Annotated in this window: 53 protein-coding genes (2 of these 53 running past the window's edge); 27 read left to right on the top strand and 26 right to left on the bottom strand. The window is 71.2% G+C overall.

Going from position 1 to position 56,592, the window contains the following annotated elements; translation table 11 throughout:
- The 5 genes from BJ991_RS17215 to BJ991_RS17195 all read left to right on the top strand — a co-directional run.
- Nucleotides 1-25, top strand: the 3' portion of a protein-coding gene (locus BJ991_RS17215; protein WP_246301124.1) for an RNA polymerase sigma factor. Its footprint begins 593 nt before the window's first position; 25 of the gene's 618 nt are visible here — the last part of the coding sequence; its start codon lies off the left edge, out of view; its stop codon occupies nucleotides 23-25.
- Entirely contained in the window at nucleotides 15-479 is a 465-nt protein-coding gene (locus BJ991_RS17210) for a hypothetical protein (RefSeq protein ID WP_179491999.1), read from the top strand. Before BJ991_RS17215 ends, BJ991_RS17210 begins: the two co-directional genes overlap by 11 nt.
- A 3-nt stretch (nucleotides 480-482) precedes the next feature.
- Nucleotides 483-824 carry a hypothetical protein gene (locus BJ991_RS17205; RefSeq protein WP_179491997.1) on the top strand — a complete coding sequence of 114 codons (342 nt, stop codon included), beginning with the start codon at nucleotides 483-485 and terminating at the stop codon, nucleotides 822-824.
- A gap of 127 nt (nucleotides 825-951) precedes the next feature.
- Complete coding sequence (locus BJ991_RS17200) at nucleotides 952-2,646, top strand: S8 family peptidase (RefSeq protein WP_179491995.1); 1,695 nt, start codon at nucleotides 952-954, stop codon at nucleotides 2,644-2,646.
- Nucleotides 2,647-2,679: 33 nt separating this feature from the next.
- Nucleotides 2,680-5,169, top strand: coding sequence for a CHAT domain-containing protein (locus BJ991_RS17195; RefSeq protein ID WP_343048816.1), 2,490 nt, complete (start codon nucleotides 2,680-2,682; stop codon nucleotides 5,167-5,169).
- Between the two features lie 268 nt (nucleotides 5,170-5,437).
- Here BJ991_RS17195 and BJ991_RS17190 read toward each other — a convergent pair whose 3' ends face one another.
- Nucleotides 5,438-6,115, bottom strand: coding sequence for a LysR family substrate-binding domain-containing protein (locus BJ991_RS17190; RefSeq protein WP_343048815.1), 678 nt, complete (start codon nucleotides 6,113-6,115; stop codon nucleotides 5,438-5,440).
- A gap of 130 nt (nucleotides 6,116-6,245) precedes the next feature.
- Here BJ991_RS17190 and BJ991_RS17185 point away from each other — a divergent pair, with 130 nt between their 5' ends.
- The gene (locus tag BJ991_RS17185) at nucleotides 6,246-6,644 is read left to right on the top strand and encodes a DUF1304 domain-containing protein (protein ID WP_179491993.1); all 399 of its coding nucleotides are present in this window, start codon (nucleotides 6,246-6,248) and stop codon (nucleotides 6,642-6,644) included.
- A 110-nt stretch (nucleotides 6,645-6,754) separates the two neighbouring features.
- Here BJ991_RS17185 and BJ991_RS17180 read toward each other — a convergent pair whose 3' ends face one another.
- From BJ991_RS17180 to BJ991_RS17170, 3 genes are all read right to left on the bottom strand, one after another.
- The gene (locus BJ991_RS17180; protein ID WP_179491991.1) at nucleotides 6,755-7,162 is read right to left on the bottom strand and encodes a transferase; all 408 of its coding nucleotides are present in this window, start codon (nucleotides 7,160-7,162) and stop codon (nucleotides 6,755-6,757) included.
- A 109-nt stretch (nucleotides 7,163-7,271) separates the two neighbouring features.
- A complete protein-coding gene (locus BJ991_RS17175) occupies nucleotides 7,272-8,057 on the bottom strand; it encodes an Fpg/Nei family DNA glycosylase (RefSeq protein WP_179491989.1) in 786 nt (261 codons plus the stop codon).
- Nucleotides 8,050-12,927, bottom strand: a complete 4,878-nt coding sequence (locus BJ991_RS17170; protein WP_179491987.1) for an Lhr family ATP-dependent helicase — start codon at nucleotides 12,925-12,927, stop codon at nucleotides 8,050-8,052. The genes BJ991_RS17175 and BJ991_RS17170 overlap by 8 nt, the downstream gene beginning before the upstream one ends.
- Before the next feature lie 142 nt (nucleotides 12,928-13,069).
- Here BJ991_RS17170 and BJ991_RS17165 point away from each other — a divergent pair, with 142 nt between their 5' ends.
- From BJ991_RS17165 to BJ991_RS17155, 3 genes are all read left to right on the top strand, one after another.
- The gene (locus BJ991_RS17165; RefSeq protein WP_179491984.1) at nucleotides 13,070-13,561 is read left to right on the top strand and encodes a hypothetical protein; all 492 of its coding nucleotides are present in this window, start codon (nucleotides 13,070-13,072) and stop codon (nucleotides 13,559-13,561) included.
- A gap of 52 nt (nucleotides 13,562-13,613) precedes the next feature.
- Nucleotides 13,614-14,042 (top strand): DUF1801 domain-containing protein, encoded by a 429-nt coding sequence (locus BJ991_RS17160; protein ID WP_179491982.1) that lies wholly within the window; start codon nucleotides 13,614-13,616, stop codon nucleotides 14,040-14,042.
- 85 nt (nucleotides 14,043-14,127) lie between these two features.
- Nucleotides 14,128-14,535 carry a GreA/GreB family elongation factor gene (locus BJ991_RS17155; RefSeq protein WP_179491980.1) on the top strand — a complete coding sequence of 136 codons (408 nt, stop codon included), beginning with the start codon at nucleotides 14,128-14,130 and terminating at the stop codon, nucleotides 14,533-14,535.
- A gap of 63 nt (nucleotides 14,536-14,598) precedes the next feature.
- Here the strand turns inward: BJ991_RS17155 and BJ991_RS17150 are convergent, their stop codons facing one another.
- Entirely contained in the window at nucleotides 14,599-16,275 is a 1,677-nt protein-coding gene (locus BJ991_RS17150) for an ABC-F family ATP-binding cassette domain-containing protein (protein WP_179491978.1), read from the bottom strand.
- 289 nt (nucleotides 16,276-16,564) lie between these two features.
- Here BJ991_RS17150 and BJ991_RS17145 point away from each other — a divergent pair, with 289 nt between their 5' ends.
- Nucleotides 16,565-17,518: a 1-phosphofructokinase family hexose kinase gene (locus BJ991_RS17145; RefSeq protein ID WP_179491976.1), complete on the top strand. Its 954-nt coding sequence runs from the start codon at nucleotides 16,565-16,567 to the stop codon at nucleotides 17,516-17,518.
- Between the two features lie 2 nt (nucleotides 17,519-17,520).
- Here BJ991_RS17145 and BJ991_RS17140 read toward each other — a convergent pair whose 3' ends face one another.
- A complete protein-coding gene (locus BJ991_RS17140) occupies nucleotides 17,521-18,213 on the bottom strand; it encodes an alpha/beta hydrolase (protein WP_179491974.1) in 693 nt (230 codons plus the stop codon).
- An 82-nt stretch (nucleotides 18,214-18,295) separates the two neighbouring features.
- Between BJ991_RS17140 and BJ991_RS17135 the strand changes: the two genes are divergently transcribed.
- Entirely contained in the window at nucleotides 18,296-18,883 is a 588-nt protein-coding gene (locus tag BJ991_RS17135) for an NUDIX hydrolase family protein (RefSeq protein ID WP_179491972.1), read from the top strand.
- 270 nt (nucleotides 18,884-19,153) lie between these two features.
- Nucleotides 19,154-20,899: a DivIVA domain-containing protein gene (locus BJ991_RS17130; RefSeq protein ID WP_218852969.1), complete on the top strand. Its 1,746-nt coding sequence runs from the start codon at nucleotides 19,154-19,156 to the stop codon at nucleotides 20,897-20,899.
- Nucleotides 20,900-20,965: 66 nt separating this feature from the next.
- Here BJ991_RS17130 and BJ991_RS17125 read toward each other — a convergent pair whose 3' ends face one another.
- Nucleotides 20,966-22,039: a beta-eliminating lyase-related protein gene (locus BJ991_RS17125; protein WP_179491971.1), complete on the bottom strand. Its 1,074-nt coding sequence runs from the start codon at nucleotides 22,037-22,039 to the stop codon at nucleotides 20,966-20,968.
- A gap of 69 nt (nucleotides 22,040-22,108) precedes the next feature.
- On the opposite strand from BJ991_RS17125, the gene BJ991_RS17120 reads away from it, so the two are divergent.
- Nucleotides 22,109-23,671 carry an MFS transporter gene (locus tag BJ991_RS17120; protein WP_425487537.1) on the top strand — a complete coding sequence of 521 codons (1,563 nt, stop codon included), beginning with the start codon at nucleotides 22,109-22,111 and terminating at the stop codon, nucleotides 23,669-23,671.
- Between the two features lie 9 nt (nucleotides 23,672-23,680).
- Nucleotides 23,681-24,799, top strand: a complete 1,119-nt coding sequence (locus BJ991_RS17115; RefSeq protein ID WP_179491970.1) for a Kelch repeat-containing protein — start codon at nucleotides 23,681-23,683, stop codon at nucleotides 24,797-24,799.
- Between the two features lie 61 nt (nucleotides 24,800-24,860).
- Here BJ991_RS17115 and BJ991_RS17110 read toward each other — a convergent pair whose 3' ends face one another.
- Both BJ991_RS17110 and BJ991_RS17105 read right to left on the bottom strand, forming a co-directional pair.
- The gene (locus tag BJ991_RS17110) at nucleotides 24,861-25,532 is read right to left on the bottom strand and encodes an SDR family NAD(P)-dependent oxidoreductase (RefSeq protein WP_179491969.1); all 672 of its coding nucleotides are present in this window, start codon (nucleotides 25,530-25,532) and stop codon (nucleotides 24,861-24,863) included.
- A complete protein-coding gene (locus BJ991_RS17105) occupies nucleotides 25,525-26,943 on the bottom strand; it encodes a DUF6421 family protein (RefSeq protein WP_179491968.1) in 1,419 nt (472 codons plus the stop codon). The genes BJ991_RS17110 and BJ991_RS17105 overlap by 8 nt, the downstream gene beginning before the upstream one ends.
- Nucleotides 26,944-27,020: 77 nt before the next feature.
- Between BJ991_RS17105 and BJ991_RS17100 the strand changes: the two genes are divergently transcribed.
- Nucleotides 27,021-27,467 carry an Lrp/AsnC family transcriptional regulator gene (locus BJ991_RS17100; protein WP_343048813.1) on the top strand — a complete coding sequence of 149 codons (447 nt, stop codon included), beginning with the start codon at nucleotides 27,021-27,023 and terminating at the stop codon, nucleotides 27,465-27,467.
- 20 nt (nucleotides 27,468-27,487) lie between these two features.
- Complete coding sequence (locus BJ991_RS17095; protein ID WP_218852967.1) at nucleotides 27,488-28,462, top strand: diacylglycerol/lipid kinase family protein; 975 nt, start codon at nucleotides 27,488-27,490, stop codon at nucleotides 28,460-28,462.
- Between the two features lie 62 nt (nucleotides 28,463-28,524).
- On the opposite strand, the gene BJ991_RS17090 is transcribed toward BJ991_RS17095, so the two are convergent.
- The 10 genes from BJ991_RS17090 to BJ991_RS17045 form a co-directional block, all read right to left on the bottom strand.
- Nucleotides 28,525-29,127 carry a response regulator transcription factor gene (locus tag BJ991_RS17090; RefSeq protein ID WP_179491967.1) on the bottom strand — a complete coding sequence of 201 codons (603 nt, stop codon included), beginning with the start codon at nucleotides 29,125-29,127 and terminating at the stop codon, nucleotides 28,525-28,527.
- A complete protein-coding gene (locus BJ991_RS17085) occupies nucleotides 29,124-30,245 on the bottom strand; it encodes a histidine kinase (protein ID WP_218852966.1) in 1,122 nt (373 codons plus the stop codon). Before BJ991_RS17085 ends, BJ991_RS17090 begins: the two co-directional genes overlap by 4 nt.
- Nucleotides 30,242-30,688, bottom strand: a complete 447-nt coding sequence (locus tag BJ991_RS17080; RefSeq protein ID WP_179491966.1) for a DUF6069 family protein — start codon at nucleotides 30,686-30,688, stop codon at nucleotides 30,242-30,244. The genes BJ991_RS17085 and BJ991_RS17080 overlap by 4 nt, the downstream gene beginning before the upstream one ends.
- A gap of 110 nt (nucleotides 30,689-30,798) precedes the next feature.
- Nucleotides 30,799-31,554 (bottom strand): hypothetical protein, encoded by a 756-nt coding sequence (locus BJ991_RS17075; protein WP_179491964.1) that lies wholly within the window; start codon nucleotides 31,552-31,554, stop codon nucleotides 30,799-30,801.
- A complete protein-coding gene (locus BJ991_RS17070; RefSeq protein ID WP_179491963.1) occupies nucleotides 31,551-32,186 on the bottom strand; it encodes a helix-turn-helix domain-containing protein in 636 nt (211 codons plus the stop codon). The genes BJ991_RS17075 and BJ991_RS17070 overlap by 4 nt, the downstream gene beginning before the upstream one ends.
- Before the next feature lie 137 nt (nucleotides 32,187-32,323).
- Entirely contained in the window at nucleotides 32,324-33,856 is a 1,533-nt protein-coding gene (locus BJ991_RS17065; protein WP_179491962.1) for a CoA-acylating methylmalonate-semialdehyde dehydrogenase, read from the bottom strand.
- A 33-nt stretch (nucleotides 33,857-33,889) separates the two neighbouring features.
- A complete protein-coding gene (locus tag BJ991_RS17060) occupies nucleotides 33,890-35,224 on the bottom strand; it encodes an aspartate aminotransferase family protein (protein WP_179491961.1) in 1,335 nt (444 codons plus the stop codon).
- Between the two features lie 69 nt (nucleotides 35,225-35,293).
- Complete coding sequence (locus BJ991_RS17055) at nucleotides 35,294-36,310, bottom strand: TIGR03842 family LLM class F420-dependent oxidoreductase (RefSeq protein ID WP_179491960.1); 1,017 nt, start codon at nucleotides 36,308-36,310, stop codon at nucleotides 35,294-35,296.
- 2 nt (nucleotides 36,311-36,312) lie between these two features.
- Nucleotides 36,313-37,749, bottom strand: coding sequence for a dihydropyrimidinase (gene hydA / locus BJ991_RS17050; protein ID WP_179491959.1), 1,437 nt, complete (start codon nucleotides 37,747-37,749; stop codon nucleotides 36,313-36,315).
- Nucleotides 37,750-37,777: 28 nt separating this feature from the next.
- Complete coding sequence (locus BJ991_RS17045) at nucleotides 37,778-38,626, bottom strand: nitrilase-related carbon-nitrogen hydrolase (RefSeq protein WP_179491957.1); 849 nt, start codon at nucleotides 38,624-38,626, stop codon at nucleotides 37,778-37,780.
- A gap of 128 nt (nucleotides 38,627-38,754) precedes the next feature.
- Between BJ991_RS17045 and BJ991_RS17040 the strand changes: the two genes are divergently transcribed.
- From BJ991_RS17040 to BJ991_RS17025, 4 genes are all read left to right on the top strand, one after another.
- A complete protein-coding gene (locus BJ991_RS17040; RefSeq protein ID WP_218852965.1) occupies nucleotides 38,755-39,936 on the top strand; it encodes a sensor histidine kinase in 1,182 nt (393 codons plus the stop codon).
- A 65-nt stretch (nucleotides 39,937-40,001) separates the two neighbouring features.
- Nucleotides 40,002-40,586: a response regulator gene (locus tag BJ991_RS17035; RefSeq protein WP_246301446.1), complete on the top strand. Its 585-nt coding sequence runs from the start codon at nucleotides 40,002-40,004 to the stop codon at nucleotides 40,584-40,586.
- A 114-nt stretch (nucleotides 40,587-40,700) separates the two neighbouring features.
- Nucleotides 40,701-41,498: an ABC transporter ATP-binding protein gene (locus tag BJ991_RS17030; protein ID WP_179491954.1), complete on the top strand. Its 798-nt coding sequence runs from the start codon at nucleotides 40,701-40,703 to the stop codon at nucleotides 41,496-41,498.
- The gene (locus tag BJ991_RS17025) at nucleotides 41,495-42,967 is read left to right on the top strand and encodes an ABC transporter permease (RefSeq protein WP_343048812.1); all 1,473 of its coding nucleotides are present in this window, start codon (nucleotides 41,495-41,497) and stop codon (nucleotides 42,965-42,967) included. Before BJ991_RS17030 ends, BJ991_RS17025 begins: the two co-directional genes overlap by 4 nt.
- A gap of 47 nt (nucleotides 42,968-43,014) precedes the next feature.
- On the opposite strand, the gene BJ991_RS17020 is transcribed toward BJ991_RS17025, so the two are convergent.
- Nucleotides 43,015-43,560, bottom strand: a complete 546-nt coding sequence (locus BJ991_RS17020) for a hypothetical protein (protein WP_179491953.1) — start codon at nucleotides 43,558-43,560, stop codon at nucleotides 43,015-43,017.
- A gap of 60 nt (nucleotides 43,561-43,620) precedes the next feature.
- Here BJ991_RS17020 and BJ991_RS17015 point away from each other — a divergent pair, with 60 nt between their 5' ends.
- Nucleotides 43,621-44,697: an AI-2E family transporter gene (locus BJ991_RS17015; RefSeq protein ID WP_179491952.1), complete on the top strand. Its 1,077-nt coding sequence runs from the start codon at nucleotides 43,621-43,623 to the stop codon at nucleotides 44,695-44,697.
- A 13-nt stretch (nucleotides 44,698-44,710) separates the two neighbouring features.
- Here the strand turns inward: BJ991_RS17015 and BJ991_RS17010 are convergent, their stop codons facing one another.
- Entirely contained in the window at nucleotides 44,711-45,595 is an 885-nt protein-coding gene (locus tag BJ991_RS17010) for a formylglycine-generating enzyme family protein (RefSeq protein ID WP_179492931.1), read from the bottom strand.
- 26 nt (nucleotides 45,596-45,621) lie between these two features.
- On the bottom strand, nucleotides 45,622-47,313 hold the full coding sequence (locus BJ991_RS17005; RefSeq protein ID WP_179491951.1) for a SulP family inorganic anion transporter: 1,692 nt from the start codon (nucleotides 47,311-47,313) through the stop codon (nucleotides 45,622-45,624).
- 150 nt (nucleotides 47,314-47,463) lie between these two features.
- Between BJ991_RS17005 and BJ991_RS18860 the strand changes: the two genes are divergently transcribed.
- On the top strand, nucleotides 47,464-49,701 hold the full coding sequence (locus BJ991_RS18860) for a winged helix-turn-helix domain-containing protein (protein ID WP_179491950.1): 2,238 nt from the start codon (nucleotides 47,464-47,466) through the stop codon (nucleotides 49,699-49,701).
- Between the two features lie 17 nt (nucleotides 49,702-49,718).
- Here the strand turns inward: BJ991_RS18860 and BJ991_RS16995 are convergent, their stop codons facing one another.
- Complete coding sequence (locus tag BJ991_RS16995; RefSeq protein ID WP_179491949.1) at nucleotides 49,719-50,072, bottom strand: carboxymuconolactone decarboxylase family protein; 354 nt, start codon at nucleotides 50,070-50,072, stop codon at nucleotides 49,719-49,721.
- Nucleotides 50,073-50,225: 153 nt separating this feature from the next.
- Here BJ991_RS16995 and BJ991_RS16990 point away from each other — a divergent pair, with 153 nt between their 5' ends.
- Genes BJ991_RS16990 through BJ991_RS16970 form a run of 5 tightly spaced genes read left to right on the top strand, consistent with a single transcriptional unit; the run spans nucleotide 50,226 to nucleotide 54,748 of the window.
- Entirely contained in the window at nucleotides 50,226-50,666 is a 441-nt protein-coding gene (locus BJ991_RS16990) for a DUF6325 family protein (RefSeq protein ID WP_179491947.1), read from the top strand.
- Between the two features lies 1 nt (nucleotide 50,667).
- Nucleotides 50,668-50,997 (top strand): SHOCT domain-containing protein, encoded by a 330-nt coding sequence (locus BJ991_RS16985; RefSeq protein ID WP_179491945.1) that lies wholly within the window; start codon nucleotides 50,668-50,670, stop codon nucleotides 50,995-50,997.
- 22 nt (nucleotides 50,998-51,019) lie between these two features.
- On the top strand, nucleotides 51,020-53,377 hold the full coding sequence (locus BJ991_RS16980) for a sulfatase-like hydrolase/transferase (RefSeq protein ID WP_179491943.1): 2,358 nt from the start codon (nucleotides 51,020-51,022) through the stop codon (nucleotides 53,375-53,377).
- Entirely contained in the window at nucleotides 53,374-54,024 is a 651-nt protein-coding gene (locus BJ991_RS16975; RefSeq protein WP_343048811.1) for a hypothetical protein, read from the top strand. The genes BJ991_RS16980 and BJ991_RS16975 overlap by 4 nt, the downstream gene beginning before the upstream one ends.
- Nucleotides 54,025-54,061: 37 nt before the next feature.
- Nucleotides 54,062-54,748, top strand: coding sequence for a 2-phosphosulfolactate phosphatase (locus BJ991_RS16970; protein WP_343048810.1), 687 nt, complete (start codon nucleotides 54,062-54,064; stop codon nucleotides 54,746-54,748).
- Here the strand turns inward: BJ991_RS16970 and BJ991_RS16965 are convergent.
- From BJ991_RS16965 to BJ991_RS16955, 3 genes are all read right to left on the bottom strand, one after another.
- Nucleotides 54,708-55,196 carry a SprT-like domain-containing protein gene (locus BJ991_RS16965; protein WP_179491941.1) on the bottom strand — a complete coding sequence of 163 codons (489 nt, stop codon included), beginning with the start codon at nucleotides 55,194-55,196 and terminating at the stop codon, nucleotides 54,708-54,710. The two genes, BJ991_RS16970 and BJ991_RS16965, sit on opposite strands and share 41 nt — an antisense overlap.
- Nucleotides 55,197-55,244: 48 nt before the next feature.
- Entirely contained in the window at nucleotides 55,245-55,772 is a 528-nt protein-coding gene (locus BJ991_RS16960) for a tetratricopeptide repeat protein (RefSeq protein ID WP_179491939.1), read from the bottom strand.
- A 100-nt stretch (nucleotides 55,773-55,872) separates the two neighbouring features.
- Nucleotides 55,873-56,592, bottom strand: the 3' portion of a protein-coding gene (locus BJ991_RS16955; protein ID WP_179491937.1) for a spermidine synthase. It continues 144 nt past the right edge of the window; 720 of the gene's 864 nt are visible here — the last part of the coding sequence; its start codon lies off the right edge, out of view — the gene reads right to left on this strand; it ends in the stop codon at nucleotides 55,873-55,875.

Here is a 56,592-nt window from a genome sequence, read left to right as displayed (position 1 = left end):
GGGAGAGGATCGAGATGCACGATGAGGATTTCGCCGCGGATGCGGCGCTCTTCGCACGAATGCGCGTGATGTGGAGTGCGATCGACCCTGTGCCGGCCGACCTCGTCGATCGCATGGTCGCCGCCGTCGCCGTCGAGGACCTGTCGCGCGAGTACGCCCTGCTGACACTGGTCGAGGCCGAGACGGCCGCCGTCCGAGGCGAGAGCGACACCGCGACTCTGCAGTTCAGCGACGGGACGACGAGCGTGCTGCTGCATGTGACGGCCACAGAGGAGGGACTGCGGCGCGTCGACGGGTGGACGGATGCCGACGCGCTCGCGATCCGGCTTACGCAGGAGTCCCGAGAGTGGTCGGCGGATGCCGGCGAGCACGGGCGCTTCGCCTTCGAGGGCGTGACGCCCGGGGTGTCGCGGCTGCGGCTCGTGGTGCGCTCCGACGACGGCATGAGGGACTTCCAGACGCCTCAGTTCGAGGTGTGACGCTTGGCCGATTCGGAGTACGTGCGGACGCAGCTGCTGGTCACCCGGCCCGACCGCCTCGCGTCGATCATCGAGGCGCTGCGCGAATCGGCGGACGAGCTGGGATGGGAGCTCGTACCCGAGACCCTGGGCGGCCGGCCGGTCGACCCCGTCGAGGTGGAGCGCGAGACGCGGGCGCTGGGCGGGGTGCATCCGGTGCGGCCGCATCTGGTCCGGATCCTCTCCCAAGAGGTCGACGCCGACGCCTCTCCGGTCGACGCGGCTCGGCTGCTGCGCCGGGCGAAGAGCCGTCACACCGACCTGATCGGCGTCGAGCTCGACCGGATCGCGACACCGGATGCCTGACCGCCGGGGTGCGTGTATCAGCCGCGCCCTTTCGCCCTCCCGGTACCCGTGGGCACAATGGGCGCGGCTGCGCGGATGACCCGTGGTCGCGCGCCAGGGGAAAACACGACGATTGGGGAACGAGACGATGCCTGACAAGCCGGTACGCACGTGGCGAGAGCGGGAGGCGGCCGACGAGCCGAGGGGGGTGCCGCTCGACCCGACGCTCGAGCCCGTGCCGGGCGTTCGAGCCTTCGGCACGATGTACGCTCCCGGCTACCTCCTCATCTCGGGTGACAAGGCGGAGCCGGAGGAACTCCTCCGGAGGGCGGGGGCCGCACTCGGCTGGGACGTGCACGTGGAGTCCGTTCCTGGGCAAACCGAGTCGCGCGAGCAGCTCTCGCGCGCGGTCATCTTCCAATCCCCCCGCGAGAACCGTGACGACGAGCCGGTGCCGCCGATCGACTCGTGGCGCCTGCTGCAGCGTGCTCGACTGCTGGCCATCGACGGGCGGGACGCCCGTTCGCGGGCCCTCGACGCTGCGCGGTCGGCCGCTCCCAAGGAGCGCGCGAGACGGTCGCGCCGGAAGGACGGGTACGTGCCCAGGGAGGACGACCCGCTCCGGCGCGTCGGGCTCGACCACCTGCTGGCGGTCGACCCGGCGGGGGTGAACCCGTATTCGAAGACGAACCCGTATTCGAAGACGAATCCGTATTCGAAGACGAACCCGTACTCGAAGACCAATCCCGCCGGACTGGAGGGGTACGCCTTCCCCGGATCGGGCGGCCTCGAGATGGCCTCGTACGTCGGCCCCGCGCCGACGCGCGTGCTCGAGCTCGAGGACGGTGGCCGGCGGCCGGTGGTCGCGATCGTCGACACCGGATGCGGCGAGCACGAGTGGCTCCCGCCCGGACGAGACGAGACGTCGCCCGGTCCGGACCGCATGATCGTTCGCCGACGGGTCGCGTCGGCCGCGATCGAAGGCGTGATCGGGATCGAGGACGAGTCGACGAACCCCGAGCTCCACGGTGACCTCAGCGGGCCACTCGATGGCTTCATCGACGGCGCGTCCGGGCACGGCACCTTCGTGGCCGGCATCGTCCGTCAGGTCGCGGCCGAGGCCGACCTCGTGACGATCCGCGTGGCCGACAGCAACGGCACAGTGCTGGAGTCGGAGCTCATCCGGGCGCTCGAGGAGCTGATCGACTGGATGAAGGAGGACGGAGACAACGGCATTCAGCACGTCGACGTGCTGAACCTCTCGCTCGGTTACTATCACGAGACGCCTGAGGATGGCGCCTTCAGCACGAGGCTGTACGAGATCCTCTCCGAGCTGCGAAGCATGGGCTGCGCGGTCGTGTGCTCCGCCGGCAACGACGCGACGGACCGGCCCGCGTTCCCCGCAGCGCTCTGGAACTGGGGCGACCCTGACATCACTCTCCCCGAGTCGTCGGAGCTCGCGCCCCACGTCGCGATCGGCGCCCTCAACCCCAACCTCACCGCTGTGGCGCTGTACAGCAACGTCGGGGACTGGGTCACCGCCTTCGCGCCGGGAACCTCCGTGCTGAGCACCGTTCCCCAGCTCCAGGGCGGGGTGCAGCCGGGATCCCGCCACGACGTGTACGGTCGCCGGCGCGAGACGATCGATCCCGATGACTTCACAGGCGGGTTCGCGATCTGGAGCGGCACGTCCTTTGCGGCGCCGTACGTCGCCGGACTCATCGCGCGTGAGCTCTCCCCCGTGCTCATGGGCGGTGCAGCGGGTGGGGTCGACGCGACGGCGGCGGCGACCGACGCCGCGCTGAAGGTCGTCGTGCAACTCGACGCGTCGCGTATCGAGTAGCCTCGCGCCCGGCGGCACCGCCATCATGGCAGAGTGCCCACCGATGCCGAGACCCTCTACCAGCGCGGGGTCGACCTCGCCAACATGGGTCGTCACGACGACGCCCGTGCCGCGCTGACGTCCGCGGCGGAGGCAGCGGAGAAGCTCGGCGACACCGACCTGCGCGCCCGGATCGCCGGGACGACCGGGTACCTGATCGCCCAGCACTCGAGCGCCGCCGAGGGCGAGCGGGTGTGCCTGGAGGCGCTCGCGCTTCCGGGGCTGTCGGACGAGTCGATCGCGATCCTGCATGGGCAGCTCGGGTCGATCGACATGGATCGCGGTCGCCACGAGAGCGCCGAGCGATGGCTCTCGAAGGCGATCGACGGGCTCGCCGGCAGCCCGGTGCGTGCTGCTCACATGAGGATGAACCGCAGCATCGTCGAGATGAGCCGCGGGCGCCTCGAAGAGGCGGAGAGCGACGTCCTGGAGGCGGAGCGCATCTATCGCGAAGCCGGGCTCGTGCTCGACGCGGACCAGGCCGCCCACAACCGCGGTTACCTCCGCATGCTCGCGGGCGACCTTGTGAGCGCGCTCAAGATCATGCAGAGCGTTCGCGGCTCGCTCGGCGACACGTCGGAGACATCAGCCGCGATCGGCGAGCTGGATCGCGCCGAGGTGCTCAGGGAAGCGGGTCTGACGACCGAGGCGGAGCGATCGCTGGAGAAGGTCGCTCAGGTGTTCGGGCGCCTCGGGATCACGCAGGACCGTGCGGAGGCCGAGTATCAGCTGGCGCGGTCGCTCCTCTCGCACGCTCCGAGCCGCGCCGCGCGCGTGAGCGCCGCGGCGCGCAGGCGCTTCCGCTCGCTCGGGGCGGACGGATGGGCCGCCAGGGCCGCAGCACTCGGGCTTCGCGCGAGGCTCGCGGTACAGACGATCGACCGTTCGGGCGTGGCCGCGCAGCGGCCGGGGCGCCTGCCCTCGGCATCCGAGGTGGAGGACCTCGCGACGACGCTTGAGAGTCTCGGTCACCGCAACGACGCGATCGTCCTCCGGCTCACGCATCTGCTCGCGCGGCTGCGCACGGGGGTCGATCCTCGCTCGATCCGAGCCCCGCGCCTGCCGCGCACCGCGTCGCTCGAAGCGGCTCTTCTCGCCGACGAGGTGCGGGCGGAGCGTGCGAGCCGGCTCGACCGCGAGGTCGAAGCCCGCCGCTACGCCGCGCGTGCGATCGAGCGCCTCGAAGGGGCCGAGCGATCCGGCGGGAGCCTCGAACTGACGGCGTCGAGCTCCCTGCAGGGAAACGGCCCACTCTCTGTCGGCCTCGCCTCGGCGGTCCGGTCCGGGAGGCCCGAGATCATGTTCGAGTGGTCCGAGCGCGCGCGACACGTCACGCAAGCGATCCTCCCGGTCCGCCCGCCGCACGACCCCGAGCTCGCGGCCGAGCTCGCGGAGCTGCGCGTGCTGCGCGCGGAGCAATCCGACGGGGAGTGGCTCGGCGAGGGACGACCCGCGCGGCTTCGCGACAGCATCCGTGAACGCCAGTGGTCGCGGGTCGGGGGAGGCCCCGAACGCGTCGGGCTCGACGAGGTCCGGGGCGTCCTCGGTCCGCACGAGGCGGTGATCTCGTTCGTGTTCGACGGGCGCGGTCTGAGCAGCGTCGTCGCGACGGCGTCGTCGCGTGCGATCGTTGCGCTCGACTGGGAGGGCGTGCGCGCCGCCTTGAGGGGTCTGCGCGCAGACCTCGACATGTCCGCGTCGATGGTCGCCGGCGCGCTGGCCGGAGTCGTGCGCGGGGCGCTCGACGGACGCCTGGCCCGGCTGTCGCACCTGCTGCTGGCCCCGACGCTCGCAGCCGCGGGTGACGTCGACCGTGTCGTGATCACCACGCCCGGCGTGCTCGCGGGCATCCCGTGGATGATGCTCCCCGCATCGGCCGGGCGCGCGATCACGCTCGCGCCGTCGGCCTCCTTCTGGGCGCGTCGGCGCTTCGCGCCCGCTGACCCACCGTCCTCGGCCGGGTTCGTCGTCGGCCCGCGCGTCGCGAGGGGCGATGAGGAGACGGATGCCGCGGCCCGCGCCTGGTCGCGCGCGCGGACCCTGCGCGGAAGGGCCGCCGATGCGGCATCCGTCACCGATCTCGCCGCCGGAGTCGACGTGCTCCACGTCGCCGCCCACGGCCACCATGCCGTGGACAACCCGATGTTCTCGGGTCTTGAGCTCGCCGACGGCACCCTCTTCGGATACGACATCGACCTCATCCCGCGCATCCCTGACACGGTCGTCCTCTCGGCATGCGAGGTCGGCCGGTCGTCGGTCCGGTGGGGCGAGGAGGCGATCGGCATGACGCGCATCTGGCTCCATGCAGGCACGCGGTGCGTGATCGCGGCGCCCGTGGTCGTCGCCGATGACATCGCGTGCGAGCTCCTCGGCGCAATGCACGAGGGTCTCGCAGCGGGGGTGCCTCCGGCTGTGGCGCTCGCCGAGGCATCCGCCCGCACCGGTCTCATCGCGCCGTTCCAAGCGCACGGCGCGGGATTCTGAGGGAATTTCCGACCCGTATGTATCACGCGCGCAGGGACGCGCTCCGACATCGTGGAACGACGCTCGCACGGAGCCGCGGCCAGGCTCCGTCTGGGGATGCGCCGCGATCGGCCGGGGAGTGCCAGGTTCGGGAATGCCAACGGCACGCGATCGCGAAAGCGCCGATCCAAGGGGGTGCCGCAGGGGTCAGACGGCGGCACCCCCCTTCTCTGCGCGACGCCGGCGCGTCAGTCGGTACCCCTGACCGGGTTGGCCGTTTCGGCGCGCGTCAGCGCGAGGAGTTCGCCGTCCGACCGCGCACGATCCCCACGAACGTCTCCACGAGCGGCGACGGCGCGTCGGTGGGCCAGGCGAGGGCGACCGTCGAGGGCGGACCGTCGCGCAGCGGCCGATGCTCGACGTCGCGGCGGTGGTGGAGGCGTGCGAGCGACATCGGGACGATGACCACCCCCACCCCCGTTGCGACTGTCGCGATCGCCTGCTCGGTGTCGTCGGGCGGATCGAACGACGGCGCGACGGCGCCCGGCACCTCGATGCCGAGGACGTCGTCGCGCGGGACGATGACGACTTCATCCGCCAGGTCGGCGAGCTCGAGTTCGTCCGCGGCGTTCAGGTGCGAGTCCTTCGACACGACGACGACCGGAACCTCGTCGTACAGCGGAATGACGTGCAGGCCCTCGCGGACGATCGGCAGGCGCACGAGGGCGGCATCGACGGGCGGTTCGTCCGTGTCGGGGTCCCGCGGCGCGAGAAGCTCCTCGCGCTGAGTTGAGACCGAGATGTGCCTGAGCTCGAGCGGGACATCGGGAACCCGCTCGCGCCAGGTCGCGATCCACTTGCCCGGCGTGGCGCCGGGGATCGCGCCGAGGGTGAAACGGTCGGGCCGGATCGTCTCCTCGGGGGCGTCCGGCGCGGACTTCGGCCGGTTTCGGCCCGACGCTTTCACGGCAGACGTCCCCGGGGTGCGCGGCGGAGCCGGAGAGGGCCGTCGTCCTCGCCCGGAACTCCGCCCGCGCGCACGCGAGCTGCCGCCCTTCGCCATGTCGCCAGCGTAGCCCGGGCGGTATGGTTCGCTCATGGTGCCGACCCTCGCCCTGGTGTTCGCCGCGCTCGCGGCCCTCCTGCACGTGTACATCTTCGTGATGGAGAGCGTGCAGTGGACGCAGCCGCGCATCTGGAAGCGCTTCGGAGTACCCGACCAGGCGATCGCCGACGCGACCAAGCCGATGGCCTACAACCAGGGCTTCTACAACCTGTTCCTCGCGATCGGCGCGATCCTCGGCATCGTGCTGTTCTGGGCAGGAGACGCGGGGTCCGTCGCGGGCATCGCGGGCCGGACGCTCGTGCTGTTCAGCCTCGGCTCGATGATCGCGGCCGCGCTTGTGCTCGTCACGACGGGTTCGAAGTACCTGCGCGCGGCGCTCATCCAGGGCACGCTCCCGCTCATCGGGTTTGTGCTCCTCCTGTTCGCGTGACGCGGGCGGTTCGAGCGCGGGCGCATCCGGGCACGACGAGACGCTCGCTCAACATCCGGCCCTTTCGAACCGGTCGCTGAGCGAGCGAAAGCGAGACGAAGCGTCGGCCGTCAGGCGGCCAGGCGCAGACCGCGACGGTCGGTGGCGACGCTCTCGCCGTCGGCGATCGTCTCGTCGTCTCCGATGAGTGAACCGACGGCGACGCGTGCGCCGCTTCCGACGTGAGTGCGAACACCGATCTTCGCTCCGGCGCCGATAGCAGCACCGGGACCGATGTGCGCATGGGGGGCGATCTGCGCTTCGGGGCCGATGACGGCATCCGTCTCGACCCAGGCCCCGCGACCGACGTGCGCTCCGGCGGCGATGTGCACACCGGGCTCGACGTACGCTCCGGCCTCGACCACGGCGCTCGGGTGCACCTTGGCTCCGTTCGCGATCAAGCCACGACCGTTGACATGCTTGCGATACCGCAGCGTCTCGCCGTGGTCGTTCTCGATGTCGACGTAGTTCTTGCCCACATTCCCCTCCTGCGGCACCATTCGATGCCACGTCGGAGAACAACGGAATACGGGTCCGATTCATTCCCTCGCAACGATTCGACGCCCGGATCTCCGCGCTGATCCGGGGTCAGGGCTGGCAGCGCGGACACCAGAACACGGTGCGCTCGCGAGCGGGGTCCGCACCGAGCGAACCGCGGCGGATGAGAGTCCCGCAGCGGCGGCACGGGCGGCCGTCGCGGCCGTACACCCAGGTCGTGCGGCCGGGGCGTGCGTCGCCTGTGAAAGTGCGGTCGCGGCGGTCGCGATTCGCGCGGATCATGCGCGCTCCGAGGTCGACGGCGGCCGCGGCATCCGTCTCGTTCGCGGGCGTGTCAGGGCGGATGCCGCGCACGAACAGGATCTCGTTGACGTACTCGTTGCCGAACCCGGCGACATTGCGCTGGTCCTGAAGCGCGACGTGCATCGGGCGCGTGTCGGCGGCGACCCGCCGCGCGGCCTCGTCGGGGTCCCAGTCGTCGGAGAGCGGGTCGGGACCCAGGTAGCCGACGAGGCTCTCCTCTTCGGAGGTCGGGACGAGTGCGATCTCGGCCAGCTCGAAGCCGACGGTCTCGGCCGAACCGCGGGGTCCGTCGGCGCCCACGATCGCGCGCGCCTTGAACGCGGGCTTGCGCCACCGCTCGCCTGGGCGGTAGACGTGCCACTCGCCCTCCATCTTGAGGTGCGTGTGGAGCGTCCACGTGCCGATGCGGTGCAGCAGATGCTTGCCGCGGGCGACCACCTCGTGGACCGTCTCGCCGCGCAGGTCGGCGGTCGCGACCCGGGGCACCCGCAGCTCGAACCTCGTCACGGTGCCGCCCGCGAGGGCCTCGTCGAGGCGCCGCGCGGTGCGATGGACGGTATCGCCCTCAGGCACCCGTCCGTACCCCTGTCACCGCCGAGGCGCGTTCGCGCCGCAGCGTGAGTCCGCGCGGGGACTCGACGAACCCTGCGTCGCGGAGAGCACGCCCGACGGCGGTGCCGTACACGAAGGCGCCGTTGACCTGCTCGATCGTGAGGGTGTCGAGTCCGCGGCGGCGCGCCGTGTCGGCGAGGCTCTTGGTGGCGGCCTGGAGCAGCGCCTCGTCGCCGGTGAAGGCCAGCGCGGACTTGCCGCCGCGCTCGAGGTAGAGCGTGAGCGATCCGTCGACGAGCACGACGAGGCCGCCCGCCTTGCGTCCGGGGCGGTGCGTCACGCCCTCGAGCGCGGGCCACGGGAGCCCCGCGCCGTACGGGCTGGCGGGATCGGTCGCCGCGAGCGTGACCGCCTTCAGCGGCGGCGGATCGGGGACGGCGGCGAACTCGCGCAGCCGGTCGATCGTGGCGGATGCCGCGAACTGCGCCGCCCCGAGCTTCTCGATGAGGTACCCGCGGCGGCAGTGCCCCGCCTCCTCGAAGCCGGCGAGCACGCGGTAGACCTGCGCGAATCCGCCCGGAATGCCCTCCGACTGCACGGACCCGCGCGTGACGACGCCATACCGGTCGAGCAGCAGGCTCCCGGCGGCGGTCGCGCGGAGCGCGGCATCCGGCTCAGGCTCCGGAATCAGCGACCAGCGTCCGCCGATCGAGGGTGGGCGCGGCGGTGGGCTCGAGGCCACGCGGGCGAGCGTCGCGCCGCGGTACATGCGCCCGCGCGGCGTGCGCCGCGAGACCCGGTGGGCTTGCGAGCCCTGACCGAGGAGCGTGCGGATCGGCGAGAACGTGTCGTTCGTGACGCGTCCGGACCACGTCAGGCTCCACAGCGACTCGACGACGGACTGCTCGTTCTCGGCATCGGCGAGCTGGCGCAGCTGCGCGGCGAAGTAGGCGCCGCCCGCCCTCAGCACCCCGACGATGCGCTCCTCGAGGCTTCCGGCCGCGGGTGCGAGCTCGTCGTCGGGCGGCGCGATCGTGAGGGCGGCCGCGTCGGCGGGGTGGAGGGCGACCCAGCCGTCACGACCAGGGAGGTCGCCGTGCCCCGACCAGATGACCTCGCCGCTCGCGGTGAGCTCGTCGAGGAACGCGGGGGAGTAGTCGGCGACGCGCGACGGGAGGATGAGCGATTCCCACGCGCTCGCGGGGATCGGGACGCCCGCGAGCTGTTCGACGACCGCGGCCACGCCGTCGATGCCCTCGAGCGGGCGCGCGATGTGCTGCCACACCGGCAGGAATCGGGCGAACGCGTCCGGCGCAACCGGCTCGACGCTGCCGCGGATCGCCGCGAGCGAGCGCATCCGAAGGCGCCGCAGCACCTCGGAGTCGCACCACTCCGTCTCGTCGACGGCGCCGTGCTGCGAGGGGCCCTTCGTCGGCTCGGGCAGGAAGAACCCGCTCGAGATGCGTCCCTGCGACTCGAGCCGCTGGAGCGTCTGCCGCGCGACCGCGACGCCTATGCCGAGCCGGTCGGCGACGGCGCTCGCGGTGAAGGGGCCGTGCGTGCGTGCGTAACGCGCGACGAGGTCGCCCATCGGATCGGCAACGGGTTCGACGAACGCCGTCGGCACCCCGATCGGAAGAGCGACGCCGAGCGCGTCGCGCAGGCGTCCGGCGTCTTCGATCGCCGCGAACCGGGCGACTCCCGCGATCGTGACGGCGATCGCACGCCTGCTCTGCACGAGGACGTCGAGATCGGCGGATGCCTCGGCCTCGGTCGCCGTAGGGGCGGCCTCGCCCGCTCCTCGTTCCGCCGGCTCGCCGTCGGGCGACTCCGGCTGCAGTCGCGCCGCCGTCTCGGCCGCATCCAGCGGTCCCAGCATCCGCAACAGGTCGGCGACGCCCTCGACACCACGCACGCGCCGATCCGGGGCGAGCCGCTGGGCCTCGCGCTCGAACTGGGCGATCACCTCGGGGTCGAGCAGCTCGCGCATCTCGACCTTGCCCAGCAGCTCGCTCAGCAGCGACGGATCGACCGAGAGCGCGGCCGCGCGGCGCTCGGCGAGGGGCGAGTCGCCCTCGTACATGAAGGCGCCGACGTAGCCGAACAGCAGGTCGCGCGCGAACGGCGACGGCTGCGCGGTCGTGACCTCGATGAGGCGGATGCGGCGATCCCCGATCTGGCGCGCGATGCGCAGGAGGGAGGGCACGTCGTAGACGTCCTGCAGCACCTCGCGGAGCGTCTCGAGGATGATCGGGAACGTCGGATAGCGCCGCGCGACCTCGAGCAGCTGCGCCGAGCGCTGACGCTGCTGCCACAGCGGACTGCGGCGGTTCGGGTTCGTCCTCGGCAGGAGCAGCGCCCTGGCCGCACACTCGCGGAACCGCGACGCGAACAGCGCCGAGCCGCCGACCTCGTCGGTCACGATCTGCTCGAGCTCGTCGGGTTCGAAGACGAACAGCTCGGCTCCGGGGGGTTCGGCCGTGGCATCCGGAACCCTCGCGATGATGCCGTCGTCGCTCGCGACCGCGGATCCTTCGACACCGAGCCGCTCGCGGATGCGCGCGTTCACGGCCAGCGCCCACGGCGCGTGCACTTGCATTCCGTACGGGGAATGCAGGATCACGCGCCAGTCGCCGACCTCGTCACGACCGCGTTCCACGGTGAGGGTGCGATCGGTCGGGAGCGTGCCGGTCGCCTCGCGCTGCTCGGCCAGGTAGGAGAGGAGATTGCCGATCGCGTTCTCGTCGAGCCCCGATCCGCGCAGCCGCTCCACGGCCTTCTCGGTCGGCGCCGAGGACACTTCTCGCGAGAACCTGCCGAGAGCCTCGCCGAGTTCGGCGGGCCGGCCGATGCCGTCGCCGTGCCAGAACGGCACCTTGCCGGGCTGGCCGAAGGCGGGCACGACGTTCACGCGGTCGTGCGTGATCTCGACGATGCGCCAGCTCGTCGTGCCGAGCGTGAACACGTCGTTGACGCGCGATTCGTACACCATCTCCTCGTCGAGCTCGCCGACCCGCGCGTTGCGGCTCTCGCCGGCCACGTAGACGCCGAAGAGTCCGCGGTCGGGGATCGTGCCGCCGCTCGTCACTGCGATGCGCTGCGCGCCCGGCCTGCCCAGGAGCACTCCCTGGTCGCGATCCCACACGACGCGCGGCCGCAGCTCGGCGAACTCATCCGACGGGAAGCGGCCCGCCAGCAGGTCGAGCGTCGCCTCGTACGCCGACCGCGGGAGCGTCCGGAACGGCGCGCTCCGCTTGATGGTCTCGTACCAGCCCTCGATGTCGAGCGGAGCGACAGCGGATGCCGCGATCGTCTGCTGCGCGAGGATGTCGAGCGGGTTCTGCGGTACTGCGATCGCCTCGATCTGCCCGGCGAGCATGCGCTCGGTGACGATCGCCGTGTGGAGCACGTCTCCGCGGTGCTTCGGGAAGAGCGCGGCGCGGCTCACCTCGCCGACCTGATGGCCGGCTCGGCCGACACGCTGCAACCCGGATGCCGCGGACGGCGGCGCCTCGACCTGGATCACGAGGTCGACCGCGCCCATGTCGATTCCGAGCTCGAGGCTGCTCGTCGCGACGACGCACTTGAGGGCGCCGGACTTCAGCTCGTCTTCGACGATCGCCCGCTGCTCCTTCGACACCGATCCGTGGTGTGCTTTCGCGAGCACGGGAGGCGCACCGGCGGTGGCGCCCGCCTGCGCCATCATGGCGGCGGGTGGATGCCTTGACTCGGTCCCTGAGCCCGCCGAAGAGTCGATCCCCAATCGCTCCGCGTAGATCTCGTTCAGGCGACCCGTGAGCCGCTCGGCGAGTCGTCGGGAGTTCGAGAACACGATCGTGGACCGGTGCTGCAGGATGCGGTCGACGATCGCCTCCTCGACGTGCGGCCACACGGACCCCGTGATCTCGGTGGGCGACGCGGGGCGCGCGGAGGATCCGTCGGCGAACCAGTCCTCGGGGGAGGGTTCGGGGTCGCGCTTCGTCTCGGACGCGTTGCGTCCTCGTTCGGTGTCCGGGGATCCGTCGCCGTTGCCGTTGGCCGGGGCCCAGGCATCCGCATCCACACCCGGCGGAGGCGGCGGGTTGGTCAGGTCGTCGATCGGAACGACGACGCGCAGGTCGAACGCCTTGGACGCTCGTGGTGCGACGATCTCGACCGGCTGCGCCCCGCCGAGGAATCGCGCGACCTCGTCGATCGGGCGCACGGTCGCCGAGAGCCCGATGCGCTGCACAGGCGCGAAGTCGGCGAGACCCGCGGACTCGGCGAACCCGCGCCGCAGGTCGTCGAGCCGCTCGAGGCTGACTGCGAGGTGCGCTCCGCGCTTCGTGGCGGCGACCGCGTGCACTTCGTCGACGATGACCGTGTGCACGCCGCGCAGCGTCTCGCCCGCCTGGCTCGTGAGCATGAGGTAGAGCGACTCGGGGGTCGTGATGAGGATGTCGGGTGGATCCGTGACGAGCTTGCGCCGGTCGCTCGACGTCGTGTCTCCCGAGCGGACCCCGACCGAGACATCGGGCACCGCGATGCCGAGGCGCCGCGCCGATTGGCCGATTCCGACGAGGGGGGAGCGCAGGTTGCGCTCGACGTCGACGCCGAGGGCCTTCAGGGGCGAGATGTAGAGGACTCGCGTCGCCGGATCCGAGCTCCGGCGCGCACGCCCGCGGCCCTTGGGCGGCGTCGGCGGGGTCGCCTGCTTCTCGTGGAAGATGCGGTCGATCGCCCACAGGAACGCCGAGAGCGTCTTGCCCGAGCCTGTCGGCGCCACGACGAGGGCGTGCTTTCCGGCCGAGATCGCCTCCCATGCGCCCACCTGGGCGTCGGTCGGCCGCGCGAAGGCGCCACGGAACCAGTCCCGCGTGGCAGGACCGAACCGTCCGAGCACGTCGCCCACGCTTCCATCTTCGTCGCCACCGGCGACATCCGGGCAGGGGTTGCGCGATGCCCAGCGGGATTACAGGGGCGCGCACCGTCCGCGTCCCGTATGCTCGCGTACGACGTGCGCCCCCGGCACGTCTGCATTCGCGAGGAGTGCGATGGATCCTGAGCCTCCGCGCGCGCCCGAGACACCCGATCTCAGCACGCGCCGCGCGTACCAGGTCTTCGTCGACCGCGCCGGTCGCCGCATGCGGCGCATTCGCCTGCTCTCGGTCACGGCGGGCGGCTTCACCGCCGCGGCGATCGTGCTCGCCGTCGTCGCCGCGATCGGGGGCGGCCCGCCCGACGCGTCGCCGCGGTGGCCCGCTCGGCCCGCGGCATCCGTCGACGAATCGCGCGGCAGGCATACGCCCCCTGCCACGCCATCGCAGAGCCCCACGCCGACCCCGAGTGCGTCGCCGACGCCCGATGCCGCACCTTCCCCGTCGCCAAGCGTGATCGACGTTCCCGTCGTCGACCCGGCACCCCTGCCCGCGCCGACGCCGAGTCCGTCCGCGACATCCGCCGACGGACCTCCGCCCTCCGAAGGCCGCGGGAACAGCGGGAGCGCTCCGGGGCACACGAAGGCGCCCAAACCTCCCAAGCCGTGAGGCGCGGCATCCGGTGCTGGCCATCGCGGCCTCGCCGAGCGGACAATGGGGCATGGCCGAGATCAAGACGAAGCCCACGGATGCCGACGTCCGCGCGTTCCTCGACGGTGTGACTCCGGCGAAGCGGCGTGAGGACGGACTCGTGCTCGCGGAGCTCTTCCGCGAGGTGACGGGGGAGGATCCCGTCATGTGGGGGCCGTCGATGGTGGGCTACGGAACCTACCGGTACGTGTCGCGCGCCGATCCGCGCACCCGCGGCGACTGGCCCAAGACGGCCTTCTCGCCCCGCAAGGCGCAGCTGTCGCTGTACGGGCTGAAGGATCTGCCGGAGGGCGCCGCGCTCCTCCCCGAGCTCGGCACGTACACCGAGGGCGCGGGGTGCGTGTACGTCAAGAAGCTCGAAGACGTCGATCTCGACGTGCTGCGCCGGCTCATCGCGATCGCGTGGTCGCGCGAGGACGACCCCCTGCCTGGGCGGTAGGCCTCCCGTTCGCTGGCCTTTCCCACCGGGTGGGACTAGGCTCGGAGGTTCTCTGCCGCTTCCGGCCAAGGAGGAGGAGTCGACGATGAGCAACGTGACGGATCCCGTCTGGATGACCCCCGCGACGCTGGCGTCGCTCGAAGAGGAGCTCGCCGAGCTCGTCTCGCAGCCCGACGCCGACCAGGCGCGCGTCATCGAGCTTCGCGAGCTCATCCGGCGCGCCGAGGTCGGCCCGAAGCCCGACGACGGTCTCGTCGAGCCGGGCATGATCGTGAGCGTCCGCTTCGAGGCCGACGGATCGGTCGAGAAGTTCCTCCTCGGCAGCCGCGACGTCGTGCGAAACGACGCCGCGGTCGACCTCGACGTGTACTCGCCCACCTCGCCGCTCGGCGCCGCGATCAGCGGCCGGTATGTCGGCGACGCGGTCACCTACGCGACGCCTTCGGGCACGAAGCTCCAGGTGATGATCCTCGAGGCGCATCCGTTCGGCTGAGTCCGGCGAGCGCCGGTTGGGCGCGGCACCCGGATCACATGAATCCGGATGCCGCGCCCGCCGTCACCTCTCGGTGAGCGTTCCGTCGGGCGCGAGCTCCAGCACGAGGTCGACCCCGAGCCGCTCGAGGAACACGTCGTCGTGGCTCACCACGAGGACGGCGCCGCGGTAGGCGGCCAGGGCGCCGACGAGCTGGTCGACCGTGTCGAGGTCGAGGTTGTTCGTCGGCTCGTCCAGCACGAGCAGCTGCGGAGGCGGATCGGCCAGCAGGAGCCGCGCCAGCGCCACACGGAACCGCTCGCCGCCCGACAGCGTCCCGACCGGTCGTTCGACCGTCGAGCCCCTGATCAGGAACCGTGCGAGGCGGTTGCGCAGCTCGGCGATGCCGATGCTCTGCGCGACGGCCGAGACGTTCTCGAGCACGGATGACCGATCGTCGAGCCCGTCGATGCGCTGCGGCAGGTAGCCGATGCGGTCGGTATGCGCAACGGCGCGTGAAAGCGCCGGGCTGAACCGGGCTTCAGCTCCGGCTTCAGCGCCCGAGTCGCCGATCGAGCCCGACGGATTCACCTCGACGCCGGTGCCGCCGACGAGCCGCTCCAACAACGTCGTCTTGCCGACGCCGTTGGGGCCGATGAGCGCCACGCGCTCGGGCCCCTGGACGATCCACGCGTGGTGCGCGTCGCTGATCGTCGCGATGCGGCGTCCCGCGGGCACACCCGGGTCGGGCAGGTCGATCTTGACGATCGCTTCATCGCGCACGCGACGCTCGGCGGCGTCGAGCGCCTCGCGAGCGGTCGCCTCACGATCGGCCTTCTCGCCGCGGAGCTTGCCGGCCGACACCTGGGCGGCGCGCTTGCGGGCGTTCATGACGATCTTCGGCACGCGCTTCTCATCGAACGCCTTCTGGCCCATCTGCCTGCGGCGGGCGATCGTGGTCTCGGCCTCGATGCGCTGGCGCTTCTCGCGCCGCAGCGCCTGGGCGGCGGAGCGCTCGGCCTGCCGGGCGGCGTCCTGCTCGGTGTCGAGCCACGCCCTCCACTCGGAGTACGGGCCGCCGAAGACCGACAGCTCGTTCGCGTAGAGCTCCGCGGTCTCGTCCATGAGGTCGAGCAGCGCGACATCGTGGCTGACCACGATGAGCGTGCCCCGCCACGAGCGCACCATGTCGTACAGGCGTGTGCGCGCGTTCCGGTCGAGGTTGTTCGTCGGCTCGTCGAGCAGCGCGATGGGCGCGCGCTCGCCGGCGGACCCCAGGCGGATGCCCGCGATCGCCGTGAGCACGGCCTCGCCTCCCGAGAGCTCGCCGACGCGGCGGTCGAGCATCTCGGGCGCGAGACCAGCCTCGGCGAGGGCGGCGTGCGCCCGCGCTTCGACGTCCCAGTCGGCGCCGACCGCGTCGAAGTGACGCGGGTCGGGGTCTCCGGACTCGATCGCGCGGAGCGCGCGCAGGGCGTCGCCGATCCCGAGCACGTCCGCCACGGGGCGGTCGACTTCGAGCGTCAGGCGCTGCGGCAGGGACGCGGCATCCGCCACCGCGTCGAGGCGACCCGACGTCGGTGCGATCTCGCCCGCGATGAGCTGCAGCAGCGTGGACTTCCCGGCGCCGTTGCGGCCGACGAGGCCGGTGCGTCGAGAGCCGAACGCGCCCGTGACGTCCGTGAGGGCGGCGGTGCCGTCGGGCCACGTGAACGACACGCGGTCGAGCACGACGGAGGGTGTGAGGGTATGGGTGGACATGTGGTCTCCTTCGTCAGTCGGGCGCTGACGTCGGAGTCCACGAGTGCCACGGATGCCGGGCGTGCAGAAGCCCGGCGAAGGGCGGGAGATCGACGGTCAGCGCGGTGCGGCTTTTCAGCGGCGCGCGGACACGTCGAAGGATCGACGGATCAGCGCGGTGTCACTGCGCGGTCGCGACGATCTCTGTCACTGTCTTTTCCTCACCTCGGGACAAGGACGCGGGCCAGCATAGCGGACTCGCGCGTCCGATGGTCTGTGAGTCGCCTGCGCGCCGTCCTAGCATGAGCGCATGGCCGACCCCGCGCGAGCCCATGATCCGATCCTGACGGTGACGCCCAACCCGGCGCTGGATGTGAGCACGTCGACCCCTCGGGTGATCCCCGAGGAGAAGCTGCGGTGCGGGCCGACGCGCCTGGACCCGGGCGGCGGCGGCATCAACGTGTCGCGGGTCGTGCGCAACCTCGGCGGCCGGTCGACCGCCCTCTACACCGCCGGCGGACCGACGGGCCACGCGTATCGCGAGCTGCTCGAACGCGAGGGGATCATGGGCCGGGTCGTCCGGGTCAGGGGCAGCACGCGCGAGAGCTTCACGGTCGACGAGACGTCGACCGGCGAGCAGTTCCGCTTCGTGCTGCAGGGGCCGCAGCTGTCCGAGCCGGAGTGGCGCGCACTTCTCTCGGCCGTCGTCGACGACCTCCCCGTCGGCGGCTATCTCGTCGCGAGCGGCAGCCTGCCGCCCGGGATCCCCGTCGACTTCTACGGGCGGCTGGCCCGCATCGCCCGCGATCACGGATCGCGGTGCATCGTCGACGCATCGGATGCCGCGCTGAACGCCGCCCTCGACGAAGGCGTGTTCCTCGTGAAGCCCAGTCGCCACGAGCTCGCCGAGCTCGTGGGCGCTCCCGTCGGCGACGACGCGCAGCTCGAGGAGGCCGCGCGGGCGCTCATCGCGGCGGGGCGCACCGAGATCGTCGCGCTCACGCTCGGCGGCGCGGGTGCCGTGCTCGTGACCGCCGACGACACGTGGCGGCTGCCGACTCCGAAGGTCGCCGTCCAGAGCACCGTCGGCGCGGGAGACAGCTTCCTGGGGGCGTTCGTGCTGCGCCTCGCCGAAGGCCGCACGCCGCGCGCGGCGTTCCGCACCGCCGTCGCGGCGGGCTCGGCGACCGCCGCGCTCCCGGCGACGGCACTGTGCGGCGCCGACGAAGTCGCGGACCTCGAGTCGCAGCTGCCGCCGGCGTGACGTCAGGGCCGGTCGCCCGCGTCGTCCGATGAGGGCGGGGGCGCGGCATCCGTCAGTCTCTTCTCGAGGAAGACGTGCACATCGGCCAGTTCCTGCTCGGACACGCTGTGGGTCAGGCCGGGGTAGACGCGCCCGCTCAGGTCGACGTGATCGGGCAGCCACTGCGTCGTGTGCTCGACGAGCGCCGCGGGGATCACATCGTCGTGCGTGCCGCGTCCCCAGAACACGGGCGGCTTGGCTTCGGCGAGCTCGGCGTCTCGCGGCAGGCCGCCCGGCGTCACGTAGCCGCTGAGGTTCACCGCGTACGCGAAGCGCCGGGGTTCGAGTCGCAGGGCCTGCAGCGACACCGCACCGCCTTGCGAGAACCCGAGGAGACCGACGGATGCCGCGCCCGGCGCATGTGCGTCGACCCACTCGATCACGGCCTGAGCCGCGGCAGTGACGTGCGAGGGGTCGCGCCCGTCCAACCCGTCGATCGGGTACCACGACCGCCCCGGCATGGGCCACGGCGGCGTGAGAGGGGCCGCGAGGCTCACGACCGCGAGCGTCTCGGGGAGGTACGCGCGCAGTCCGTAGAGGTCGTGCTCGTCGGCGCCGTAGCCGTGGAGGAGGAGCAGCAGGTGCCTTCCTGCGACGTCGGCGGGCTCGACCGACCACAGCGCCGCGTCTGCGTCGAGGATGAGCGACTCGGGCATGCCCTCATCCTGCCACCGGGCGTCGACAGCGCCACCCGCCGGGAGTCCGGCGTCGGGCGGAGCGAGGGGGTATACAGGAACCATGGCCGTGCGAACACCCGACCCCGAACCCGCGGGCGACGATCCGTTCGGACCGCCCTCGGGGAACGTCTCGAACCCGGCGTGGCTGAGCGAGATCGAGCTCGCCGAGGCGCGCCGGCGACTGCCGATGCTCTACGTCGAGGCCGTCCCCGTCCGGACGGACGGCATGGGCCAGGTCGTCGAAGTGGGCATCCTCCTTCGCGCCACGCCCGTCGGCGAGATCACGCGCACGATCGTGTCGGGACGCGTCCGCTACGGCGAGACCATCCGCGACGCGCTCTTCCGGCACCTCGAGAACGACCTCGGGCCGATGGCCTTCCCGCTGCTGCCGCCTCAGCCCGTGCCGTTCACCGTCGCCGAGTACTTCCCGCTGCCCGGCGTGAGCCCCTTCCACGACGACCGTCAGCACGCCGTGTCGCTCGCGTTCGTGGTGCCCGTGACGGGCACGTGCGAGCCGCGCCAGGACGCACTCGAGGTCACGTGGCTGACGCCCGAGGAGGCGTCGTCCGACGCGCTCGCCGCCGAGATGGAGGGCGGTCGGGGCACACTCGTGAGGCTCGCGCTGGCGAGCGTCGGCGCGCTCCGCTGACGAGAAGAGACGGATGCCGCGCCCCTCGCGCGGCCGGCGCGGACGCCATCCGTCGGCAGCGGGTCTGGACCGCATCGACGCGACGGGTATGATTCCCACAAACCCGAGGCGCACACCGCGCCGAACCCGGTGTCGTCGCGCGTCCACGCGATGCCTCCCGCCGCGCTCGCGGCAACCGTCACCCGCTGGGGCGCCACGAGCGGTGGGCGCGTCCGTGCTCGGCGCGCGCCGCCCATCTCCCCACAGCAGCAGAACAGAAGCGAGAGTCACATGTCGGATCAGCAGGTGCCGGGCCGTCAGGCCGGCGGCGACGAGGCGAGCCCGTTCGACGAGCTCATCGGCGGTGACACCGTGCCCGCCACGGGAGCGTCGTTCACGACGGTGTTCCGAGGTTACGACAAGGACGAGGTCGATGCCGCGGTCGCCCGGCTCACGGCGCGTCTGCGCGCAGGCGGCGACGAGATCGCATTCCTCGAGGAGCGCTACCGCCGCGTGACCGACGCGGCGAACTCGCAGAGCCGCGAGGCCGTCGAGCAGCTCGAGGCCGAGTACGAGGCGCGTCTCGAAGAGGCCGAGAATCGCGCGCGAGACGCGCTCGAGAGGATGAAGGCCGCGCTCACCACCGCGAACGCGCGGGCGCTCAAGGCCGAGCAGCGCCTGCAGTCCGAGGTCGCGAGCGCGACGAGCGACACGCGCGAGACCGTCCAGCGGCTCGAGGCCGAGCTCACCGCCGCGAACGCTCGCGCCGCGAAGGCCGAGCAGCGGGTCGCGACGCTCACCGAGGAGCTCGTCGAGAACGGCAACGCGTCCGACCGCCCGCAGTTCGAGGAGATCCTGCGCGTCGCCGAAGAGCAGGCGAGCCAGATCATCCGCAACGCGAGCGTCCAGGCCGACCGCCTGCTCGAGGCAGCCCGCGAAGAGGTCGTCAACCGTCGTCGCGAGGTCCAGGCCGAGGCCGACGGCATCCGCGCGCAGGCCGAGAGCGACGCGCACCAGGCCCGCCTGCGCATCGAGACCGAGCTCATGGCGCACCAGGCGCGCCTCGAGCGCGAGTCCGCGCACGCGGCCGAGAAGGTGTCGCAGGCCGAGCAGGAGGCCGCGGCGATCCGCAGCGAGGCCGAGAAGGGCGCCGCCGCGCTCCGCTCGATGGTCGCGCGCGAGACGTCGCAGATGCGCGCCGAGGCCGAAGAGGCCGTGCGCGAGCTCAGGATGCGCGCGCTCGAGTTCGAGGAGTCGCTCACGCGGCGCCAGGACGACGCGCAGCAGGAGTTCCTCATGCTCCACAACCAGGCGGTCGCCCATGCCGAGCGCATCACGCAGGACGCGAACGAGCAGGTCGCCGCATCGCTCGAGCACGCGCAGCGCGTCGCCGGCAAGGCTGACGACTTCGACCGGCTCATGCGCGCCCAGGCCCAGCAGCTCGAGGCCGATGCGAACCTGCGCGCTCGCGACGTGCTCGACCGTGCGCGGGCCAAGGCGGAGCGCATCATCGAGACCGTCACGGCGCACTCGCAGGCCGTGCTCCGCGACGCCGAGGACCGCACGCGCCAGCTCCGCTGGCAGCAGCATCAGCTCATGAGCTTCATGTCCGAGGTCAAGGAGCTCATCCGTCCCGACATGCCGATCGGCGACGTCGCCGTCGTCGACCTCGAGCCGGCCGACGGCGGGTCGACCGAAGGGGAGGCCGCGCCGTTCGGCGAGGCGCGCGCGGCAGGTGCCGCCGAGGCGCCGGAGGCTGCCGAATCGCACGAGGCGCCGCAGGACGAGGCCCGCGACGGCGAGCCCGAGGACGCCGAGGAGACGCGGTCCGAAGCCGAGTCCCCCGAGGAGCAGCGCCCCGAGGGCCGGTTCCACGAGGGCGAGGTCTCCGAGGGCGAAGGCGAGAACTCCGCGGATGAGGGCGCCGAGGTCGCGCGGTTCGCGCACCACGAGGGCGAGCACGCCGAGGGCGAGCAGCCGCACGACCACGACGGCGGCGAGCCCCGCGAGGACGACCGCGACGAGACGGCCGCCTGACCGACGCTGGATCGAACGAACCGGATGCCGCGTGCCGCGAGGGCGCGGCATCCGTCGTCTGTCGGCTTACGCCGCCGACGCCGTCTCGCGCGCGATCGCGGCGAGGAACGCGTCGATGTCCTCCTCCGTCGTATCGAACGAGCACATCCAGCGCACCTCGTTGCGCGCGGCGTCCCAGTCGTAGAACCGGAACGACTCGCGCAGCCGGTCGGCGACGCCGTCGGGCAGCGTCGCGAACACGCCGTTGGCCTGCGTCTTCTGCGTGAAGCCGACGCCGCGGACCGATCCGTCGGCGAGACCCGCCTCGATGCCGGAGCGAAGGCGCTGCGCCATCGCGTTCGAGTGGCGCGCGTTGCGCAGCCACAGGTCGCCCTCGAGCAGCGCGATGAGCTGCGCCGAGACGAACCGCATCTTCGACGAGAGCTGCATGTTGAGCTTGCGCAGGTACGTGAGACCGGCGGATGCCTCGGGGTTCAGGACGACGACCGCCTCGGCGCCCATCGCGCCGTTCTTGGTGCCGCCGAAGCTCAGGACGTCGACGCCGGCATCGCGTGTGAAGGCGCGGAACGGCAGGTCGAGCGAGGCCGCCGCGTTGGCGAGGCGCGCGCCGTCGACGTGCAGGTGCATGCCGAGAGGGTGGATGTGGTCGGCGATCGCGCGGATCTCGTCGGGCGTGTAGAGCGTTCCGAGCTCGGTCGACTGCGTGATCGAGACGACCAGGGGCTGCGCGCGGTGCTCGTCGCCCCACCCCCACGCCTCCCGGTCGATGAGCTCGGGCGTGAGCTTGCCGTCCTCGGTCGGGACGTTCAGGATCTTGATGCCCGCGACGCGCTCAGGCGCACCGCCCTCGTCGACGTTGATGTGGGCCGTAGACGCGGCCACGACGGCGCCCCAGCGGGGGAGCATCGACTGCAGTCCCGTGACGTTCGCGCCGGTGCCGTTGAAGACGGGGAACGCCTCGACGCGCTCGCCGAAGTGGTGGGCGAAGACCTCCTGGAGGCGCTCGGTGTAGACGTCTTCGCCGTACGCGACCTGGTGGCCCTCGTTCGCGGCCGCGATCGCCGCGAGCACCTCGGGGTGGATGCCGGAGTAGTTGTCGGATGCGAAGCCGCGGATGCTCGGATCGTGGATCGGGGTCACGGGTTCCAAATCTAGCCGACGCCGGCACGAGGGTTTTCCGTGTCGGAGGTGCGGCGTAGGTTCGACCCCATGTCCTCCGACGCCCCCGGCCCCTCCACAGCCGCGCAGCGAACGGTCGTGCCCCCGCCGAACGGCATGCGCATCTTCTTCCAGGTGCTCGTGAACACCGCCGCCGCGAACGTCACGACGAGCTTCCTGTGGTTCGCGCTGACATTCTGGGTCTACCTCGAGACGAGGTCGGTGCTCGCCACCGGCATCGTCGGCGGCAGCTACATGCTGCTCGTCGCCGTCTTCTCGATGGTGTTCGGCACGCTCGTCGACCGTCACCGCAAGCAGCGCGTCATGGTCCTCTCGAGCCTGGTGACGCTCGCGTCGTTCCTCGTCGCCGGCGCGCTGTACCTCGCCCAGCCCGAATCCGTGCTCGTCGACATCACCGGCCCGTGGTTCTGGCTGTTCACCGGCATCATCCTGTTCGGCGCGGTCATCGAGAACCTGCGCAACATCGCGCTGTCGACGACCGTCACGCTGCTCGTGCCGGTCGAGCGCCACGCCAACGCGAACGGCATGGTCGGCACCGTTCAGGGCATCGCGTTCGTCGTCACGAGCGTGTTCTCGGGCCTCTCGGTCGGCTTCCTCGGCATGGGCGGAACGCTTGCGATCGCACTCGTCGCCACGGCGATCGCGTTCCTGCACCTGCTGACTTTCCGCATCCCAGAAGAGCAGCCCGATCCCGACGAGAACCGCGCCAAGGCGTTCGACTTCCGCGGCAGCATCCGGGCCGTCCGTGCCGTCAAGGGGCTGTTCGCCCTGATCCTGTTCTCGACGTTCAACAACTTCATCGGCGGCGCCTACATCGCGCTCATGGACCCTTACGGCCTCACGCTGTTCACGGTTCAGTGGTGGGGAGTCGTCCTCGGCATCACGGCGACGGGCTTCATCGTCGGAGGGCTCGTCGTCGCCAAGTGGGGGCTCGGGCGGAACCCGATCCGCACGCTGCTGCTCGTCGTCATCGCGATGGGCGTGCTCGGCGCGCTCTTCACGATCCGCGAGTGGTCGTGGCTGTACATCGTCGGCATCTATGCCTACATGGCGATCATCCCGGCGGCAGAGGCGGCCGAGCAGACGGTCATCCAGAAGGTCGTCCCATTCCGCCGGCAAGGGCGCGTCTTCGGCTTCGCGGCGGCGATCGAGTCCGCGACGGCGCCCATCACGGCGTTCCTCATCGCCCCGATCGCCGAGTTCCTCATCATCCCGTACATGGACACCGACAGCGGCCGCGCGACGTGGGGCTGGCTGCTCGGCGAGGGCGAGGCGCGCGGCATCGCGCTCATCTTCCTGTTCGCGGGTCTCATCCTCGTGGCCGTCGCGCTGCTCGCGTTCCTGACGCCGTCGTACCGCATCCTCTCCGCGGAGTACCAGGAGGGCCTCACGGACGCCGACGCGGAAGCGGGCGGCGACGCCGAAGGCGAGACGGATGGCCCGGCCCAGGGCGGTGACGTCGAGGAGGCTCGACCCGGCGCGGGCGCGACGGATCCGTCGCCCAACGGCGCGGGCGCCGCGCCCATCGACGTCGGACCGCCGTCGACGAAGGACGTCATCGGGGGCGTGGTCGACGGAAAGCGCCGCGCGTAGCCTGGCCCCATGAGGCCGTCGAGAGCGGCCGTCCTCGCGGTGGCGGCCGCAGCCGCGCTCACGGCGTGCACCGCCGAATCCGCTCCGGATCAGGAGCCGCGAGTCGTCGAGTCACCCGCGCGGATACCCACCGAGCTCGCCGCTCGCGCGGCACACACGATGACCGCACTGGACAACGGGCGCCTGCTCGTCGTGGGAGGGTGCGTGACGGACGGCTGCGGCACCGCCGCCGCCGACAGCTGGATCATCGAGGGGCGCGACGCCCGGCGGACGGCGTCGCTCAATTACGTGCGCGACGCCCACAGCGCGACCCTGCTCGCGGATGGGCGGGTACTCGTCTCGGGCGGCTTCGCCGCGGAGGGGACCCCTGCGCTCGACACCGCGGAGATCTACGATCCCGAGACCGAGCGGTGGGCCGAGGTCGCCGCGCTCACGACCGGCCGCGGAGGGCACGGGGCGGCTCTACTGGGCGACGGCACCGTGCTCCTCGCCGGGGGCTGGGCCAGGACCGGCGGCTTCACCGACACGACGGAGATCTTCGACCCCGTGACCGCGACGTTCCGCCCCGGGCCGCTGCTCCCCAGACCCGTCGTGGGCGTCGGTGCCGCGTCGCTTCCGAGTGGTTGTGTCCTTCTCGTCGGGGGCGAGGTGGAATCCGCGGTGCCGACAGACCTGGCGCTGACCGTGTGTCCGGACGGCACCGTCACAGAGGTCGGGCCGCTGCGGCAGGCGCGGTTCAAGCACGCGACCGTCTCCCTGCCCGCTGGTGACGTGCTGATCGTGGGCGGTACCGCCGACGACCGCGAGCTGCTGAGGTCGACAGAGGTCTTCGACGCGGAGTCGCAGAGCTTCCGACCCGGACCCGATCTCACGGTGGGGCGTTACAAGCTCGGCGCGACCCTTCTCCCCGACGGCCGCGTGGTCGTCGCCGGAGGCGCCCCCGGCATCGAGGTGATCGACGTCGCCTCGGGCGAGGCCTCGGTCGTGGACGCGGCCCGGGACGCCGTGGCGTCGTTCTCCACGCTCGGCGTGACCGGTGGCGTGCTCGTCGTCCTGGGTGGGTACGACGAGTCGATCGACCTCACGCGACTGGGCTTCGTGATCGACCTCGAGGAACTCACGGGCTGAGCGCCCCCCGCGAAAGTCGGAGCCCCGCGAGTCGCGGGTCCCGGTCGGCCGCGTCGGGCGATCAGTCCTGCGGCAGAGTGACGACCGTGTCGTTGATCGAGGCCGCGTCGGCGTCCCACAGCTTCACGAAGGCGTCCGCGACCGTGTCTTCGAGCCCGTCGAGCGCCTTCACGCGGAAGATCACGGCCGCCGCGCGCAGCGGCTCGCCGGCATCGCGTGCCGCCTTCGCGAATCCGTGCGCGACCGCGCGGGTCCACGCCTCGCTCGCGGCCTTCACCGCCGCGTAGTTCGCGCCGCCGGCGAGCGGCCGGGCGACCGCCGTCGACGACACGATCGCCAGCCGTCCGGCTTCGGATGCCCGCAGGTCGTCGTCGAACGTGCGCGTCACGTGCCGCAGCGCCGTGAACGACGCTTCGAGGATGCGGTAGTCCTCGTCGCTCTGCCCCGCGAGCCCTCCGCCCCCGCGCCAACCGCCGACGAGATGGAACAGCCCGTCGATGCGGCCGTCGGTCTCGCGGACTCGCTCGGCAAGGGACTGGACGGCCGCGGCATCCGTCAGATCGCACACCTCGGTGCGCACCCCGGGAACCGCCTCGGCCAGCCGCCCGAGCTTCTCGGGATCACGGCCGACCGCGACCGCCCGCACACCGGCCCCAGACAGGGCGCGGGCGGCCGCGAGGCCGCTGGTGCTCGTCGCCCCAGCCACGAGCACCAGCCGCCGGTTGTCAGGCATCCGTTCCCCGGATGCCCGAAGTCGACTCGATCACGGGGCGCATCTTCTTCTCGAGCGCCTCGAAGAACATCGACAAGGGGAACTCGTCGTCGAGCACGGCGTCGGTGTAGTCCTTCGGCGACCCGGCGAGGATCTCGTCCGGAAGCCCCCGTGCCCAGAGCGAAGCGGGGTTCGGTTCCACCACGGATCGGACCAGATCGTACGCCGCGAGCCAATGCGCCGTCTTGGGCCGGTCGATCGACCGCCAGTAGAGCTCGTCGATCTCGTCGCCGAGAGCCACGACGGCCCCGGGGACCTCGTCCCAGTCGAACGCGAGTGCCGTATCGGTCCAGTGCAGGACGCGGCGCTGGTGCAGCCACGCGAACAGGAGCTGACCCCCGAGGCCGTCGTAGTTCCGCACGCGCGACCCGGTGATCGCGAAGCGGAAGACGCGGTCGAAGATGACCGCGTACTGCACGAGCTTCGCGTGCTCGAGCATCTCGGCCTCGGTCGCCGTGAGGTCGTCGCGTGCGGAGAGGCGCTTCTCGATCGCGACGCACTCGCGGAACGCCGTCAGGTCGCAGCGCAGCTCCTCGAGCGAGTACAGGAAGTACGGCATCCGCTGCTTGATCATGAACGGGTCGAACGGCAGGTCGCCGCGCATGTGCGTGCGGTCGTGGATGATGTCCCACATCACGAACGTCTTCTCGGCGAGCGTCTGGTCGTCGAGCATGCGAGCAGCCGCGGTCGGCAGCTCGAGCTTCGTGATCTCGGCCGCCGCGCGCACGACGCGCCGGTAGCGGGCCGCTTCGCGGTCCTGGAAGATCGCGCCCCACGTGAAGGTCGGGATCTCGCGCATCGCGACCGTCTCGGGGAAGAGCACGGCCGAGTTCGTGTCGTAGCCGGGCGTGAAGTCGATGAGCCGCAGCGAGACGAAGAGCTTGTTGCCGTAGTCGCCCGCCTCGAGCTCCGCGACGAAGTCGGGCCAGATGACCTCGACGAGGACGGCCTCCACGTACCGGTTGCGAGACCCGTTCTGCGTGTACATCGGGAAGACGACGAGATGACGGATGCCGTCGACCCGGTGCTGCTGGGGCTGGAAGGCCACGAGCGAGTCGTAGAAGTCGGGGACTCCGAACCCGCGGTCCGCCCAGCGCTCGAAGTCGTGCATCGACGCGGCGAGGTACTCGGCGTCGTGCGGGAACCGCGGGGCGAGCTCGCGGATGGCCTCGACGATCGCCTCGACGCACGTGCGCGCCTCGGCGTGGTCGGCCTCGACGGGCACGGATCCGTCCTGCGCCTGGATCGCCTGCAGCGCCGTGGCCGCGTCCTTCAGGCGCAGCCAGGCGGGGGTCTGCTCGAGGCTCGTCGCGTCCTCGACGACCTCGGGCTCTCCGATGATGGACTTCGCGTTGGGCGTTGTCGTAGACACTGGGAACCTCCGATCCTGAGGACGAGTTGACGTAAGAATTCCGGCGAGTGCCAGACTCAACAGGTATTCTTCCATGCGTGGACGACCCTGTCGATCTGGCGATCATCACGGAGGTGTCGCGCGACGCGCGCGCGACGCTGGCCCAGCTGTCCGAGCGCGTCGGGCTGTCGGTGTCGGCCGTGCAAGCACGTCTCAAGCGACTCGAGGGCAGCGGCGTCATCTCGGGATACCGGGCCGTGATCGACGCCGAGGCGGTCGGCAAGCCGCTGTCGGCCTTCATCGAGATCACACCGCTCGACCCCGGCCAGCCCGACAACGCGCCCGAGCTGCTCGGGCACCTTCCCGAGATCGAGGCCTGCCATTCGATCGCGGGCGACGCGAGCTACATCCTGTTCGTCCGCGTCGCGACGCCGCGGCACCTGGAGGCGCTCATCCGCGAGATCCGGCAGGCCGCATCCGTCAACACGCGCACGACCGTCGTCCTGCAGACGTTCTTCGAGAACAGGCCCATCCCGCCCGCGTGACCTGCGGGTAGCCTCGGCTCATGGCCGCCGCCCCTGAGCCGACCGCCGTCGCCCGCGGCCACGGGGTGCTCATCGTGCGCAACACGCGATCCGGCACGGCGGTCATCCGTGCGGATCCCGCGGAGCTCATCGCCGAGCGGCTGCCCGAGGCCGATGTGCGCGAGCTCGGCGAGGGCGAAGATCTGGCGGACGTCGTCGACACTGCGATGGCGGCCACGGACCCGCCTTCCGTGCTCGGCGTGTACGGAGGCGACGGATCGGTGTCGCGCATGGCCGAGCTCGCCCGCAAGCACGACCGGCTGCTGCTGGTGATGCCGGGCGGCACGTTCAACCACTTCGCCCGGTCGGCGGGCGTCGTGGACGTCGAGACCGCGATCGACGCGCTCGAGAGCGGATCGACCGTCGAGGTGAGCGCGGTCGAAGTGACGGCCGACGACGGGCCTCCGGTCCTCGCCCTCAATGCGGTGTCGGTCGGCGCATACCCGGAGCTCATCGACCAGCGCGACCGCCGGCGCGCGCGACTCGGCAAGTGGCTCGGCGGCATCGTCGCGGCGTGGATCACCCTCCGAAGCGCCGAGCCGCTCACGATCGTGCGCGAGGGGCGGCGAGCGCGCGTTTGGTCGGTGTTCGTCGGCGTCGGGCGCAGCGATCCGATGCGCGTCGCGACGATGCAGCGGGAGAACCTCGAAGAGCCGACTCTCGACGTCCGCATCCACCATGCAAGTGGGACACGGATGCGGGCCATCGCGTCGCTCGCATTCGGAAAGCGCACCGCCGCCGTCCTCCACGCGCTGAAGCTCATGCCGCCGCGCTCGGATGTCGAGCGGCTCGTGGTGCCCGGCTTCGACATGACGGTATGCGTCGAACCCGAGCGCCCGTCGGTGTACGTGCACGACGGCGAGCTCGAGGAGCGGCCGGCGGGCGGGTTCCGGCTTCGCTGCGTCATCGTGCCGCGGGCCGTGACGGTGTACGCGCCGGGGTCGGAGGCGCGTTGAGCGACGCTTCGTCTCGCTGCGCTCGCTCAGCGCCCGGGCCCGCGGACGTCTTCCGCCCGCGGCTACAGCCACCCCCGCCCGCGCGCGAGCACGGCCGCCTCGATGCGGTTCGCGGTGCCGGTCTTGCCGATCGCTGCGGAGAGGTGATTTCGCACGGTGCTCCTCGACAGGTGGAGCAGCGACCCGATCGCGGCGATCGACGCTCCGCTCTCGCACGCCCGCAGCACCTCGCGTTCGCGGTCCGTGAGCGGATTCGGCTCGGCGCGGAGCGCGGTGGTCGCGAAGTCGGGATCCACGACGGTGGATCCTCCCGCCACAGAACGCAATTGGGCGGCGAGGTGGGTCGCGGGGGCGTCCTTGAGCAGGAAGCCGCGCGCCCCGAGCTGCAGTGCGCGCTGCAGGTAGCCCGGCCGGGCGAACGTCGTGAGCACGACGACGTGGCAGTCGGGCACCGCTGCCCGCAGGTCGGGAATGACGTCAAGCCCGCTGCGGCCGGGAAGCTCGATGTCGAGGAGCGCGATGTCGGGCCGGGTGCGCTCCGCCGCCGGCACGATGTCGTCGCCTCTCTCGACCTGCGCGACGATCTCGATGTCGCCTTCCAGCTCGAGGAGCGTCGCGAGGGCGGTGCGCAGCAGCGCCTGATCCTCGGCGATGAGCACCCTCATGCGGGCACCTCCGCCCGCAGACGGATGCCGCCGCCGTCCGCCTCGACGACGAGCTCGCCGCCGAGGCGCCGCACGCGCTCGCGCAGCCCGGTGAGGCCGGTGCCCTCGCGCACGGGCGGCGGGGCGACGCCGTCGTCCTCGACCTCGATCGACGCGCGAGACGGCCCCGCGGTCACGGTCACACGGCACAGCGTCGGGCGCATCGCGTGACGCAGGAGATTCGTCGATGCCTCGAGCACGACCGAAGCGAACAGCGCGTCGATCTCGGCGTCGAGGTCCCCGGCGTCCTTGCGCACGGCGAGGTCCACGCCGCGCGAGGTGAGAGACGTGCGCGCGCGCTCGAGCTCGGCGTCCAGCGACGACCGCCTGTAGCCGGCGACCGCGGTGCGCAGCTCACGCAGGGCGTCGCGCCCGAGGCGCTCGATATCGGCGGCGTGCTCGGCCGCGGCATCCGGGTCAGTCGGCGCCAGCCGCCGCGCCGTCTCGGCCTTCACGACGATGACCGACAGTGTGTGCCCGGCCACATCGTGCAGGTCTCGCGCGAAGCGCAGGCGCTCTTCCTCGACGGCGGAGCGGGCGAGCAGCCGCCGTGTGCGCTCGAGCTCGGCGTTGCTGACGGCGAGCTGCTGGATGACGAACGCGCCGATCCCGCTGAAGAGCACCGTCGCGGCCGCCGCCACGATCGTGTGCGGCGCGACCGTCGCGGTCGTCGCCGCTGCCACGACCGCCGACGCTACGAGCGCGATCGCGCTGCCGAGGGCGGGGAAGCCGATCGCGGCCGCGACTCCCGCGAAGCCCCATGCCGAGATCCATCCCTCACCCGTCGAGGTCACGACAGCGGTGCACGCGCCGACGAGCGCGGTGAGGGCGAGGGGGCGGATGACGCGAAGTGTCCAGTCCGGCGTCTCGATCGCGAGCCACACGAAGGTCGCGAAGAGGCCCGGCACGACCGCGAGGGCCGCGAGCGCGACCGGCGTCGGGTCCTGGATCGTCGCGATGAGCGGCCCGATCATCAGCACCGGCGTCCAGATGGAGACGATCCACCCCCACCGGTGGCGCCCCATCCAGCGGAACGCCCGCAACCGGAAGTCGTCCGCGCCTGCGCCGATCGCGATCACCTCCCGTCGCCGTAGGCTACCGCGCGCTCGGCGGGGGCCGCGTCGGCCGACGCGCCGACCGCCCGCGAGGCCAGCAGCACGCCCGTGACCGTGACCGCGGTGACGACATGCAGCGCCGCGAGGCCCGCGACGGCGGCCGGCGAGGTGCCCCCGAGCGGACCGGCGAGCGAGACGACGAGGAACGCGGCCGCGGTGATGACGAACCACCGCACCGGATGCCGCGTCCACTTCTCGAACGCCGCGAGCACGAGCCACGCGGGGATCGCCGCGAAGCCCGCGACGACCGCCGTCACGACGGCGCCGACGGTGATGGCGGAGCCGGTACCCGTGACGGCCTCGAGCTCGGTGCCCAGCACGGGCACCTCGATGAGCCACACGACGAGGGCCGCGAGGGCTGCGGCGGGGATGGTCAGAAGACGGATGATTCGACGACGAGTGAACATGCGCTCGACCCTACGGACGGCCGGCGCGAGGCGGCAGAACCGTCGGTCCTCGATCGGGCAGGACGAATGTCCCGGATAGCGCGGTCTCGTATCACCGTGTTCCGAGCGGGCTACGAGCGGCGCGCGAAGAGTTCGATCAGGTCGACAGCCGTCGTCACGTCCGTCGTCGAGACGGAGAGACGTCCACCCGAGCCGATGGCCCGGACCGCGGCCTGGACACGGGCGAGCTCCCTCCTGTTCCACGGCTCACGGCGGGTGTCTCCCGGTCCGAGCATCTTTCCCAGCGTGACGATGTCCAGCAGGTGGCGATCCCGCTTCGGCCCGCTCTCCTGCTGGTAGGCGGCTGCCTTCGCGGCGATCGCGCCGGGCAGGTCAGGACGAAGCACCGTGCCGATGATTCGTTCGACGGTCACGACTACCGGCTCCGAGCGCTCGAGCGCTCGCTGCACGCCGTGGGATGCCAGGACGCGCCCGCCGCGCACCGTCTTGATCGCGTTGCTCGTCGGTCGCAGGCCCTTGGGGACGAGCAGATCGATTCGTGCCGACCCTTTCAGGTACCGTGTCTCATCCCGAGCCTCCGCGAAAGGAAGGTCTCCGCGGTCGTTGTCGACCTTGAACCCCAGGTCGTGCAGGGCCTGCGTGACGTCTTTGAGCCGCCGGGGATAGGCGCGCACAGCGACAGCGATGTCGCCATCGTCGGTCACCCGCGGGAGGTCGAAGCCGCGCTCGGTCGCATGCAAAACCGTCATCTGCCCGCCGACGACCGCCCACCCCTCCGGGCCGATCCTCTCTGAGATGGCGAGCATTCCGTGCCACGATTGGGCCGCCTGCGGGGTGCTGTCGGGCAGCGTGATTGCGACCGTCACCTGGGGAGCCCCGCTTCAAGCATCCGAGCCACTTCTCCGTCCTCTCTCGGGCCGTCCCAATCGGCGAGGTCCGCGATGCTCTCCGAGATTCGAGGCGGTCGATCCGACACGTGCAGCCGGACGTTCGCCTCCGGGTGGGGGATGAGCATGAAGTCGGCCTGGACTGCTGCGAGGTCAGCGGGCCGGACGTGTCCCTCAAGCTGTCGTCTGTCGTCGATCCCGGACCGGGGGTCGCTGAAGCCGGAGGCGTGAACGCGCGGATCCGAGCGGAGCTCGCCGAGGAAGTCCGGTTGAACGCGGAGGTCGAGACGCTGTCCGCGGTTGCGCATGAGGTCTCGCAGCAGTGCCGCGGGGTTCTCGGCCGACGTGATCGCATCGGCGTGCGCTTGCGCGCGCAGCCAGCGGCGAGAGTCGATCCCGGCAGGCTTCTCCTGGGCGAGCGCATCCAGCACGAGGTGCGCCATCCGCGGGCTCAGCGACCGGCGTGACATCGGCTTGCGGCGCAGGGCGGACTCGTCCACCACCCACGCACGCCCGACCTTCTGCGCGGGGATCTGCCCAGCCTGAATGAGCTGGTAGACACGAGCGGGCGACAGCCGGGACGCCTTCGCATACTCTTGAACGCTAAGCATGACACTCCTCTTGGTTCGATCATAGAGGTGTGTCACGTCAGTGCCAAGCCGGGCATTCGCCCCGACGCATCGGCACGCAACCGAGAGCCGTGTGACCGGACCGCCTCAGCGAGGCCGGTCACACGGTTGCGCGGTCCTCAGTCGTGCTGGGGGAAGCCCAGGTTCAGCCCGCCGTGCGACGGGTCGAGCCAGCGCGACGTGACGGCTTTCTCCGCGGTGAAGAACTCGAACCCGTGAGGGCCGTACGCCTTCGCGTCGCCGAAGAGCGAGGCCTTCCAGCCTCCGAAGGAGTGGTACGCGACCGGCACCGGGATCGGCACGTTGATGCCGATCATGCCGACCGTCGCCTCGCGCTGGAAGCGCCGGGCCGCACCGCCGTCGTTCGTGAAGATCGCCGTGCCGTTGCCGTACGGGCTCGAGTTGATGATGTCGAGGCCGCCCTCGTAGCCCTCGACGCGGACGATCGACAGCACGGGGCCGAAGATCTCGTCCTGGTACACCGACGACGACGTGGGCACCTTGTCGATGAGGGTGGGGCCGAGCCAGAAGCCGTCGGGGTCGCCGTCGGCTTCGACGCCACGGCCGTCCACGACGACGGATGCGCCGTCCTGCGCCGCCACGTCGATGTACGACGCCACCTTGTCGCGGTGCTGTCCGGTGATGAGCGGACCCATGTCGCAGCCGCGTGTGCCGTCGCCGATGCGCAGCGTCCCCATGCGCTGGGAGATCTTCTCGACGAGCTCGTCCGCGATCGTGTCGACCGCGAGCACGACCGAGATCGCCATGCAGCGCTCGCCGGCCGAGCCGAAGCCCGCGTTGACGGCCGCGTCGGCGGCGAGATCGAGGTCGGCATCCGGCAGCACGAGCATGTGGTTCTTCGCGCCGCCGAGCGCCTGCACGCGCTTGCCGTTGCGGGTGGCGTTCTCGTACACGTACTTCGCGATCGGGGTCGAGCCGACGAACGAGATCGCCCTCACGTCGGGGTGCTCGAGCAGCCGGTCGACGGCCTCCTTGTCGCCGTGCACGACGTTGAGCACGCCGTCGGGCAGCCCGGCTTCCTTCAGAAGCTCGGCCATCCAGTTCGCGGCGGTCGGGTCCTTCTCGGAGGGCTTCAGCAGGACGGCGTTGCCCGCGGCCAGCGCGACCGAGAAGAACCACAGCGGCACCATGGCAGGGAAGTTGAAGGGGCTGATGATGCCCACAACCCCGAGCGGCTGGCGCAGCGTGTAGACGTCGATGCCGGTCGAGACGTTCTCGGAGTACGCGCCCTTCGTCAGGTGGCCGAGGCCGCACGCGAACTCGACGACCTCCATGCCGCGCGCGATCTCGCCGAGCGCGTCGGAGAGCACCTTGCCGTGCTCCGCGGTCAGGATCGCGGCGAGCTCGTCCTTGCGCTGGTTGAGCAGCTCACGGAAGTTGAAGAGCACGGCCTGGCGCTTCGCGATCGAGGTGTCGCGCCACTGCGTCCACGCGCCCGTGGCGACGGCGACCGCGGAGTCGACATCGGCTGCCGAGGCGAGGCGCACCTCCTTCTGGACGCGGCCCTGCGCGGGGTTGAACACGGGCCCCGTGCGCTCGGACTCACCGGTCCAGGCGGACCCGTCGACCCAATGGTCGAGGATCGTGGTCGCGGACTCGGCGGTCCGCTCCAGAGTCGTGGTGTCGGTCATGGTCTCCTCCTTGAAACTGCCCTCGTGGGGACTTCAGAGCGCATCCGCTTCGACGACGCCCAGAGCCTCATCGTAGATCGACATCGCCTGGGCGACCTCTTCGGGGGTCACGACGCAGGGCGGGACGACGTGGATGCGGTTCTCGGCCGTGAAGGGAATCAGGCCCCTCGCGACGAGCTCCTTCTTGAGCCGTCCGATGACGTCGACGCCCACGGGTTCGCGCGTCTCGCGGTCCCGTACGAGCTCCATCGCCCAGAACACGCCCTCTCCGCGCGTCTCGCCGATGAGCGGATGCCTCGCCTGCAGCTCCTTCAGCCCGGGACCGATCGCCTCGGCGCCGACCCGGCGGGCGTTGTCGACGATGCCCTCGCTCTCCATCGCGTCGAGCGCGCCGATGATCGAGGCGGCGGCGAGCGGATGCCCCGAGTACGTGAGTCCGCCGGGGAACACGCGCTCGTCGAACGTCTTCGCGATGGGCTCCGACATGATGACGCCGCCCACCGGGACGTACCCCGAGTTGACGCCCTTCGCGAAGGTGATGAGGTCGGGGACGACGTCGTAGCCCTGGAACGCGAACCACCGGCCCGTACGCCCGAAGCCCGCCATCACCTCGTCGAGGATGAGCACGAGGTCGTAGGTGTCGGCGAGCGCGCGCACCCCGGCGAGGTATCCGGGCGGCGGAACGAGGATCCCCGCGGTGCCCGGCACCGACTCGAGCAGCAGGGCGGCGATCGTCTGGGGCCCCTCGGACTGGATGACCCGCTCGAGGTGGTGGAGCGCGCGCTCCGACTCCTCCTCGGGCGTCGTGGCCCAGAACTCGGAACGGTAGAGGTACGGCCCGAAGAAGTGCACGTGCCCGCGCGCGTACTGGTTCGGCATCCGTCGCCAGTCGCCCGTCGCGACGATCGCCGCGCCCGTGTTGCCGTGATACGAGCGGTAGGTCGACAGCACCGTGTCACGGCCGGTGTGCAGGCGCGCCATGCGGATGGCGTTCTCGACGGCATCCGCCCCGCCGTTCGTGAAGAACACCTTCTCGAAGCCCTCGGGCGCCTTGGCCAGGATCTTCTCCGCCGCGCGCCCGCGCGTGAGGTTCGACGTGGCCGGGCCGATGGTCGCGAGCTGCGCCGCCTGCTCCTGGATCGCCTTGACGACGGCCGGATGCTGGTGCCCGATGTTCACGTTGACGAGCTGGCTCGCGAAGTCGAGCATCCGGTTCCCCGCGTGATCCCACACCGTCGTGCCCTGGCCGCCGGCGATGACGGGCAGGTCGAGGTGCGCCTGCGCGGACCACGAGTGGAACACGTGCTCGCGGTCGATGCGGCGGGCCTCGGCATCCAGGTCGACGTCGGTGTCGGTTTCGGTGCTCATGTCTCGATCCTCCCGCCGGTCCTCGCACCTGTCGAGGCCGTTTTCACCGACCGATCGAGCGACTCGACGTCAGGACTTCGCCCGCACGTGCGCGGTCAGCGCCGGGATCACCGTCTCGCCGTAGATCCTCAGGGTCTCCTCCTTGTTGTCGTGCTGCAGGTAACCCGCGAACTGCGTGACGTCGAGCTCGGACAGCGCTTTGAGCTTCTCGATGTGCTCGTCCGCTGTGCCGAGGATGCAGAAGCGGTCGACGATCTCGTCGGGCACGAAGTCGACGTGGTCGTTCTCGGCGCGCCCGTGCGTGTTGTAGTCGTAGCCCTTGCGGCCCTCGATGTACTCGGTGAGGGCGTCGGGGATGATCCCGTGATGCCCGTACTTCGCGACGATGTCGGCGACGTGGTTGCCGACCATCCCGCCGAACCACCGGCACTGCTCACGCTGGTGCGCGAGGTCGTCGCCGATGTACATCGGAGCGGCGACGCAGAACGCGAGCGAGTCGGGGTCGCGGCCGGCGGCGACCGCGGCGTCCTTCACCGTCTTGATCATCCACGCCGCGATGTCGACGTCCGCGAGCTGCAGGATGTAGCCGTCGCCGACCTCGCCGGCGACCTTGAGCGCCATGGGCCCGTACGCGGCGACCCACACCTCGAGCTCGGAGCCGCGGCTCCACGGGAACTGCAGCGTCGCGCCGTTGTACTCGACCGGCCGCGAGTTGGCGAGCTCGCGGATCACATGGATCGACTCGCGCAGCTCGGCCATCGTCGTGGGCTTGCCGTTCGTCACACGCACCGCAGAGTCGCCGCGGCCGATTCCGCAGATCGTGCGGTTGCCGTACATCTCGTTGAGGGTGGCGAAGACGGATGCCGTGACCGTCCAGTCCCGCGTCGCGGGGTTCGTCACGAACGGTCCGACCGTGACGCGGTGGGTCTCGGCGAGGATCGCCGAGTGTATGACGTACGGCTCCTCCCACAGGAGGTGCGAGTCGAACGTCCACACGTGGGAGAACCCGTGCGCCTCGGCGAGCTTGGCGAGCTGCACCGTGCGCGCCGCGGGCGGGTTGGTCTGCAGGACGACGCCGAAGTCCATGATCACACCAGGTACTGCGAGAGGCCGCGCTTGAGGTATTGCCCGTCGCCGGGCCGCCCCAGATACTCGCCGCCGTCGACGATGACCTTGCCGCGCGAGAGCACCGTGTCGACGTGCCCGTCGATCTCGAAGCCCTCCCAAGCGGAGTGGTCCATGTTCATGTGGTGCGTCTCGCCGTACCCGATCGACGTGTGGCCGTTCGGGTCGTACACGACGATGTCGGCGTCCGCGCCCGGCTGGACGACGCCCTTCTTCCCGTACAGGCCGAACATCCGCGCCGGGGTCGTGCTGGTGAGCTCGACCCACCGTTCGAGCGTGATCTTCCCGGTCACCACTCCCTGGTACATGAGGTCCATGCGATGCTCGACTCCGCCGATGCCGTTGGGGATCGCGCGGAAGTCGTCCTTCCCGCGCTCCTTCTGGTCCTTCATGCAGAACGGGCAATGGTCGGTCGAGACCATCTGCAGATCGTTCGTGCGCAGCGCCTGCCACATGTGGTCCTGGTGGCCCTCGGCGCGGCTGCGCAGGGGAGTCGAGCACACCCATTTCGCGCCCTCGAACTGCCCCCACTCGTCGCTGAACGCGCCGAGCTGCTCCTCGAGCGACAGGTACAGGTACTGCGGGCACGTCTCGCCGAAAACGTTCTGACCCCGGTCGCGCGCCCACGCGAGCTGCTCGACCGCCTGCTTCGCCGATACATGCACCACGTAGAGGGGCGCGCCCGTGAGATTCGCGAGCATGATCGAGCGGTGCGTGGCCTCCTCCTCCATCTGCCACGCGCGCGCGATGCCGTGATAGTACGGAGCCTTCTTGCCCGCTTCGGCGAGCTGCGCGGCGAGCACGTCGATCGCGGGGCCGTTCTCAGCGTGCATCATCGTGAGCAACCCCGTCTCGGCGGACTTCTGCATCGCCTTGAGCACCTGCGCGTCATCCGAGTAGAAGACGCCCGGATACGCCATGAACAGCTTGAAGCTCGTCACGCCCTCGTCGATGAGCGAGTCCATCGCCCGCAGCGAGTCGTCGTCGACGCCGCCGATGATCTGGTGGAACCCGTAGTCGATCGCGCAGTTGCCGCGCGCCTTCTCGTGCCACGCGGCGAGGCCGTCCTCGACGCGCTCGCCGTAGCGCTGCACCGCGAAGTCGATGATCGACGTCGTGCCGCCCCACGCGGCCGCGCGCGTGCCGCTCTCGAACGTGTCGGACGCGTTCGTGCCGCCGAACGGCAGCTCCATGTGGGTGTGCGCGTCGATGCCGCCCGGGATCACGTACTTGCCGGTCGCGTCGACGACGGTGTCGACGGATGCCGCGACATCCGTTCCCAGCAGCTGCGAGCCCGGCGCGAGCACGGCCGCGATGGTCTCCCCGTCGATGAGCACGTCCGCCTCGCCGCGACCCGTGGCGGAGACGACGGTGCCGCCCTTGATCAGTGTCGTTGCCATTCCTCATCCTTCCGTGTCCGGACGCAGGTCACGGTGCGGCGATGTCGCCGTACGTGTCGGGGCGGCGGTCGCGGTAGAACTGCCAGTCGTCGCGCATCTCCTGGACCATGTCCAGATCCAGATCGCGGACCAGCAGCTCCTCGTGCTCGTTCGAGCCGCGCTCGCCGACGAAGTCGCCGCGCGGGTCGATCACCTGGCTCGTGCCGTAGAACGTCACGGCGTCCTCGCCGTACTCGTTGTCCTCGCGGCCGACGCGGTTGGGCTGCAGCACGAAGTAGCCGTTCGCGACGGCGGCTGCGGGACCCTCGATCTCCCACAGGCGGTTCGACAGGCCGGGTTTGGTCGCGTTGGGGTTGAACACCATGTGCGCGCCGCCCAGCCCGAGCTCGCGCCAGCCCTCGGGGAAGTGCCGGTCGTAGCAGATGTACATCCCGACCTTGCCGACGGCGGTGTCGAACACGGGGTATCCGAGGTTGCCGGGCCGGAAGTAGAACTTCTCCCAGAACTTCTCGAGGTTCGGCAGGTGGTTCTTGCGATAGGTGCCCAGGATCGAGCCGTCGGCGTCGACGAGCACGGACGTGTTGTAGTACACCCCGGTCTGCGCCTCCTCGTAGATCGGCAGCACCATCACGACCCCGAGCTCCTTCGCGACGGCCGCGAACCGCTGCACGATCGGGCCGTCGGCGGGCTCCGCGAAGCGGTAGTACTTCTTGTCCTGCGTGATGCCGAAGTAGGGGCCGTAGAACAGCTCCTGGAAGCACACGACCTGCGCGCCCTGGGCCGCCGCATCCCGGGCGAAGCCCTCGTGCTTGTCGAGCATCGAGTCCTTGTCGCCCGTCCAGGTCGTCTGCGAGATCGCCGCACGTACCGTCGTCATCGTGTTTCCTCTCTCCGCTTGTGTGGGCACCGTAGAGCCTGTGTCGTCGCGGGACAAGAGCTTCGCGCGACGGCGCGCGGATACATCTCGCGACGGATGCCGCGGCATCCGGCCTCACGTAGCGTGAGATGGTGCTCCGCCCGCTGAAGACGTACCAGCTCATCGTCGACATCGTCGTCGCGCTGTTCTTCCTCACGGTCGCGGTGCCGCTGGAGCTCGTATCGCAGCGCGCCCTCGGCACGCCGCTTTCCGGGGGCGTGCTGTCGCTCGTGCTCGGCGGGATCGTCGTCGTCCTGTTCGCGGCGGCCCTCGCCGTCCGCCGACTGTCGCCGGCGCTCGCGCTCGCCGTCGCGTGGGCGGCCGCCATCCTGCAGATGACGTCGGGCAGGATGCCGAGCCTGGTCGATATCGCGGTCTTCGCGGTGCTGTACGCCGCGGCCGCCTACGGCTCCGACCGCGTGTTCTGGGTCGGCCTCGCCTCGGCGCTGGGCGGCGCGCTCGTGGCGACCCTGTACCTGTACGCGGGTCCCGGCAGCGGAGGCCTCAGCTGGGACACGATCAGCGTCGCGGTCGCCGTCTACATCGCGGCGACGTTCGCGCTCATGCTCTCGTGGACCGCGGGCGCCCTCGTGCGCACGGCGATCCGCGCGCGTGAGAACCGGCTCGCGCAGCAGCGGGCCGAGGCGGACGCGATCGCCGAGCAGGAGCGCGTGCGCATCGCGCGCGACATGCACGACGTCGTCGCGCACTCGCTCGCGGTCGTGATCGCGCAGGCGGACGGTGCGCGGTACGCGGCGGCGGAGAATCCGGATGCCGCGACCGCCGCCCTCGGCACGATCTCCAGCACCGCGCGCTCGGCCCTCGCCGACGTGCGGCTGCTGCTCACCCAGCTGCGTCATTCGCAGGCGGACGGCCCGCAGCCGACGCTCGCCGACCTCGAGGAGCTCTACGCCCAGGTGCGCGCTGCGGGGCTCGAGCTGCGCGTCGACGTCGATCCGATGCCCGTCGGCACGCCGCCCGCGGCGGTCCAGCTCGCGGTGTACCGCATCCTGCAGGAGGCCCTCACGAACTCCCTTCGCCACGGCACGGGCCCCGTCGTCGTGCGGCTGTCGTGGCATCCGGATCGTGTCGAGCTCGACGTGCGCAACCCGCTCGCGACGACCGTCCCGGCCGAGCAGCCGACGGGTGGGCGTCACGGGCTGATCGGCATGCGCGAGCGCGCGCAGCTGGTCGGCGGAAGCCTCGACGCGGGCGCCGAAGGCGACGGCTTCGTCGTGCGCGCGACGCTGCCGATCGGGGGCGCGTCGTGAGTGCTGCGGGCACGATCCGGGTCGTGCTCGTCGACGACCAGGCGCTGTTCCGCGCCGGCATCCGCATGCTCGTCGGCTCGCAGCCCGACCTGGAGATCGTGGGCGAGGCGTCCGACGGGCGCGAGGCCCTCTCGGTCGTGCGGGCGTCGCGGCCCGACGTCGTGCTGATGGACATCCGGATGCCGGTCATGGACGGCCTCACGGCGACGGCCGAGCTGCTGCGCGACCCCGACCCGCCGCGCATCGTGATGCTCACGACGTTCGACCTCGACGAAGCGGCGGCCCGGGCGATCCGCGAAGGGGCGAGCGGGTTCCTGCTCAAGGACGCCGAGCCGGAGTTCCTGCTCGCGGCGATCCGCACCGTGCACTCGGGGTCTGCCGTGATCGCGGCGTCGGCGACGCGCGACCTGTTCGCGCACTTCTCCGCACCCGCGCAGAGCGCGCCGCCGCGCGAGTACGCCGACCTCACCGAGCGCGAGCGCGAGATCTTCGCGCTCGCCGCGCGCGGCCTGTCCAACGCCGAGATCGCGGCGCGCGAGTTCCTGTCGGAGGCGACGGTGAAGACGCACATCAGCCGGATCCTCACCAAGCTCGGCCTGCGCGATCGGGTGCAGCTGGTCGTGTTCGCGTACGAGCACGGGCTCGCGTAGCGCTTCGCTCCGTCAGCGAGACGAAGCGCCGGGGTGGGAATCATCCTTCGGATGTACGCGGATGCGCCTCCGGGCCGACGCGACCGCCCCACCGGCATCCGTAGCGTCGCAGACATGCACATCACCTCGACAGACCTGGGCCTCGCCGCCCGGGTGCAGAACGTCACCAAGACCTACGGCTCGGGCGAGGGGGCGGTGCGCGCTCTGGACGACGTGAGCGTCGGCATCCGTCGCGGAGAGTTCACCGCCATCATGGGCCCGTCGGGCTCGGGCAAGTCCACGCTCATGCACCTCATGGCGGGCCTGGACGCCCCGACCGGCGGCCGCGCGTGGATCGGCGACACCGACATCACGGGCCTCTCCGACCTCGAGCTCACGATCCTGCGCCGCCGGCGCGTCGGGTTCGTGTTCCAGTCGTTCAACCTCGTGCCGACCCTCGACGCCCTCGGCAACATCCTGCTGCCGTTCGACCTCGACGGCCGCATGCCGTCGGCCCTCGAGCGCGCGCGCATCGACGGTCTCATCGACTCGCTCGGCCTGCGCTCGCGCCTGAACCACCGCCCGCACGAGCTGAGCGGCGGCCAGCAGCAGCGCGTCGCGATCGCGCGCGCCCTGGCGACCGCGCCCGACCTCGTGTTCGCCGACGAGCCGACCGGCAACCTCGACTCGCGCTCGGGTCGCGAGGTGCTCGCGCTCCTCGCCGAGGCGAGCCGCGAGCACGGACAGTCGATCGCGATGGTCACGCACGACCCGATCGCCGCGGCTCACGCCGATCGCGTGCTGTTCCTCGGCGACGGCCGCATCGTCGCCGACAAGCCGCAGCAGACCGCGGAGGAGATCTCGGCGTACATGCTCGCGTCCGAGCTCGGCACGACCGGTGCGGCGCCCGTCGCCGAGGAGGTGCGCGCGTGACCGCCGTCGCCACGGCCGATGCGGTGTCGCGGATGCCGCGGGCCGCCGCATCCGGATCGCTCTCGTGGCTGCGCGACCGCGGCATGGGCGCGAGCATCCTCGTGTCGGCGATCTCGACCGCGTTCGGCGTCGTGCTCATCTCGGCGACCGGCTACATCGGCGCGATGCTGCGGGCCGACCCCTACATCGGTGACAGCGAGACGCTCGCGGCGGTCGTCGCGATCCTCGCGGTGCTGCTCGTCGCGGTCGCGGTCTACGTCGCGTCGATGGTCACGGCGAACACGTTCTCGACCGTCGTCGCCGGCCGCACGCGGCGCATCGCCCTGCTGCGCCTCATCGGGGCGTCGGCCCGCTCTCAGCGGGTCGAGGTCGCGCGCCAGGGGCTCGTCGTCGGGATCATCGGCGCGTTCGCGGGGCTCGTCGCCGGCACCGCGCTGTCGGCGGCGGGAGCCGCGCTCATGACACAGCTGCTCGGCCTGTCGGGCGTCGAGTACAGCGTCGTGCAGGCGGTGCTCCTCGCGCCTGCGGTCATCGTCGCGCTCACGACGTGGGCCGCCGCGTGGGCGGGCTCGCGCCGGGTGCTCGCGGTCACCCCGCTGCAGGCGCTCGGCGGATCGGTCGAGACCTCGCACGAGCGCATCGCGAAGCGCAGCGGGCGCAACATCGTCGCGCTCGTGCTCGTGATCATCGGCGGCGGACTGCTCGCACTCGGCATCGCGGCGGGGCTCCTCTCGGTGTTCGGCATCTTCATCGCGTTCCTCGGCGGGATCATCTCCTTCACCGGCATCGCGCTCGGTGCGACGCTCGTGATGCCTCCCGTGCTGCGGCTCGTGGGCCGCGCCTTCGGACGCACCGCGGTCGCGCGCCTCGCCGCCGAGAACGCACTGCGCTACCCCGAGCGCTCGAGCCGCATGGCCATCGGCGTCGTCATGGGCGTCACGCTCGTCACGATGTTCGCGGTCGCGCTCGAGAGCGTGAAGGCGGTGCTCACGAAGTCCGCCGGCGGCGAGCTGCCTGAGGAGATGACGACCGTCATCGACTCGTTCTCGGCCATCATGATGGCGATCGTCGCCGTGTCCGCGGTGATCGCGGCGGTCGGCCTCGTGAACCTGCTGACCCTCGGAATCGTGCAGCGTCGCCGCGAGCTGGGCCTGCTGCGCGCGCTCGGGCTCTCGAGCGGCCAGGTGCGCCGCGTCGTGCTGCTCGAGGCCGCCCACCTCACGATCGCCGCGCTCGCGACGGGACTCGTGCTCGGGATCGCCTACGGGTGGGCGGGTGCGCAGTCTCTGCTGGGCTCTGTTCCGATCGACCCGGATGCCCCGCGCGTCGGGAACTTCGTCGCGCCGGCAGTGCCGCTGTGGCCGGTCCTCGCGATCGTCGTCGGGACGATCGTGCTCACCCTCGTGGCCGCGGTGGTGCCGACGCGGCTCGCGACCCGCGTGGCGCCCGTCGAGGCGCTCGCGGAGTGATCGGGTGAGACGGATGCCCCGGCCCTGGCTTCGGCCGGGGCATCCGTCTATTCGGGCTGATCCGACTGGTCAGGCATCTCGGCGGGTGCGAAGTCATGCGCCCAGGACGGCGCGAGCGCGCGCAGGCGCGCCGCGCGCCACTCCCACATCGTCCACAGGACGGGCCACAGCACGGGAGCGGTCGGCCCGCCGATCACGAGACGGTCGCGCCACAGCGTCTTGGACGGGTTGCCGGGCGCGGGCGACACGGCGATCTGGTGGTCCCACACATCGAGCCCCGCGAGCGGGCCGGACACCGGGATGCCGCTGTCGCGGAAGATCCTCACGGGGCCCCCGCCCGAGCCGGGGGCGGGGTCGGCGACGACGCGGTCGCTCACATGGATGAGCTGCCGCCCCATCGGGACGATCCCGCCGAGTCGCAGCTGCACGCCGACCTCGCCGCCGGGCTGCCAGCTCGTGGGCAGGCCGTCGGGGTCGAGGGGCTCGAGCATCATGAGCGGGCCGTAGAGCTCGGCCACCGCTCGCGGGGAGTGCAGGGCGCGCCACGCGGCATCCGCATCGATGTCGATCACAAGCTTCTGCAGAACGCGCATGCCTCAGTCTCGCGCAGATCGCGTGATGTCCGGCCGGCTCGCGCCGGAATACCGTCAGGCATGACCAGTGAAGCGGACACGCGGCGGGTGCGGACGGCGCTGGAGCACCCGCTCGCCCTCGGATTCATCGGAGCCCTCGGCGTGCTGGGTGCCATCGTGCTCGGCGTCGCGCTCGGATCGATCTCGACGATCCTCGTGTACATCGTGCTTGCGATGTTCGTCGCCGTGGCCCTCGACCCGATCGTGGTGCGGCTCGAGCGACATCGCGTGCCTCGCGGCGGGGGCATCGCGATCGTGTTCGGCGCCTTCGCGCTGCTCGTCGCGGCGCTCGCGATCTTCGTGCTGCCGCCGGTGATCGGGCAGGTCGTCGCGCTCGTCGCGGCGATCCCGGATCGGGTCCGGTCCATCCAGGAGGCGGACTGGTACCTCGCCCTCGGCGACCACGCGCGCGAGGGCGTCGACTCGGCCGTGGACCAGCTCACGGCGTTCTTCGGCGACCCCGACACGGTGCTGGCGCTGGGCGGAGGGATCCTCGCCGTCGGCGCGGGGCTCGCGAGCTTCCTCTCCGCCGCGTTCGTCGTCACGGCGCTCACGCTGTACTTCCTCGCCTCGCTGCCCGCGATCAAGAAGGCGTTCTACGCTCTCGCCCCCGCCCACCGGCGCGAGCGCGTGGCCGACTTCACCGAGCGCATCACGAAGTCGGTCGGCGCCTCGCTCATCGGCTCGGTCATCCTCTCGGCGTTCAACGCCGGAGCGGTGTTCCTCCTGCATCTCGCGATCGGGCTGCCGTTCCCCGCGCTCATGGCGGCCATCGCGTTCGTGATCACGCTCGTCCCGCTGTTCGGATCGGTCATCTTCCTCGTTCTCGGAGCGGTCGTGGCGCTGTTCTCCAGTCCCACGCAGGCGCTCATCTTCGCGATCGGGTACCTGATCTACATCCAGATCGAGTCGTACGTCCTCAGCCCTCGCATCATGAACCGCGCGATCGCGATCCCGGCGGCCCTCGTGCTGATCGGAGCGATGGTGGGCGGCGCCCTCATGGGCATCCTCGGCGTGCTCGTCGCGCTCCCCGTGATGGCCTCGATCCTGCTCATCATCCGCGAGGTGGTCGTGCCGAGGCAGGACCAGAAGACCTGACGTCGCCCCAACCTCACCGCGCGCAGCGGAAGCCGATGTGCGTCGTCGCGGTGTCCTCGGCCTGCGGCGATCGCGCGGCGGGGCGGAAGCGCAGGCAATAGTCGGGCGAGCACAGGTACGACCCGCCCTTGAGCACGCGTCGCACCGTCGACTGCTCGCCGGGAGCCGACGCGAGGAGGTTCGGCCGCTTCTCGGCGTCGACCGGGCGCAGGTCGGGAACCATGTGGCGCGGCGTGTACAGATCGCTCGTCCACTCCCACACGTTGCCGATCATGTCGTGAAGCCCGTGATCGTCGGGCGGGTAGCTGCCGACCGGCGCGGTGCCGGCGCCATGGCGGCCGCGGTTCTCGTATGGGAACCGCCCCAGCCACGTATTGGCGCGCGGCACGCCGTCGGGGTACGGCACGTCGCCCCACGCGAAGCGCCGGCCCTCGTGCCCTCCTCGAGCCGCGAACTCGAACTCGGCCTCGGTCGGCAGGCGCTTGCCCGCCCAGGCGGCGTAGGCGAGGGCATCCGCGTACGCGACCTGCACGACCGGATGCTCCAGACGGTCGTCGATCGTCGACTCCGGGCCCTGCGGGTGAAGCCACGACGCGCCAGGAACCCATCGCCACCACCGGCGCCAGTCGCGCAGGTCGACCGGGCCGTCGGTCTGCGCGAACACGAGTGCTCCGGGCACGAGGTCTGCGGGATCCGCATCGGGGAACTGCGCGGGGTCGATCGGTCGTTCCGCGATCGTGACGTACGCGGTCTCCGCCACGAACGTCGCGAAGTCGCTGTTCGTCACCGCGTAACGGTCGATCTCGAAGTCCGCCACGACGCGCTCATGGACCGGTCGCTCGTCGGGATAGAACTCGTCCGATCCCATGGTGAAGGAGCCGCCGGTGATGCGGACCATGTCGTCGCGGACGCCGAGGTCGCGAGTCATGTGCTCGCCGTCCCGTCCTTCACGACGTCTCCCTCAGCCGGTGCGGCGCTCGCGCTCAGGGCGGCGATCGCGGCCCTGTTGGTCGAGTATGCCGTCTCCGCGTCGAAGATCCCGAGCCACTTCAGGCGCGGCGAGAGGTTTGCGCGCAGCCGGCTGAACGACACCGAGATGTCCCGCTCGCGGAGCCACTCGCGCAACGAGGCGAACGACTCGGCTGCGGTGAAGTCGGCGTCGGTGACCGCCTCCATGTCGATGACCAGGTGGCGCACTCCTCCTTCGGGCACGGCCTCGACGGCCCGCTTGACTGCCTGCGAGAAGACGTCGCCGTTCGCGAAGAAGAGCGGCGCGGCGACGCGGATGACGACGACGCCGGGAGCGGTGACCGTGCCCATCGGGCCATCCTCGAGAAGCGATTGGGTGGGATCGTCGTTCGCGGCGAGAACGTCGATCGCGGGGTTCGCCGCACGCCGGGCGAGGTTGATGAGCGCGAGGATGAATGCGACGAGGATTCCCGCGATCGAGCCGACGAGGAGCGTGACGAGGAAGCACACCGCCGCGATCGCGAATTCCGATCGTTCGAGGCGCCACAGGCGGGCGAATTCACGGATGCCGAGCAGCGGCACGATCGCGATGCCGACGATCGCGCCGATCGCAGGGGAGGGGATGTCGGCAAGCAGGGCGGTGCCGAACAGGAGCAGCAGGAGAGTCCCGGCGGCGAGGACGAGCGAGGGCAGCTGAGTGCGCGATCCCGCCTGTTCCATTGCGGCGGTCCGCGACGTCGAGGACCCGACCGCGAAGCCGCCCTGGGCGCCGGAGGCGATGTTGGCGAGGCCGAACGCGAACAGGTCGCGGTTCGGGTTCGTGCGGTAGCGCCGCTTCTCACCGTACGAGCGCGAGACGAGCAGACCCTCGGCCGTGGTCACCATCGTGAGCGCGATCGCCGAGGGCACCAGCGCGATCCAGGTCGCGAGTTCGAGCATCGGCCAGGTGAAGGCCGGTGGCCCGGCGGGCACCTCGCCCAGCACGGCCACTCCCTGCTGGTCGAGGCCGGTGGTGACGACGATCGTCGTGGTGAGGACGAGGGCGATGAGGGCCCACGGCACGGCCGCGACGAGTCGTCGCCCGATGACGAGGAGGAGGATCGTGCCGATCGCGATGAGCGCCGACCACACGTGGATCGAACCGAGGCCCTCGAAGAGCGCGACGACCTTCTCGACGAACTCGGCGCCCGACGGCAGCCTCACACCGAGCATCTTCGCGATCTGGCTCACGAGGATGTCGAAGGCGAGTCCCGCGACGAACCCGACGAGGATGGGCTTCGAGAGGAAGTTCGCGAGGAATCCGAGCCGGAACGCCGCGAGCAGCAGAAAAATGACGCCCGAGATGATCGCCTGCGCCAAGGCGAGCGTCGCGTAGTCCGCGCTCCCTGCGGCGGCGAGTCCGCCGATCGAGGATGCGACGAGGGCGGCAGCCGCGGCATCCGGCGATGCGACGACCTGGCGCGACGACACCGTCAGGGCGTAGACGACCGTCGGGACGACGAGCGCATACAGGCCCGCCGTCGGAGGCAGGCCCGCGATCTGCGCGTAGCCGATGTTGAGCGGGACCGCGATCGCGACGAGAGTGACGCCGGCGAGAAGCTCGCGTCCGACGTTCTTGCGCGAGAGGCCCGCGAGGGGTCGCTGCATCCGTCGCTTCATGTCGTCTCCCGCGGTCCGAATCCGTCCGACCCTCACCATGCACACGACATCGCAGCGGCGTCGTCACGCCATCTGCGTGAATCAGGGGCGTACGCGAGAACGATTGAGGGCTGCTCGCGGCGGCCCTAGGATGCACACGTGGCCGAGCCCACCCGAGAGGCCGATCGGGAGTCGAGAAGCCTCAGCGGGACCCTCCTCGAAGGCAAGCTCGCGATCAGGCCGGTCCGAAGGGGTGCCGTCAGTCGTCGCGCGCTCATCGAGCGCGCCCGCGCGAGCGATGCGCGCGTCGTCGGGGTCACCGCTCCGGCCGGGTTCGGCAAGTCGACGCTGCTGTCGGAGTGGGCGGCCGTCGACGACCGGACGATCGCGTGGGCGACGATCGACCGCTTCGACGACGACCCGGTCGCGCTCCTGACGCTGCTCGCGACGGCGGCCGCGGGGTTCTCGCCGTCCGCGGCCGACGTCGTCGCCGAGATGCGCGGCCTGCCCTCCACCGTTCTCGGCCGCTCGGCGCCGATGCTCGCCGCAGCCCTCGCGCGGGCGCCCGGCCCGTTCCTGCTGCTGGTCGACGACATCCACGCCGCGGCGTCGGACGAGTGCCACGATGTGCTCGAGGTCGTCCTCGCCGGAGTGCCTGCCGGATCGCAGGTCGTCCTCGCGAGCCGAGCCGAGCAGCCGTACTTCGCGCGGCTGCGGATCGACGTGCCCACGCTCGAGATCGGGGCCGACGCACTTCGGCTCGACGGGGACGCCGCCCGGGTGATCTTCGCCGAGCAGGACGTCGCGGTCGCCGATGAGAACATCGCCGTGGCGGTCGAGCGCTGCGAGGGCTGGCCGACCGGCCTCGTCCTGTACGCGCTCGCGGTGAAGGCCGGAGCCGACGTGCTGAGCGTCGGGGGCGACGAGCGCTTCGTCGCCGACTACCTTTACCACGAGTGCCTCGCCGGGCTTCCTCTCGAGCTCCAGGAGTTCCTCCGTCGCACCGCGGTGCTCGACGAGCTGTCGGTCGAGTTGTGCGACGCGATGCTCGAGCGCGAAGACTCCGGTGTAGTGCTGCGGCACCTGGAGGCGCTCAACCTCTTCCTCATCCCGCTCGATCGGCGCGAGCTGTGGTTCCGCTATCACGCGCTGTTCCGCGAGTTCCTGCTCGCCGACCTGCGGCGCCGTGAGCACGGACTCATCAGCGGGCTCCACGTGCGGGCGGCCGACTGGCTCGAGAGCGAGCGGATACTGGACCCGGCCGTGGACCACCTGCTCGCTGCGGGCGAGGTCGAGCGCGCGGGTGAGCTCGTCGCAGAGCTGGCCCTCCCGACGTATCAGCGCGGCGAGGTCGCCGTCGTGGAGCGCTGGCTCGACGGACTCGGCGACGCCGTCATCGAATCGTCGCCCGCGCTCGCCGTGATCGCCGCGTGGGCGGCGATCCTGCAGGGCAAGTCGCCCGCGTCGGAGCGGTGGGCTGCGACGCTCGAGAGGTTCGATCTCGAGGGAGCGCCCGACGAAGACCGGGCGGCGTTCGAATCCGCTCGCGCCATGGTGCGCGCCGCGATGTGCCCCGCGGGATGGGAGCGTGTGCTGGCCGACGCGAAGCTGGCCGCCGCGTACGAGCCCGCGTGGAGCCCGTGGCGCGATCAGGCGCTCCACCTCCTCGGGTCGGGCCTGCTGCTCGCGGGCGAGAAGGGCGCCGCCCGCGACGCGTTCATCGAGGCATCGGAGAGCGCGGCGCGGGTGGGCAACGCGGACTCGGTGCTCCTCAGCGAGGCGGAGCTCGCGATCCTCGCGATGGACGAAGGTGCGTGGTCCGACGCGGACGCCCATGCGCACGTCGCCGTGCGCGCTGTCGACGACCACCACATGGAGGGGTATCCGACGACGGCGCTCGCGCTCGCGGTGAGCGCGCGCCTCGCCCAACGACGTGGCGATGCCGTGGCGGCGGACCGCTTCCTCGTGCGCGCGATGCGCGCGCGTGTGCACTGCACGCACGTCCTTCCGTACCTCGCTATGCGCACGCGCCTGCAGATCGCCGGCCTCTTCGTGGGGCTCGGCGACCGCACCGCGGCCACGCACATGCTTCGCGAGATCGACGAGCTGCTGGCTCACTGCCCCGACGTCGGGGCCCTCACCGACGAGATCGCGAGCTTCCGCTCGCGGCTCGACGACGCAGCGATGAGCCGCGCGAGCATCCCGCTCACGCCGGCGGAGCTGCGGCTACTGCCCTACCTCCAGACGCACCTGACGATCGCCGAGATCGGGAAGCGCCTCTTCATCTCGCGCAACACCGTCAGCTCGGAGGTCGGCTCCATCTACCGGAAGCTCGGGGTGACGACGCGAGGCGCGGCGGTGGACCGGGCGATCGAGGCGGGCCTCCTCGGCGACTGACGTCCGCGCCGCGGCCGCTACGAGTCGTCGTCGAGCAGGTCGAGCTCCACGCCGAGGGCGAGGAGCACCCTCGGCGCCGCCTTGACGACGCGGGGGCGTCCGACGTGAGGCATGATCGCGTCGAGCACGCTCGCGATCTCGGCGGGCTGTGCGCCCGCGCTCACGGCGTCGTCGACCTCCTTGCGCATCGATGCGGCGGATGCCGACACCGCGACGAGCGCTCCGATCCGGACGAGGCACCGCGTCTTCGCATCCAGGTCGGCGGTCGCATCGGGATGTTCGCCCGGTCGCTCGTCTCCGTCGATGCTGAGCCGGCGCAGGTGGTCGAGGTAGTCCACGGTCCACGCTCCCGCGTTCAAGGGGTTGGTCACCTTGCGACAAGTCAATCCCTCCGGGTCCCGATCCGGTTCATGCGATCTGCATGATGCCTGCCGTAAAGGCCGCTCCTAGCCTCGCGAACGTGGGTGCCGCTCCGGCGACCCGCGAATCCGGCGCAAGCCCGACGCGAAGAGGTGATACGAAGCATGGACGACCTCGAGTACGGACCCGTGGAGCTCATACTTGCGGCCTTCGACGGCGACGAGCCCGATCCCGGTGTCTTCGACGCACTCGCCGAGCTCGCCGAGGCCGGCACGATCCGCGTGATCGACCTGGTCCACGTCTCGCGTTCGGCCGACGGCGAGGTCACCTACACGGAAGTCGACGAGAGCGGCATCCGATCCGGCGCGCTCGACCTCGTCGCGAGTGGTCTCGCCTCGCACGAGGACGTCACCGAGTTCGGCTCGATGCTGGGCCCGGGCACATCGGCCGTGCTGCTCGTCGTCGAGCTGCTGTACGCGACGAAGCTCGCCTCGCGCGTGATGCAGGCGGGCGGCTACGTGGTCGACTCCGTCCGCATCCCGGCACCCGTCGTCAACGAGGTCGCTCTCGCGGCGGCCGCAGCAGTGGAAGAGGGAGTGAGCTGACATGCTTCGCAGAATCGGGCGCCCGGGGCTCCTCGGCATGGCCGCGCGCACCGCCGTCGTCGCGGGGACGGCGACCGCCGTGAGCGGGCACGTCGCCCGCCGCCAGTACGAGCGGGCGGAGGAGAGGCAGGCCGAGCACGAGTACGAGGTGCAGCAGGAGGCCGCGGCCATGGCATCCGCCCCGCCGCCCGTACCGGCCTCACCTGCCGCGCACGCCGCACCCGCGGCGACCGACATGGTCGGCGAGCTCCAGCGCCTCGCGGAGCTCAAGTCGCAGGGCGTCCTCAGCGACGCGGAGTTCGACGCGGCCAAGGCGAAGCTGCTCGCGTGAGCGAGTCGCGTGAGGAGACGACGTGAACGACAAGAAGAGTGTCATCGGCACCCCGCTTCCGCCGGCGCGGACGCTTCCCTTCCCGCCCAAGCCCTCCGGCAGCTACGCAGGCCGCACGCTCGCGGAGTCGACGTACGCGCCGCTGCCGCCCGAAAAGCAGCTCCACGATGGCACGCCGAACGTCCTCATCGTGCTGATCGACGACGCCGGTCCCGCGCTGCCCGCGCCGCTCGGCGGCAAGGTGAACACCCCGACGCTCGATCGGATCCGGTCGGAGGGCATCGGGTACAACCGCTTCCACACCACGTCGATGTGCTCGCCCACCCGAGCATCGCTGCTGACGGGTCGAAACCACCACCGGGTCGGAGCAGGTCAGATCGCCGAGTTGGCGAACGACTGGGACGGCTACTCCGGCCACATTCCTAAGAGCAGCGCGACGATCGCCGAGGTGCTGCGCAACTACGGATACGCCACCGCGGCGTGGGGGAAGTGGCACAACACTCCCGCGGAGGAGACGACCAAGGCAGGTCCGTACGACAACTGGCCGACGGGCAACGGGTTCGAGTACTTCTACGGCTTCCTCGCCGGCGAGGCGTCGCAGTACGAGCCCAACCTGGTGCGCAACACCACCAGCGTCCTCCCGCCGAAGACGCCCGAGGAGGGCTACCACCTCAGCGAAGACATCGCCGACGACGCGATCGCGTGGCTGCGCGACCACAAGGCGCTCACCCCCGACAAGCCGTTCTTCATGTACTGGGCGACGGGGGCGATCCACGGCCCGCACCACGTGCACAAGGAGTGGTCCGACAAGTACAAGGGCATGTTCGACAGCGGGTGGGACGTCTACCGCGAGGAGGCCCTCGCGGGCGCGAAGGCCGCCGGCTGGGTGCCGGAGGACGCCGAGCTGACGCCGCGGCCTGAGTCGCTGCAGGGCTGGGACGATATCCCCGACCACCAGAAGCCGTTCCAGGCGCGGCTCATGGAGGTGTGCGCGGGATTCGGCGAGCACGCCGACGTGCAGGCGGGACGCGTCGTCGACGAGCTGGAGCGCCTCGGCTACAGCGACAACACGATCGTCATCTACATCTGGGGAGACAACGGGTCGTCGGGCGAGGGACAGAACGGCACGATCAGCGAGCTGCTCGCGCAGAACATGATCCCGACCACGATCGACCAGCACATCGCCGCGCTCGACGAGCTCGGCGGCCTCGACACGCTGGGCACGCCGGCGACCGACAACCAGTACCACGCCGCGTGGGCCTGGGCGGGGTCGACGCCGTACCAGGGCATGAAGCTCATGGCGTCGCACTTGGGCGGCACGCGCAACCCGATGTTCATCCGGTGGCCCGGACGCATCGCCCACGATCCCGAGCCTCGCACGCAGTTCCACCACGTCATCGACGTCGCCCCGACGCTGTACGAAGTCGTCGGCATCTCGGCGCCCGATGAGGTCAACGGCATCCACCAGGACCCCATCGACGGCACGAGCTTCGCGTACTCCATCGACGACAAGGCCGCCGAGGGCCGTCGCCGCGTGCAGTACTTCGAGGTGATGGCGAGCCGCGCCATCTACGAGGACGGCTGGATGGCGAGCACCACCGGTCCACGACTGCCGTGGGTCCCCGGTGCGCCTCCGGGGATCAAGACGTGGACCCCCGACGAAGATCGCTGGGAGCTGTACAACCTCGACGAGGACTGGAGCCAGGCGCGGGACCTCGCCGACCAGCATCCCGAGAAGCTCGCGGCCCTCAAGGAGCTGTTCGCGATCGAGGCCGCCAAGAACAAGGTGCTGCCGGTCGGGGCGGGACTTTGGGTGCCGGTGTACCACCCCGAGTTCCGCATCGCGCCGCCGTACAACGAGTGGGAGATGTCGGGCGACACCACCCGCGTGCCGGAGTTCTGCGCACCGGCGCTCGGCAACCGGCCGAACCTCGTGACGATCGAGGTGAACGTCGGAGATCGCGCCAACGGCGTGCTCTACAAGCTCGGGGGCGCCGGCGGCGGGCTGACGTGCTTCGTGGCGGACGGCGTGCTCACGTACGAGTACAACCTCTTCCTCGTCCAGCGCACGATCATCACGTCCCCGGAACCGCTCGCCGCCGGCGATCACACGATCGAGATCGAGACCTCGTACGTCGAGCCGCGGCCCGGCGGCCCCCTGCGTGTCGTCCTGCGCGTGGACGGCGCGGAGGTCGCCTCGGGTCAGGTCCCCGTGAGTGCGCCCCTGCTCTTCTCGGCGAACGACTGCCTCGACATCGGGCGCGCGTACGGCGGTGCCGTCTCGCGGGCCTACGCCGACCGCATGCCCTTCGCATTCGACGGGCGCATCGACCGCGTGCACATCGCGTACGCGATGCCGGCGAATCCCGACACGCGGTGACCGACGAGCGCTCGGCTGACAGCCCGCCCGCACCGAACGGGTGGGAGCGCGCGGAGAGGATGCGGGAGGTCCTCGCGGTCGTCGTGCTCTCCGTGACCGCGATCCTCACGGCGTGGTGCGGCTTCGAGGCGTCGAAGTGGGGCGGCGCGATGTCGATCGAGTTCAGCCAGGCATCCGCCGCTCGCATCCAAGCCGCCGACTACGCGAGCACCGCGCGCGACAACCAGGCCGTCGACCTCTCGATCTACGAGCTGTGGGTGCAGGCGCGAGCGACAGGAGACACGTCGCTCGCGGAGTACGTCGAGGCGCGACTCACGCCCGAGTTCGCCGTCGCGTTCGAGGACTGGCAGGCCGGCGGCGAGGCCCTGCGATCGCCGTTCGCCGAGCCGTCGTACGTGCCCGAGGGCACGGCGGACGCAGAGGACGAATCCGCCCGCGCCGACGCACTGTTCGCGAAGGCCCTCGAGAGCAACCAGCGCGGCGACGACTACGCGCTGCTCACCGTCCTGTTCGCGCTCGTGCTCTTCTTCGTCGCCGTCTCCGAGCGAACCCGGATGCACTGGAGCGGATGGTTCCTGCTCGGCCTCGGCATCGTGGTCGCGGCCGTCGGCGTCGTGATCCTCGTGACCTTCCCGATCCTGGTGTGAGCGCGACCACATCCTCGCGCGAGCCTAGGCTGGGCGGGTGGTGCCGCAGAGCCCGTTCGACCAATCCCGCTATCAGGTGCGCCTCGAGTGGGGCGCCGACGGCTTGCGCCGGCTCGCCGCCTCCGACATCGTGGTGGTCGTCGACGTGCTCCGCTTCTCGTCGACCGTCTCTCGTGAGGTCGCCGGCGGTCGGTCGGTGCCGCTCGACGAGTCCGCGCACGCCGTCTCGATCAACGGCGCGGCGATCGCGGCCGCGGCCGCAGACGCCGGCGCGACGGTCATGATCGGATGCCTCCGCAACGCGTCGGCCGTGGCATCCGCCGTGCTCGCCGAGCAGACCGCGCGGGCCGCTCGCACGAGCGTCGCCATCATCGCGGCGGGTGAGTTCACCGCCCGCGAGCCCGGCGCGCCCGTGCGCATCGCGGTCGAGGACCAGCTCGGGGCGGGAGCGGTCGTCGACGCGCTCGCGGCCCTCGGCATCGACCACTCGTCGCCCGAGGCCGCCGCCGCGTGCGAGGCGTTCCGCGGACTCCGCGGCGCCGTGCGGCACCTGCTCACCGCGAGCGGCTCAGGTCAGGAGCTGCTCGAGCGCGACGCGCGCGACGAGGTGCTCGCCGCGGCGGAGATCGACGCAGACGCGACGGTGCCGGAACTGCGCGACGGGGTCTTCCGTGCGCGCGAGGTCAGCGCGGAGTCAGCGCCGCGAGCCGCGCGGCCGGCGTGATCTCGCGCCGCGTCCACGTGAACGCGAAGCGCTCGTCGTAGCGCGGCGCGCATTGCGCGCACGACGTCGCCCTCGTCGGGCGGCGGTGCCGGTGGGCGATGTGGCCGGCGGGGCACACGCCGACCCAGGGTGCGAGCTCGGTCGCCGTCTCGCCGTGGTGCGTGGTTCCGCCCACGTAGCCGATCTCGCGTGCGATGCGCTTCCACGCGGGGCCGTGACCGGCGGACGGACCCGCGAGTGCGTGCGCGACTTCGTGCAGCAGCGTCTGGTGGTTCGCGTCGTCGTCGTAGCGCGCCGCGAGATAGCGCGAGACGCTGATGCGCTTGCGCGTGTAATCGCACAGCCCCGCCCGACGCTTGGCGTTGTCGAACGCGAACGACCACGTGTCGTCGAGGTGCAGGGCGATGAGCGCCTCGGCCCAGTGGCGCACTCGATGGAGTTCCGACATGGCGGCGAGATTAGAACGTACCTACGACACTCGTCGTCGCCGGGGCCGTCATCCGGCCAGCGCCGAGTCGGCGCGACGCCGGTCGGTCGCCTCGATCGCGAGGAGCGTCGATTCGAGCTGGTCGTCGGGGGCTCCGCACTCCTGACGCAGGAACAGCGCGCGCTTGAAGTCCTCGCGCGCCCGGTCGAAGTCGCCGGCGTCGTAGTGCGTCTTGCCGCGGTGCTGGTACGCGAACGCCGCGATCGCAGACCATCCCTGGCCCTCGGCCTCCTCGGCGCACGTCGTGAGCTCCTGCTCGGCGGCGGCGAACGCTCCGCGGTACTGCTGCACGCTCGCATGGAGGATCCGTGCGCGCAGGAGGTCCTTGCGCGTGCCGGCCATGCGCGCGACGCGCACCGACTGCTCCGAGATCACGAGGGCGTCCTCAAGCCGGTCGAGCACCTTCAGCAGCCACACCCGCTCGAGCAGTGCCGGCAGGCTGCGCTGCTCGCCGATCTCGTCCAGGCGCTCCTTGCACCGGCGCGGATCGATCTTCTCGCGCAACGTGTCGGGGTCGTACCCGTGGATGTAGCTCACCGTCGACTCCCTTCCGCTCGTCGTTGGCCACTCCAGTGTGCCTCGCGGTCCCGCGGCACCCGGGTGGGCACGCCGAGGAGATCGACTTGTCGGTGCGTTCTCAGCGCTCGAAGACGGATGCCGCGGGCCGGGGCGACGGCGTCGCATCGGCGTCCGTCGCGACGCGCGCTCCACGCACGAACTCGTCGAGCTCGGCGCCCTGCGCCACCTTCGCGGGGTGCGGCCCCGCCGCCATGAGCCGCGGCAGCCACTCGGTCGGCAGGGGAGCGGGCGACGCCGCGATCACGAGGTTCCCGAACCGGCGTCCCTTGAGCGTCTGCACCTCGGCCAGCACGACGACCTCGGGCAGCACCGCGCGCACCGTCGCGACCTGCCGCCGCGCGAACGCGAGCCCGGCGCCGTCGGCGACGTTCACGAGCAGCACGCCGTCCGGCGCGAGCAGGCGAATCGCGGCGGTGTAGAACTCGATCGTCGTGAGGTGCGCGGGCGTCTGCGCGCCCGAGTAGACGTCCGACACGAGCAGGTCGACGTTGCCGACGATCCCCGCGGGCAGCCGCGCGAGGCCTTCGCGCGCGTCGCCGATGCGCACGCGGATCGACGCGCCGCGCGGGAACGGCAGGTGCTCGCGCACGAGGTCCACGAGCGCGGGCTCGAGCTCGATCACCTGCTGCCGCGAGCTGGGTCGCGTCGCCTCGATGTAGCGGGGGATCGTCAGCGCCCCCGCGCCGAGGTGCACGGCCGTGAGCGGCTGTCCCGGCATCCGCAGTCTGTCGATCACCGCGCCCATGCGCGCGACGTACTCGAAGTGCAGGTGCGTCGG

Origin of the sequence: Microbacterium immunditiarum (assembly GCF_013409785.1) — a bacterium.
In the GTDB taxonomy this organism is placed as follows: Bacteria; Actinomycetota; Actinomycetes; order Actinomycetales; family Microbacteriaceae; genus Microbacterium; species Microbacterium immunditiarum.
Note: the sequence above shows the minus strand (reverse complement) of the source record. Positions and strands in the feature narration are given on the sequence as shown.

Bases quoted from the DNA above. Each gene is read 5' to 3' on its own strand.
- BJ991_RS17155 (WP_179491980.1), top strand. From the start codon at position 14,128: ATGAGCAACGTGACGGATCCCGTCTGGATGACCCCCGCGACGCTGGCG.
- BJ991_RS17115 (WP_179491970.1), top strand. From the start codon at position 23,681: ATGAGGCCGTCGAGAGCGGCCGTCCTCGCGGTGGCGGCCGCAGCCGCG.
- BJ991_RS17130 (WP_218852969.1), top strand. From the start codon at position 19,154: ATGTCGGATCAGCAGGTGCCGGGCCGTCAGGCCGGCGGCGACGAGGCG.
- BJ991_RS17165 (WP_179491984.1), top strand. From the start codon at position 13,070: ATGGATCCTGAGCCTCCGCGCGCGCCCGAGACACCCGATCTCAGCACG.
- BJ991_RS16990 (WP_179491947.1), top strand. From the start codon at position 50,226: ATGGACGACCTCGAGTACGGACCCGTGGAGCTCATACTTGCGGCCTTC.
- BJ991_RS17145 (WP_179491976.1), top strand. From the start codon at position 16,565: ATGGCCGACCCCGCGCGAGCCCATGATCCGATCCTGACGGTGACGCCC.
- BJ991_RS17035 (WP_246301446.1), top strand. From the start codon at position 40,002: ATGCTCGTCGGCTCGCAGCCCGACCTGGAGATCGTGGGCGAGGCGTCC.
- BJ991_RS17040 (WP_218852965.1), top strand. From the start codon at position 38,755: ATGGTGCTCCGCCCGCTGAAGACGTACCAGCTCATCGTCGACATCGTC.
- BJ991_RS17080 (WP_179491966.1), bottom strand. From the start codon at position 30,688: ATGTTCACTCGTCGTCGAATCATCCGTCTTCTGACCATCCCCGCCGCA.
- hydA (WP_179491959.1), bottom strand. From the start codon at position 37,749: ATGGCAACGACACTGATCAAGGGCGGCACCGTCGTCTCCGCCACGGGT.
- BJ991_RS16965 (WP_179491941.1), bottom strand. From the start codon at position 55,196: ATGTCGGAACTCCATCGAGTGCGCCACTGGGCCGAGGCGCTCATCGCC.
- BJ991_RS17030 (WP_179491954.1), top strand. From the start codon at position 40,701: ATGCACATCACCTCGACAGACCTGGGCCTCGCCGCCCGGGTGCAGAAC.
- BJ991_RS17045 (WP_179491957.1), bottom strand. From the start codon at position 38,626: ATGACGACGGTACGTGCGGCGATCTCGCAGACGACCTGGACGGGCGAC.
- BJ991_RS17150 (WP_179491978.1), bottom strand. From the start codon at position 16,275: ATGTCCACCCATACCCTCACACCCTCCGTCGTGCTCGACCGCGTGTCG.
- BJ991_RS17095 (WP_218852967.1), top strand. From the start codon at position 27,488: ATGGCCGCCGCCCCTGAGCCGACCGCCGTCGCCCGCGGCCACGGGGTG.
- BJ991_RS17140 (WP_179491974.1), bottom strand. From the start codon at position 18,213: ATGCCCGAGTCGCTCATCCTCGACGCAGACGCGGCGCTGTGGTCGGTC.
- BJ991_RS17200 (WP_179491995.1), top strand. From the start codon at position 952: ATGCCTGACAAGCCGGTACGCACGTGGCGAGAGCGGGAGGCGGCCGAC.
- BJ991_RS17135 (WP_179491972.1), top strand. From the start codon at position 18,296: ATGGCCGTGCGAACACCCGACCCCGAACCCGCGGGCGACGATCCGTTC.
- BJ991_RS17070 (WP_179491963.1), bottom strand. From the start codon at position 32,186: ATGCTTAGCGTTCAAGAGTATGCGAAGGCGTCCCGGCTGTCGCCCGCT.
- BJ991_RS17065 (WP_179491962.1), bottom strand. From the start codon at position 33,856: ATGACCGACACCACGACTCTGGAGCGGACCGCCGAGTCCGCGACCACG.
- BJ991_RS17010 (WP_179492931.1), bottom strand. From the start codon at position 45,595: ATGGTCCGCATCACCGGCGGCTCCTTCACCATGGGATCGGACGAGTTC.
- BJ991_RS17210 (WP_179491999.1), top strand. From the start codon at position 15: ATGCACGATGAGGATTTCGCCGCGGATGCGGCGCTCTTCGCACGAATG.
- BJ991_RS17020 (WP_179491953.1), bottom strand. From the start codon at position 43,560: ATGCGCGTTCTGCAGAAGCTTGTGATCGACATCGATGCGGATGCCGCG.
- BJ991_RS17160 (WP_179491982.1), top strand. From the start codon at position 13,614: ATGGCCGAGATCAAGACGAAGCCCACGGATGCCGACGTCCGCGCGTTC.
- BJ991_RS16985 (WP_179491945.1), top strand. From the start codon at position 50,668: ATGCTTCGCAGAATCGGGCGCCCGGGGCTCCTCGGCATGGCCGCGCGC.
- BJ991_RS17015 (WP_179491952.1), top strand. From the start codon at position 43,621: ATGACCAGTGAAGCGGACACGCGGCGGGTGCGGACGGCGCTGGAGCAC.
- BJ991_RS17120 (WP_425487537.1), top strand. From the start codon at position 22,109: ATGTCCTCCGACGCCCCCGGCCCCTCCACAGCCGCGCAGCGAACGGTC.
- BJ991_RS17185 (WP_179491993.1), top strand. From the start codon at position 6,246: ATGGTGCCGACCCTCGCCCTGGTGTTCGCCGCGCTCGCGGCCCTCCTG.
- BJ991_RS17005 (WP_179491951.1), bottom strand. From the start codon at position 47,313: ATGCAGCGACCCCTCGCGGGCCTCTCGCGCAAGAACGTCGGACGCGAG.
- BJ991_RS17090 (WP_179491967.1), bottom strand. From the start codon at position 29,127: ATGAGGGTGCTCATCGCCGAGGATCAGGCGCTGCTGCGCACCGCCCTC.
- BJ991_RS17055 (WP_179491960.1), bottom strand. From the start codon at position 36,310: ATGGACTTCGGCGTCGTCCTGCAGACCAACCCGCCCGCGGCGCGCACG.
- BJ991_RS17060 (WP_179491961.1), bottom strand. From the start codon at position 35,224: ATGAGCACCGAAACCGACACCGACGTCGACCTGGATGCCGAGGCCCGC.
- BJ991_RS17110 (WP_179491969.1), bottom strand. From the start codon at position 25,532: ATGCCTGACAACCGGCGGCTGGTGCTCGTGGCTGGGGCGACGAGCACC.